The organism is Cellulomonas sp. P1_C4 (assembly GCF_056406355.1).
This window is the reverse complement of record NZ_JBFUAI010000008.1, coordinates 1-52,555: the sequence shown is the minus strand read 5'-3', so window position 1 is coordinate 52,555 and position 52,555 is coordinate 1. Positions and strand designations below refer to the sequence as shown.

66 protein-coding genes (1 of these 66 cut by a window edge) are annotated in these 52,555 nt (G+C 71.2%); 29 read left to right on the top strand and 37 right to left on the bottom strand.

The annotated features are described in order from the left end of the window. From AC1DYZ_RS07970 to AC1DYZ_RS07960, 3 genes are all read right to left on the bottom strand, one after another. A protein-coding gene (locus AC1DYZ_RS07970) for a type IV toxin-antitoxin system AbiEi family antitoxin domain-containing protein (RefSeq protein WP_477064667.1) crosses the window boundary here: on the bottom strand, positions 1-297 show its start. Its footprint begins 687 nt before the window's first position; only the first 297 of its 984 coding nucleotides appear in the window; it begins with the start codon at positions 295-297; its stop codon lies beyond the left edge, outside the window. 189 nt (positions 298-486) lie between these two features. Next, on the bottom strand, positions 487-1,578 hold the full coding sequence (locus AC1DYZ_RS07965; protein WP_477064666.1) for an inositol-3-phosphate synthase: 1,092 nt from the start codon (positions 1,576-1,578) through the stop codon (positions 487-489). Further along, positions 1,575-2,225 (bottom strand): PadR family transcriptional regulator, encoded by a 651-nt coding sequence (locus AC1DYZ_RS07960; RefSeq protein WP_477064665.1) that lies wholly within the window; start codon positions 2,223-2,225, stop codon positions 1,575-1,577. Before AC1DYZ_RS07960 ends, AC1DYZ_RS07965 begins: the two co-directional genes overlap by 4 nt. A 297-nt stretch (positions 2,226-2,522) precedes the next feature. Here AC1DYZ_RS07960 and AC1DYZ_RS07955 point away from each other — a divergent pair, with 297 nt between their 5' ends. The 5 genes from AC1DYZ_RS07955 (at position 2,523) to rplI (ending at position 6,867) form a co-directional block, all read left to right on the top strand. Then, positions 2,523-4,973, top strand: a complete 2,451-nt coding sequence (locus tag AC1DYZ_RS07955) for a transglycosylase domain-containing protein (RefSeq protein WP_477064664.1) — start codon at positions 2,523-2,525, stop codon at positions 4,971-4,973. A gap of 210 nt (positions 4,974-5,183) precedes the next feature. After that, positions 5,184-5,477 (top strand): 30S ribosomal protein S6, encoded by a 294-nt coding sequence (gene rpsF / locus AC1DYZ_RS07950; protein WP_034611334.1) that lies wholly within the window; start codon positions 5,184-5,186, stop codon positions 5,475-5,477. A 72-nt stretch (positions 5,478-5,549) separates the two neighbouring features. Then, a complete protein-coding gene (locus tag AC1DYZ_RS07945) occupies positions 5,550-6,089 on the top strand; it encodes a single-stranded DNA-binding protein (RefSeq protein ID WP_456825044.1) in 540 nt (179 codons plus the stop codon). A gap of 77 nt (positions 6,090-6,166) precedes the next feature. Beyond that, the gene (gene rpsR, locus AC1DYZ_RS07940) at positions 6,167-6,403 is read left to right on the top strand and encodes a 30S ribosomal protein S18 (RefSeq protein ID WP_028051084.1); all 237 of its coding nucleotides are present in this window, start codon (positions 6,167-6,169) and stop codon (positions 6,401-6,403) included. Between the two features lie 14 nt (positions 6,404-6,417). After that, on the top strand, positions 6,418-6,867 hold the full coding sequence (gene rplI, locus AC1DYZ_RS07935; protein WP_456825045.1) for a 50S ribosomal protein L9: 450 nt from the start codon (positions 6,418-6,420) through the stop codon (positions 6,865-6,867). Between the two features lie 54 nt (positions 6,868-6,921). On the opposite strand, the gene AC1DYZ_RS07930 is transcribed toward rplI, so the two are convergent. After that, positions 6,922-8,277 carry an MATE family efflux transporter gene (locus tag AC1DYZ_RS07930; protein ID WP_477064663.1) on the bottom strand — a complete coding sequence of 452 codons (1,356 nt, stop codon included), beginning with the start codon at positions 8,275-8,277 and terminating at the stop codon, positions 6,922-6,924. A gap of 323 nt (positions 8,278-8,600) precedes the next feature. On the opposite strand from AC1DYZ_RS07930, the gene dnaB reads away from it, so the two are divergent. Then, positions 8,601-9,980, top strand: a complete 1,380-nt coding sequence (gene dnaB / locus AC1DYZ_RS07925; protein ID WP_456825046.1) for a replicative DNA helicase — start codon at positions 8,601-8,603, stop codon at positions 9,978-9,980. 9 nt (positions 9,981-9,989) lie between these two features. Here the strand turns inward: dnaB and AC1DYZ_RS07920 are convergent, their stop codons facing one another. From AC1DYZ_RS07920 to AC1DYZ_RS07910, 3 genes are all read right to left on the bottom strand, one after another. Then, positions 9,990-10,862 carry an HAD hydrolase family protein gene (locus AC1DYZ_RS07920; RefSeq protein WP_477064770.1) on the bottom strand — a complete coding sequence of 291 codons (873 nt, stop codon included), beginning with the start codon at positions 10,860-10,862 and terminating at the stop codon, positions 9,990-9,992. A gap of 295 nt (positions 10,863-11,157) precedes the next feature. Beyond that, positions 11,158-12,135 carry a phosphotransferase enzyme family protein gene (locus AC1DYZ_RS07915; protein ID WP_477064662.1) on the bottom strand — a complete coding sequence of 326 codons (978 nt, stop codon included), beginning with the start codon at positions 12,133-12,135 and terminating at the stop codon, positions 11,158-11,160. Positions 12,136-12,336: 201 nt separating this feature from the next. Beyond that, entirely contained in the window at positions 12,337-12,570 is a 234-nt protein-coding gene (locus AC1DYZ_RS07910) for a hypothetical protein (protein ID WP_477064777.1), read from the bottom strand. A gap of 21 nt (positions 12,571-12,591) precedes the next feature. Between AC1DYZ_RS07910 and AC1DYZ_RS07905 the strand changes: the two genes are divergently transcribed. Continuing rightward, positions 12,592-12,999 carry an acyl-CoA-like ligand-binding transcription factor gene (locus AC1DYZ_RS07905; protein ID WP_477064769.1) on the top strand — a complete coding sequence of 136 codons (408 nt, stop codon included), beginning with the start codon at positions 12,592-12,594 and terminating at the stop codon, positions 12,997-12,999. A gap of 250 nt (positions 13,000-13,249) precedes the next feature. Here the strand turns inward: AC1DYZ_RS07905 and AC1DYZ_RS07900 are convergent, their stop codons facing one another. The 4 genes from AC1DYZ_RS07900 to AC1DYZ_RS07885 form a co-directional block, all read right to left on the bottom strand. Then, positions 13,250-14,104: an NmrA family NAD(P)-binding protein gene (locus AC1DYZ_RS07900; RefSeq protein WP_477064661.1), complete on the bottom strand. Its 855-nt coding sequence runs from the start codon at positions 14,102-14,104 to the stop codon at positions 13,250-13,252. A 273-nt stretch (positions 14,105-14,377) separates the two neighbouring features. After that, the gene (locus AC1DYZ_RS07895) at positions 14,378-14,806 is read right to left on the bottom strand and encodes a MarR family winged helix-turn-helix transcriptional regulator (protein WP_477064660.1); all 429 of its coding nucleotides are present in this window, start codon (positions 14,804-14,806) and stop codon (positions 14,378-14,380) included. Between the two features lie 268 nt (positions 14,807-15,074). Beyond that, the gene (locus AC1DYZ_RS07890; protein ID WP_477064659.1) at positions 15,075-15,323 is read right to left on the bottom strand and encodes a GNAT family N-acetyltransferase; all 249 of its coding nucleotides are present in this window, start codon (positions 15,321-15,323) and stop codon (positions 15,075-15,077) included. Further along, positions 15,248-15,616: a GNAT family N-acetyltransferase gene (locus AC1DYZ_RS07885; protein WP_477064658.1), complete on the bottom strand. Its 369-nt coding sequence runs from the start codon at positions 15,614-15,616 to the stop codon at positions 15,248-15,250. Before AC1DYZ_RS07885 ends, AC1DYZ_RS07890 begins: the two co-directional genes overlap by 76 nt. Positions 15,617-15,827: 211 nt before the next feature. Between AC1DYZ_RS07885 and AC1DYZ_RS07880 the strand changes: the two genes are divergently transcribed. Both AC1DYZ_RS07880 and AC1DYZ_RS07875 read left to right on the top strand, forming a co-directional pair. After that, positions 15,828-16,262, top strand: coding sequence for a YdeI/OmpD-associated family protein (locus AC1DYZ_RS07880; protein ID WP_477064657.1), 435 nt, complete (start codon positions 15,828-15,830; stop codon positions 16,260-16,262). A gap of 206 nt (positions 16,263-16,468) precedes the next feature. Further along, on the top strand, positions 16,469-16,897 hold the full coding sequence (locus tag AC1DYZ_RS07875; RefSeq protein ID WP_477064656.1) for an iron chaperone: 429 nt from the start codon (positions 16,469-16,471) through the stop codon (positions 16,895-16,897). Positions 16,898-17,159: 262 nt separating this feature from the next. Here AC1DYZ_RS07875 and AC1DYZ_RS07870 read toward each other — a convergent pair whose 3' ends face one another. Then, complete coding sequence (locus AC1DYZ_RS07870) at positions 17,160-17,813, bottom strand: TetR/AcrR family transcriptional regulator (protein WP_477064655.1); 654 nt, start codon at positions 17,811-17,813, stop codon at positions 17,160-17,162. Between the two features lie 92 nt (positions 17,814-17,905). On the opposite strand from AC1DYZ_RS07870, the gene AC1DYZ_RS07865 reads away from it, so the two are divergent. The 4 genes from AC1DYZ_RS07865 (at position 17,906) to AC1DYZ_RS07850 (ending at position 19,650) form a co-directional block, all read left to right on the top strand. Continuing rightward, entirely contained in the window at positions 17,906-18,220 is a 315-nt protein-coding gene (locus AC1DYZ_RS07865) for a hypothetical protein (protein ID WP_477064654.1), read from the top strand. Between the two features lie 82 nt (positions 18,221-18,302). Beyond that, complete coding sequence (locus tag AC1DYZ_RS07860; protein WP_477064653.1) at positions 18,303-18,761, top strand: SRPBCC family protein; 459 nt, start codon at positions 18,303-18,305, stop codon at positions 18,759-18,761. Then, positions 18,758-18,919 carry a hypothetical protein gene (locus tag AC1DYZ_RS07855; RefSeq protein WP_477064652.1) on the top strand — a complete coding sequence of 54 codons (162 nt, stop codon included), beginning with the start codon at positions 18,758-18,760 and terminating at the stop codon, positions 18,917-18,919. Before AC1DYZ_RS07860 ends, AC1DYZ_RS07855 begins: the two co-directional genes overlap by 4 nt. An 86-nt stretch (positions 18,920-19,005) precedes the next feature. Next, a complete protein-coding gene (locus AC1DYZ_RS07850; RefSeq protein ID WP_477064651.1) occupies positions 19,006-19,650 on the top strand; it encodes a hypothetical protein in 645 nt (214 codons plus the stop codon). Positions 19,651-19,666: 16 nt separating this feature from the next. On the opposite strand, the gene AC1DYZ_RS07845 is transcribed toward AC1DYZ_RS07850, so the two are convergent. Then, positions 19,667-20,104 carry a VOC family protein gene (locus AC1DYZ_RS07845; protein ID WP_477064650.1) on the bottom strand — a complete coding sequence of 146 codons (438 nt, stop codon included), beginning with the start codon at positions 20,102-20,104 and terminating at the stop codon, positions 19,667-19,669. 255 nt (positions 20,105-20,359) lie between these two features. Here AC1DYZ_RS07845 and AC1DYZ_RS07840 point away from each other — a divergent pair, with 255 nt between their 5' ends. After that, positions 20,360-21,019, top strand: coding sequence for a Type 1 glutamine amidotransferase-like domain-containing protein (locus AC1DYZ_RS07840; RefSeq protein WP_477064649.1), 660 nt, complete (start codon positions 20,360-20,362; stop codon positions 21,017-21,019). A gap of 5 nt (positions 21,020-21,024) precedes the next feature. Here AC1DYZ_RS07840 and AC1DYZ_RS07835 read toward each other — a convergent pair whose 3' ends face one another. Continuing rightward, positions 21,025-21,495 (bottom strand): winged helix-turn-helix transcriptional regulator, encoded by a 471-nt coding sequence (locus tag AC1DYZ_RS07835; protein ID WP_477064648.1) that lies wholly within the window; start codon positions 21,493-21,495, stop codon positions 21,025-21,027. A gap of 73 nt (positions 21,496-21,568) precedes the next feature. On the opposite strand from AC1DYZ_RS07835, the gene AC1DYZ_RS07830 reads away from it, so the two are divergent. Beyond that, on the top strand, positions 21,569-22,159 hold the full coding sequence (locus tag AC1DYZ_RS07830) for a dihydrofolate reductase family protein (RefSeq protein ID WP_477064647.1): 591 nt from the start codon (positions 21,569-21,571) through the stop codon (positions 22,157-22,159). Next, entirely contained in the window at positions 22,159-22,956 is a 798-nt protein-coding gene (locus AC1DYZ_RS07825; protein WP_477064646.1) for an MBL fold metallo-hydrolase, read from the top strand. Before AC1DYZ_RS07830 ends, AC1DYZ_RS07825 begins: the two co-directional genes overlap by 1 nt. 13 nt (positions 22,957-22,969) lie before the next feature. Here AC1DYZ_RS07825 and AC1DYZ_RS07820 read toward each other — a convergent pair whose 3' ends face one another. The 3 genes from AC1DYZ_RS07820 to AC1DYZ_RS07810 are packed head-to-tail and all read right to left on the bottom strand — an operon-like array spanning position 22,970 to position 26,382. Next, on the bottom strand, positions 22,970-23,836 hold the full coding sequence (locus AC1DYZ_RS07820) for a GNAT family N-acetyltransferase (RefSeq protein ID WP_477064645.1): 867 nt from the start codon (positions 23,834-23,836) through the stop codon (positions 22,970-22,972). Positions 23,837-23,884: 48 nt separating this feature from the next. Beyond that, positions 23,885-24,526: a response regulator transcription factor gene (locus AC1DYZ_RS07815; RefSeq protein ID WP_477064644.1), complete on the bottom strand. Its 642-nt coding sequence runs from the start codon at positions 24,524-24,526 to the stop codon at positions 23,885-23,887. Next, the gene (locus AC1DYZ_RS07810; protein ID WP_477064643.1) at positions 24,523-26,382 is read right to left on the bottom strand and encodes a sensor histidine kinase; all 1,860 of its coding nucleotides are present in this window, start codon (positions 26,380-26,382) and stop codon (positions 24,523-24,525) included. The genes AC1DYZ_RS07815 and AC1DYZ_RS07810 overlap by 4 nt, the downstream gene beginning before the upstream one ends. Positions 26,383-26,538: 156 nt before the next feature. On the opposite strand from AC1DYZ_RS07810, the gene AC1DYZ_RS07805 reads away from it, so the two are divergent. Then, a complete protein-coding gene (locus AC1DYZ_RS07805) occupies positions 26,539-27,201 on the top strand; it encodes a hypothetical protein (RefSeq protein WP_477064642.1) in 663 nt (220 codons plus the stop codon). On the opposite strand, the gene AC1DYZ_RS07800 is transcribed toward AC1DYZ_RS07805, so the two are convergent. The 7 genes from AC1DYZ_RS07800 to AC1DYZ_RS07770 form a co-directional block, all read right to left on the bottom strand. Beyond that, positions 27,188-28,951, bottom strand: coding sequence for a glycosyltransferase family 2 protein (locus AC1DYZ_RS07800; protein WP_477064641.1), 1,764 nt, complete (start codon positions 28,949-28,951; stop codon positions 27,188-27,190). The two genes, AC1DYZ_RS07805 and AC1DYZ_RS07800, sit on opposite strands and share 14 nt — an antisense overlap. Then, positions 28,948-29,100, bottom strand: a complete 153-nt coding sequence (locus AC1DYZ_RS07795; protein WP_477064640.1) for a hypothetical protein — start codon at positions 29,098-29,100, stop codon at positions 28,948-28,950. The genes AC1DYZ_RS07800 and AC1DYZ_RS07795 overlap by 4 nt, the downstream gene beginning before the upstream one ends. A gap of 42 nt (positions 29,101-29,142) precedes the next feature. Next, positions 29,143-29,943 carry an alpha/beta hydrolase gene (locus AC1DYZ_RS07790; RefSeq protein ID WP_477064639.1) on the bottom strand — a complete coding sequence of 267 codons (801 nt, stop codon included), beginning with the start codon at positions 29,941-29,943 and terminating at the stop codon, positions 29,143-29,145. 39 nt (positions 29,944-29,982) lie between these two features. Continuing rightward, positions 29,983-30,297 (bottom strand): hypothetical protein, encoded by a 315-nt coding sequence (locus AC1DYZ_RS07785; protein WP_477064638.1) that lies wholly within the window; start codon positions 30,295-30,297, stop codon positions 29,983-29,985. Beyond that, a complete protein-coding gene (locus AC1DYZ_RS07780) occupies positions 30,297-31,001 on the bottom strand; it encodes an RraA family protein (protein ID WP_477064637.1) in 705 nt (234 codons plus the stop codon). The genes AC1DYZ_RS07785 and AC1DYZ_RS07780 overlap by 1 nt, the downstream gene beginning before the upstream one ends. 122 nt (positions 31,002-31,123) lie before the next feature. Next, positions 31,124-31,543 (bottom strand): VOC family protein, encoded by a 420-nt coding sequence (locus AC1DYZ_RS07775; protein WP_477064636.1) that lies wholly within the window; start codon positions 31,541-31,543, stop codon positions 31,124-31,126. Next, on the bottom strand, positions 31,540-32,145 hold the full coding sequence (locus AC1DYZ_RS07770; RefSeq protein WP_477064635.1) for a dihydrofolate reductase family protein: 606 nt from the start codon (positions 32,143-32,145) through the stop codon (positions 31,540-31,542). The genes AC1DYZ_RS07775 and AC1DYZ_RS07770 overlap by 4 nt, the downstream gene beginning before the upstream one ends. A gap of 78 nt (positions 32,146-32,223) precedes the next feature. On the opposite strand from AC1DYZ_RS07770, the gene helR reads away from it, so the two are divergent. After that, a complete protein-coding gene (helR, locus tag AC1DYZ_RS07765) occupies positions 32,224-34,368 on the top strand; it encodes an RNA polymerase recycling motor ATPase HelR (RefSeq protein ID WP_477064634.1) in 2,145 nt (714 codons plus the stop codon). Positions 34,369-34,387: 19 nt separating this feature from the next. Continuing rightward, on the top strand, positions 34,388-34,789 hold the full coding sequence (locus tag AC1DYZ_RS07760; protein ID WP_477064633.1) for an SRPBCC family protein: 402 nt from the start codon (positions 34,388-34,390) through the stop codon (positions 34,787-34,789). On the opposite strand, the gene AC1DYZ_RS07755 is transcribed toward AC1DYZ_RS07760, so the two are convergent. The 8 genes from AC1DYZ_RS07755 to AC1DYZ_RS07720 all read right to left on the bottom strand — a co-directional run bounded on the left by AC1DYZ_RS07755 (position 34,786) and on the right by AC1DYZ_RS07720 (position 39,978). Further along, the gene (locus tag AC1DYZ_RS07755) at positions 34,786-35,184 is read right to left on the bottom strand and encodes a VOC family protein (RefSeq protein WP_477064632.1); all 399 of its coding nucleotides are present in this window, start codon (positions 35,182-35,184) and stop codon (positions 34,786-34,788) included. The two genes, AC1DYZ_RS07760 and AC1DYZ_RS07755, sit on opposite strands and share 4 nt — an antisense overlap. Further along, on the bottom strand, positions 35,181-35,582 hold the full coding sequence (locus tag AC1DYZ_RS07750; RefSeq protein ID WP_456826122.1) for a RidA family protein: 402 nt from the start codon (positions 35,580-35,582) through the stop codon (positions 35,181-35,183). The genes AC1DYZ_RS07755 and AC1DYZ_RS07750 overlap by 4 nt, the downstream gene beginning before the upstream one ends. A 31-nt stretch (positions 35,583-35,613) precedes the next feature. Continuing rightward, positions 35,614-36,510: an RNA polymerase sigma-70 factor gene (locus tag AC1DYZ_RS07745; protein ID WP_477064631.1), complete on the bottom strand. Its 897-nt coding sequence runs from the start codon at positions 36,508-36,510 to the stop codon at positions 35,614-35,616. Then, positions 36,507-37,097 carry a carboxymuconolactone decarboxylase family protein gene (locus AC1DYZ_RS07740; protein WP_477064630.1) on the bottom strand — a complete coding sequence of 197 codons (591 nt, stop codon included), beginning with the start codon at positions 37,095-37,097 and terminating at the stop codon, positions 36,507-36,509. The genes AC1DYZ_RS07745 and AC1DYZ_RS07740 overlap by 4 nt, the downstream gene beginning before the upstream one ends. 65 nt (positions 37,098-37,162) lie before the next feature. Beyond that, entirely contained in the window at positions 37,163-37,534 is a 372-nt protein-coding gene (locus AC1DYZ_RS07735; RefSeq protein ID WP_477064629.1) for a VOC family protein, read from the bottom strand. Positions 37,535-37,568: 34 nt separating this feature from the next. Then, complete coding sequence (locus tag AC1DYZ_RS07730) at positions 37,569-38,048, bottom strand: NINE protein (RefSeq protein ID WP_477064768.1); 480 nt, start codon at positions 38,046-38,048, stop codon at positions 37,569-37,571. An 80-nt stretch (positions 38,049-38,128) separates the two neighbouring features. Further along, positions 38,129-39,139, bottom strand: coding sequence for a glutaminase A (glsA, locus tag AC1DYZ_RS07725; RefSeq protein ID WP_477064628.1), 1,011 nt, complete (start codon positions 39,137-39,139; stop codon positions 38,129-38,131). An 11-nt stretch (positions 39,140-39,150) separates the two neighbouring features. Then, positions 39,151-39,978 (bottom strand): class I SAM-dependent methyltransferase, encoded by an 828-nt coding sequence (locus AC1DYZ_RS07720; protein ID WP_477064627.1) that lies wholly within the window; start codon positions 39,976-39,978, stop codon positions 39,151-39,153. A 109-nt stretch (positions 39,979-40,087) separates the two neighbouring features. On the opposite strand from AC1DYZ_RS07720, the gene pdxH reads away from it, so the two are divergent. After that, positions 40,088-40,756 carry a pyridoxamine 5'-phosphate oxidase gene (pdxH, locus tag AC1DYZ_RS07715; protein WP_477064626.1) on the top strand — a complete coding sequence of 223 codons (669 nt, stop codon included), beginning with the start codon at positions 40,088-40,090 and terminating at the stop codon, positions 40,754-40,756. A 43-nt stretch (positions 40,757-40,799) separates the two neighbouring features. After that, entirely contained in the window at positions 40,800-41,567 is a 768-nt protein-coding gene (locus tag AC1DYZ_RS07710) for a class I SAM-dependent methyltransferase (protein ID WP_477064625.1), read from the top strand. A 6-nt stretch (positions 41,568-41,573) separates the two neighbouring features. Here AC1DYZ_RS07710 and AC1DYZ_RS07705 read toward each other — a convergent pair whose 3' ends face one another. Continuing rightward, the gene (locus AC1DYZ_RS07705) at positions 41,574-42,068 is read right to left on the bottom strand and encodes an FBP domain-containing protein (protein ID WP_477064624.1); all 495 of its coding nucleotides are present in this window, start codon (positions 42,066-42,068) and stop codon (positions 41,574-41,576) included. A 335-nt stretch (positions 42,069-42,403) separates the two neighbouring features. On the opposite strand from AC1DYZ_RS07705, the gene AC1DYZ_RS07700 reads away from it, so the two are divergent. Genes AC1DYZ_RS07700 through AC1DYZ_RS07680 form a run of 5 tightly spaced genes read left to right on the top strand, consistent with a single transcriptional unit; the run spans position 42,404 to position 45,791 of the window. Then, positions 42,404-42,862, top strand: a complete 459-nt coding sequence (locus AC1DYZ_RS07700) for an SRPBCC family protein (protein ID WP_477064623.1) — start codon at positions 42,404-42,406, stop codon at positions 42,860-42,862. Continuing rightward, positions 42,859-43,200 carry an ArsR/SmtB family transcription factor gene (locus tag AC1DYZ_RS07695; RefSeq protein WP_477064622.1) on the top strand — a complete coding sequence of 114 codons (342 nt, stop codon included), beginning with the start codon at positions 42,859-42,861 and terminating at the stop codon, positions 43,198-43,200. The genes AC1DYZ_RS07700 and AC1DYZ_RS07695 overlap by 4 nt, the downstream gene beginning before the upstream one ends. A gap of 24 nt (positions 43,201-43,224) precedes the next feature. Then, on the top strand, positions 43,225-43,518 hold the full coding sequence (locus AC1DYZ_RS07690; protein WP_477064621.1) for a DUF1905 domain-containing protein: 294 nt from the start codon (positions 43,225-43,227) through the stop codon (positions 43,516-43,518). Between the two features lie 54 nt (positions 43,519-43,572). Then, positions 43,573-45,492: a M3 family metallopeptidase gene (locus tag AC1DYZ_RS07685; RefSeq protein WP_477064620.1), complete on the top strand. Its 1,920-nt coding sequence runs from the start codon at positions 43,573-43,575 to the stop codon at positions 45,490-45,492. Continuing rightward, positions 45,489-45,791: a hypothetical protein gene (locus AC1DYZ_RS07680; protein ID WP_477064619.1), complete on the top strand. Its 303-nt coding sequence runs from the start codon at positions 45,489-45,491 to the stop codon at positions 45,789-45,791. The genes AC1DYZ_RS07685 and AC1DYZ_RS07680 overlap by 4 nt, the downstream gene beginning before the upstream one ends. Here AC1DYZ_RS07680 and AC1DYZ_RS07675 read toward each other — a convergent pair. The 4 genes from AC1DYZ_RS07675 to AC1DYZ_RS07660 are packed head-to-tail and all read right to left on the bottom strand — an operon-like array spanning position 45,763 to position 47,914. Further along, positions 45,763-46,569: an isocitrate lyase/PEP mutase family protein gene (locus AC1DYZ_RS07675; protein ID WP_477064618.1), complete on the bottom strand. Its 807-nt coding sequence runs from the start codon at positions 46,567-46,569 to the stop codon at positions 45,763-45,765. The two genes, AC1DYZ_RS07680 and AC1DYZ_RS07675, sit on opposite strands and share 29 nt — an antisense overlap. Continuing rightward, positions 46,566-46,820: a serine hydrolase gene (locus tag AC1DYZ_RS07670; protein ID WP_477064617.1), complete on the bottom strand. Its 255-nt coding sequence runs from the start codon at positions 46,818-46,820 to the stop codon at positions 46,566-46,568. The genes AC1DYZ_RS07675 and AC1DYZ_RS07670 overlap by 4 nt, the downstream gene beginning before the upstream one ends. Positions 46,821-46,825: 5 nt before the next feature. Then, positions 46,826-47,641, bottom strand: coding sequence for a serine hydrolase domain-containing protein (locus AC1DYZ_RS07665; protein ID WP_477064616.1), 816 nt, complete (start codon positions 47,639-47,641; stop codon positions 46,826-46,828). A 57-nt stretch (positions 47,642-47,698) separates the two neighbouring features. After that, positions 47,699-47,914 (bottom strand): TFIIB-type zinc ribbon-containing protein, encoded by a 216-nt coding sequence (locus AC1DYZ_RS07660; protein WP_477064615.1) that lies wholly within the window; start codon positions 47,912-47,914, stop codon positions 47,699-47,701. 150 nt (positions 47,915-48,064) lie between these two features. On the opposite strand from AC1DYZ_RS07660, the gene AC1DYZ_RS07655 reads away from it, so the two are divergent. From AC1DYZ_RS07655 to AC1DYZ_RS07645, 3 genes are all read left to right on the top strand, one after another. Further along, positions 48,065-48,724 (top strand): DUF2306 domain-containing protein, encoded by a 660-nt coding sequence (locus AC1DYZ_RS07655; protein WP_477064614.1) that lies wholly within the window; start codon positions 48,065-48,067, stop codon positions 48,722-48,724. Positions 48,725-48,793: 69 nt separating this feature from the next. Then, positions 48,794-49,903: a M48 family metalloprotease gene (locus AC1DYZ_RS07650; RefSeq protein ID WP_477064613.1), complete on the top strand. Its 1,110-nt coding sequence runs from the start codon at positions 48,794-48,796 to the stop codon at positions 49,901-49,903. Beyond that, positions 49,903-52,555: DUF4011 domain-containing protein (locus tag AC1DYZ_RS07645; protein ID WP_477064612.1), on the top strand; the 2,653-nt coding region annotated here is incomplete at its 3' end. The genes AC1DYZ_RS07650 and AC1DYZ_RS07645, both read left to right, overlap by 1 nt.

Genomic DNA, 52,555 nt, shown 5'->3' with positions numbered 1-52,555 from the left:
GTGCACGAATGCGGCCGACCCGTGCGAGAGAGCCGCGCGCGGCCCCGCGTACAACAGCGCTCCGCGGGCCCGCTGCCGCCACGTCACCGCCCCGGAGTGCAGGACGACCACACCCCGGAACGGGCGCTGCCACTCACCGTCCGCCACGCGACGAGCCACGAGCGACCGCCGCACGCCCCAGGCCTCCATCTGCGCAGTCGTCACGACGGCGTCCTGCCGTGCGACGACCGCGGCAGCGCGCGGGTCGGTCCGGGCGGGCAGCCGCGGACGGGGCGGCGGCGTGGGTCGGTCGGCCATCCGCGCAGCGTGCCGCAGCGCCGCGTTCCCCCGTGCCCTCCCTCCACAGCCGCCCACGACACCGAGTCGACTTCGTCCTGCCAGCTAGGACCAAGTCGACTGGATGTCCGACGGGGCTCCGTGCGGGGGACGACGAAGGCGCGCACCCCGAGGGATGCGCGCCTTCTGTGTCAGTCAGCGGGAGAGAGCTCAGCGCTCGTTCTCGCCGCGGATGAAGGACTCCAGCTGGGCGCGGCCCAGGGTGTCCTCCATCTGGACCGGCGGGGACTTCATGAAGTACGTCGACGCCGACAGGATGGGGCCGCCGATGCCGCGGTCCTTGGCGATCTTCGCGGCGCGCAGGGCGTCGATGATGATGCCGGCCGAGTTGGGCGAGTCCCAGACCTCGAGCTTGTACTCGAGGTTCAGGGGAACCTCACCGAAGGCGCGACCCTCGAGGCGGACGTAGGCCCACTTGCGGTCGTCGAGCCACGCCACGTAGTCCGACGGACCGATGTGGACGTTGCGGTCCTCCTTCTTGCCGCCCAGGGGGCCGGTCAGGTTGGAGGTCACGGCCTGCGTCTTGGAGAGCTTCTTGGACTCCAGGCGCTCACGCTCGAGCATGTTCTTGAAGTCCATGTTGCCGCCGACGTTCAGCTGGTACGTGCGGTCCAGCACGACGCCGCGGTCCTCGAAGAGCTTCGCGAGAACGCGGTGCGTGATGGTGGCGCCGACCTGCGACTTGATGTCGTCGCCGACGATCGGGACGCCGGCAGCCTCGAACTTCGCGGCCCACACCGGGTCGGACGCGATGAAGACGGGGAGGGCGTTGACGAACGCGACACCGGCGTCGATCGCGCACTGCGCGTAGTACTTGGCGGCGACCTCCGACCCGACGGGCAGGTAGCAGATGAGGACGTCGGCCTGGGCCTCGCGCAGAGCGGCGACGATGTCGACCGGCTCGGCGTCGGACTCGGTGATCGTCTCGCGGTAGTACTTGCCGAGACCGTCGTTGGTCACGCCACGCTGCACGGTCACGCCGAGCGGCGGGACGTCGGCGATCTTGATCGTGTTGTTCTCCGAGGCGACGATGGCCTCGGACAGGTCGAAGCCGACCTTCTTCGCGTCCACGTCGAAGGCGGCGACGAACTCGATGTCGCGCACGTGGTAGTCACCGAACTGCACGTGCATGAGACCCGGCACGGTGCTGTTGGCGTCTGCGTCGGCGTAGTAGTGCACGCCCTGGACAAGCGACGCGGCGCAGTTGCCGACGCCGACGATGGCGACGCGGATGGAGGTCATCCTCGCTCCTTCTCGGTGGTTCGCGCGGGGGCGACGTCGTCGTCCCCAGCGGGTGTGTCAGCAACGGCCGGACGACCGGTGCCTGCAGGACGGGTGCGACGAATGCCGCGCTCGTTGTCGATCAGCCCGTCGAGCCAGCGGACCTCACGCTCGACCTGTTCGAGGCCGTGCCGCTGGAGCTCGAGGGTGTACTCGTCCATGCGCTCGCGGGTGCGGGCGAAGGACAGGCGGACCGTCTCGAGACGCTCGGTCAGGCGTGTGCGCCGACCCTCGAGGATCCGGAGGCGGGTCTCGGCGTCGGTCTGCCCGAAGAAGGCGAACCGAACGTCGAAGTTCTCGTCCTCCCAGGTGGCCGGCCCGGACGACGCGAGCACCTGCTGCAGGTGCTCCTTGCCGTCGGCGGTCAGCTGGTAGACGATGCGGGCGCGCTTGGACGCCACGGTGTGGGGCCCGACGACCGACTCGGTGCCCTGGATCCACCCGCGGTCGACCAGCGACTTGAGGCAGGGGTACAGCGAGCCGTACGAGAGGGCCCGGAACGAGCCGAGCACCAGGTTGAGCCGCTTGCGCAGCTCGTAGCCGTGCATCGGGGACTCGTGCAGCAGCCCGAGGATGGCCGGCTCGAGCACGTCGGAACGACCGCGCACGGGGGCACCTCCTCAGGATGTTGGTGGAGTCGATGTATCAACTCGATACATCCGGAGAGTATGTCGAGAACGACGAACCGAGCAAGTCCGACCCGCCGGCGGTGACCGGCGTCACCTCTGCGGGCATCCGTGCGGTGGGCGTCCGGGGGCCCGGTGCCGATCGTGTGAAGGCTCGCCCCACCAGGCCTATAGGCCCCCTGCGAGGCACAGAACGGTCCCCCATACTGGGCGTCGCGGCTGGAGCGCGCCCGAAACCGGGCGGCCGGCCCCCCCACTCGTCGAACGGAAGGCAGCGCGTTGGCAGGCACGAATCGGAGGGCTCCCGCCCGGGGCAAGCGCAGTGCGCCCCGCGGGTCGACGAAGCCCTCGTCGCGCAGCAGCGCCCCCAAGCGACGCTTCTTCGACTACCCGCGCACCGGGTTCCACGGTCTGCACCGCTGGTTGCCGTCGTGGCGCGTCGTGCTCGGCACCATCCTCGGCGTCGGCTTCCTCGGCGTCGGTGCCGTCGTCGGCGCCTATGCGTACACGTCGATCCCCACGCCTGCCGACGACACCAGCGCGCAGACGTCGACCATCTACTTCGCGAACACCGCCGACGGCCAGCCGGGCCCGGTCATGGGCACCTTCGCCATGCAGAAGCGCCAGATCGTCGACACCACGGCCATCCCCGCGTACGTCGGGCAGTCGGTGGCCGCGGCCGAGGACAAGACCTTCTACACGAACAACAGCGGCGTCTCGGTCACGGGCATGTCGCGCGCGCTCATCAACAACCTGCGCGGCGGCAAGACCCAGGGTGGCTCGACGCTGACCCAGCAGTACGTCGAGCGGTACTACGTCGACAAGACGACGACGGACTACGTCGGCAAGTTCAAGGAGACGCTGCTCGCGATCAAGATCGCCAAGAGCCAGTCCAAGGCCGAGATCATGGACGGCTACCTCAACACCATCTACTGGGGCCGCGACTCCTACGGCATCCAGGCCGCTGCGCAGGCCTACTTCGGCGTCAACGCCGCCGACCTCACGGTCGAGCAGTCGGCGATGCTGGCCGGCATCATCCCGTCGCCCAACAACTGGGACCCGAAGGTGAGCCCGGCCAAGGCCGAGGCGCGCTGGAACATCGTGCTCGACTCCATGGAGGAGCAGGGGTGGGTCGACCCGGCCGCCAGGGCAGCGATGACGTTCCCGGCGACGATCGACTACCAGCCGAGCGAGACCATGCGCGGGACCAACGGGTACCTGCTGCAGATGGTCATCGACGAGCTGGAGAAGCCGCCGTACGAGATCACGCGCGACGAGCTCAACCGCAAGGGCTACAGCGTCGTCACCACGATCAGCCCCGAGATGCAGCAGATGACCGTCGACCAGGTCAACGGGTTCATGGCCGGGACGCTCGAGGGCCAGAGCGGCAAGCCTGACGACTCGGTCGCGGCACGCGTCCGGCCGTCCATCACGTCCGTCGACCCGAAGAGCGGCGCCATCCTCGCCCTGTACGGCGGCCCGGACTACCTTGCCGACGCCAAGAACCGCGCGACGTACGACTCGATCCAGGCGGGTTCGACGTTCAAGCCCTTCGCCCTGATCACGGCGCTCGAGCAGGGCATCCCGCTCACGACGAAGTTCAACGGGAACTCGCCGCAGGACATCCCGGGCTGGGACCCGTCCTCGGGCAAGAACACGGTGCGCAACTTCGAGCCGGGCAACCCCGGCTCCATGGACCTCGTCAAGGCGACCGCGCAGTCCGTGAACACCGTGTACGCCCAGCTCAACATGAAGGTGGGCGCGGCCAACACGGCGGCGACGGCCGAGAAGGCGGGGGTCGGCGAAGGGCTGACGACGTTCAACTCGAACGTCCTCGGCGTCGACGACGTCCACCCCCTCAACATGGCGAGCGCGTACGGGACGATCGCCTCGGGCGGCACCCGCTACGACCCGTACATCGTGGCCACGGTCAAGAACCCCGACGGGACCGTCGCGTTCCAGCACAAGGTCGTCGGCACGCCGGAGTTCGCCGCCGACGTCATCGCCGATGCCACCTACGCCATGCAGCAGGTCGTCCAGTCCGGCTCCGGCGAGGACTGGGTCAAGCCGCTCGACCGGCCCATCGCCGGCAAGACGGGGACGTCGACCGACAACAAGTCGGCGTGGTTCATCGGCTTCACCCCGAACATCGTGACCGAGGTGTCGCTGAGCCAGCAGTCCGAGGACGGCAAGGGTAAGGACTCGATCCTGACCTTCGGCAAGACCAAGGGCGGCAGGACGCTCAAGGAGGTCACGGGTGGCTCGTGGCCGGCGTTCCTCTGGGCGTCGTACATGAAGAACGTCTTCGCGATGCCCGCCTACGCCGACGTCGTCCCGTTCCCGGACCGCGCGAACGTGGGCGGCAAGGTCAAGCCGACCGCCGAGCCGTCGGCGACGCCCACCCCGGAGGAGACGACCGCGCCCACCGAGCAGGCGCCCGCTGCCGTCGCTGTCCCCGGCGGCCTGGAGGGCAAGCTCGAGGCCGACGCGTCCGCCGCCCTCTTCAACGTCGGTCTCAACCCGTCCATCACGTCGGAGCCGTCCGACAAGGTGACGAGCGGTCGGGTGATCCGCATCGATCCCGGAGCGGGCAGCCAGCTGGCCCCTGGGAGCAGCGTCACCCTGGTCATCTCGACCGGCCCGAAGGCGCCCGCCACCCCGGCACCGCCGGCGGCAACCCCGGCACCGCCGGCGGCAACCCCGGCGCCGACCCCGGCGCCGACTCCCTGATCCACGGCGAGGAGCGGTTCGCCGCTCCTCGCCGGAAGTTCCGGGCCCCGTCCGTCCACAGCCGATTTCGGCGGTGGCCCCCGGCCGGGTAGCCTTGGAGATTGCTGTGCCCGGAGCGGCCCGTCGTCATGGACGGATCTCGCCGGCCAGCGACGCACACACCCTCCTGCCACGGATCGACCGTGGCCGCGAAGACCAGAGGAGGTGGGTATGAGCCTGCGTCAGTACGAACTCATGATCATCCTTGACCCCGAGATCGAGGAGCGCACCGTTGCTCCGTCGCTCGACAAGTACCTGACGGTCGTCAAGACCGACGGTGGCACTGTCGACAAGGTCGACATCTGGGGTCGTCGTCGTCTTGCGTACGACATCCAGAAGAAGTCCGAGGGCATCTACGCCGTCATCGACTTCCACGCGACGCCCGCGACCGCCAAGGAGCTCGACCGCCAGCTCGGCCTCAACGAGGTCGTCCTGCGGACCAAGGTCCTGCGCGCCGACGCCTGATCTCTTGTGGGTGGCTGCACGTAGCGTGCGGCTCCACACATTCCGACTGATCGAACGAACGAGGAGCTGGGCATGAGCGGTGAGACCGTCATCACGGTGATCGGGAACCTGACCGGGGATCCCGAGCTGCGCTTCACCCCCTCGGGGGCTGCCGTCGCGAACTTCACCGTCGCGTCCACCCCCCGTACGTTCGACCGCCAGAGCAACGAGTGGAAGGACGGCGACACGCTGTTCCTCCGCTGCTCGATCTGGCGGGAGGCGGCCGAGTCGGTCGCCGAGTCGCTCACCAAGGGCACCCGCGTCATCGTGACCGGTCGGCTCGTGCAGCGCTCCTACGAGACCCGCGAGGGCGAGAAGCGCACCGTGTACGAGCTCCAGGTCGACGAGGTCGGCCCGTCCCTGCGCTACGCCACGGCCAAGGTCACCCGGACCCAGCGTTCGGGTGGCGGCGGCGGTGGCTTCGGCGGCGGGGGCGGCGGCGGCTTCAGCAACGGTGGCGGTGGCGGCGGATTCGGTGGCTCCGGCGGCGGTAGCAGCAGCCAGCAGGACGACCCGTGGGCGACGCCCGCGGGTGGTTCCGGCGGCGGCTACTCCGACGAGCCCCCGTTCTGATCGGCGCCTGACACTCAGACATTCCCCATCCCTGGGCACGGCAACGCCCAGGGCTCCAGCAGACAAGGAGCACCACGATGGCCAAGGCCGTGGTCCGAAAGCCCAAGAAGAAGCAGAACCCGCTCAAGGCGGCGAAGATCGACGTCGTCGACTACAAGGACACTGCGCTGCTGCGCAAGTTCATCTCCGACCGCGGGAAGATCCGCGCTCGCCGGGTGACCGGTGTGTCCGTCCAGGAGCAGCGCGCGATCGCGCGTGCCGTCAAGAACGCCCGCGAGATGGCTCTCCTGCCGTACTCGTCGTCGGCGCGCTGAGAAAGGGGACCATCATGGCGAAGATCATCCTGACCCACGAGGTCACCGGTCTCGGTGAGCCCGGTGACGTGGTCGAGGTGAAGGACGGGTACGCCCGGAACTTCCTCGTCCCGCGCAACCTGGCGACGGCCTGGACCAAGGGCGCCGAGAAGGACGTCACCGCGATCCGCAAGGCCCGCAAGGCCCGCGAGATCGCGACGCTCGACGACGCCAAGGCGATCCGCGACTCGCTGCAGAGCAAGCCGGTCGTCGTGTCGGCCAAGGCCGGCGAGTCGGGCCGTCTGTTCGGTGCCGTCACGACTGCCGAGATCGCTGACGCGGTCAAGAAGTCGGGCGCGCCGCAGATCGACAAGCGGAAGGTCGAGATCGGTCAGCCGATCAAGGCCCTCGGCGAGTACCAGGTGTCGGTCCGTCTGCACGCAGACGTGTCCGCCACGGTGACCGTCAAGGTCGTCGCGGCCTGAGCTGAGCTGCACTGAAGCGCCCCGTTCCCCTGGTGGGAGCGGGGCGCTTCTGCGTCATGCGCCGGTGACCATCCACGCCGTGCCGCGGGCGCGCCAGCCGGTGGTGACCGCGCGCGCCAGCATGAAGACGCCGGCGAACGCCGCCCACAGCCACGCCAGCCCTGCCGCGCCCGGCGGTGCGGCCGCCCGGACGGCCAGCGCGAACGGGATGTAGACCACGAGCGTGGCCATGCCGGCCCAGGCGAGGAAGCGGCCGTCGCCGGCACCGATGAGCACGCCGTCGAGCACGAACACCCACCCGGCCATCGGCATCGTCACCGCGGCGACGACGAGCGCGGCGACGGCGGCCTGGCGGACGTCGTCGTCGGAGGTGAAGAGCGGCACGTAGGCCCAGGAGAGCCCGCCGATGACGAGGCCGAGGGCGGCCCCGGCCCCGACGCCCCACTGCAGAGTGCGGCGCAGGATCGCGCGGACGCGGGCGACGTCGGCGGCGCCGAGCGCATGGCCGACGAGCGCCTGCGCGGCGATGGCCAGGGCATCGAGCGCGAACGCGGCGAGCCCCCAGACGGCGTTCACCACCTGGTGCCCGGCAAGCTCCACGGCGCCCAGACCCGTCGCCACCCAGACGGTCAGCAGGATGGCGAGCCGGAGCGACAGCGTGCGGACGAAGAGCGGGGCGCCGGCGCGGGCGTTCGCCAGGATGCCGCCGGCCGCGGGTCGCAGCTGTGAGCCGGCACCCCGCGCGCCACGGACGACGACCGCCGTGAGCGCCACGGCCATCCCGATCTGTGTCAGTGCCGTGCCCAGGCCGGAGCCCGCGATGCCCATGCCGACGCCGTAGACGAGCACGATGTTGAGCACCGCGTTGACCACGGCGCCGAGCGAGGCGACGACGAGAGGGGTGCGGGTGTCGAGCAGCCCGCGCAGGGCCCCGGTCGAGGCGAGGACGAGGAGCATCCCCGGCAGGCCGGGCGCGGACCAGCGCAGGTACGTCACGGCCTGGTTCGCGACCTCGCCGGAAGCCCCCAGGGCCTCCACCAGCCACGGTGCGCTGAGCCACGTGACCGCCGAGAGCACGACGCCGAGGCCCAGCGCGAGCCACATGCCGTCCACCCCGACCTGCAGTGCCCCGCTTCGGTCACCCGTGCCGAGCCGTCGGGCGACCGCCGCCGTGGTGGCGTAGGCGAGGAAGACACAGAGCCCGACCACCGTCACCAGCACGGTCGAGGCGAGCGCCAGGCCGGCGAGCGGGGCGGTCCCCAGGTTCCCGACGACGGCCGAGTCGACGAGCACGAACAGGGGTTCCGCGACGAGCGCGCCGAGCGCCGGGAGGGCGAGCGCCAGGATCTGGCGGTCGATGCCGGGCGGGCGGTGTCCGACAGATGAAATCTCAGCCAACCTTTCTCGCATCCACAGCAGGTGCACAGCGTTTGCGCGGGTGAGACGCGGATCCGCGTGCGAAATCCGTCGGCCGTCCACACGCCTGTCCACGGCCTGTGGATAAATTCGGACGGGATCCACAGCTCCGCTCACAGTAGGCGAGCCGTGCTCCACAGATCTCCACAGCTCTCCCCACAGATCTGCGGGCAGTTCCCCACAAGCCGATCCCGACGTTTTGAGCAGCGGCTCCGGGCACCTAACGTCGCGTGTGCGGACACCCGATGAGGGGTGTCCGAGGCGGTTGTCAGACCCCTCATGCAACATGTGTACGAACGACGACTGATGGGGACTTGATGACGATCGAGGAGCTCGAGTACGGCGCTCCGTCGAGCAACCGCAACGGCGGTGGCGGCGGGTACGACCGGACCCCTCCCCAGGACCTCGACGCCGAGCGCAGCGTGCTCGGCGGCATGATGATCTCGAAGGACGCGATCGCCGACGTCGTCGAGCAGATCCGCGGTACCGACTTCTACCGCCCGGCGCACGAGGTCGTGTACGACGCGATCATCGACCTGTACGGCCGCGGCGAGCCCGCCGACGCCATCACGGTCGCGGACGAGCTGACCAAGCGCGGCGAGATCCAGCGCGTCGGTGGCGCCCCCTACCTGCACACGCTCATCTCGTCGGTCCCGACCGCCGCCAACGCCGGCTACTACGCGCGGATCGTGCGCGAGCGCTCGGTGCTGCGCAAGCTGGTCGAGGCCGGCACCCGCATCGTGCAGCTGGGCTACGGCACGGACGGCGGCGACGTCGACGAGATCGTCAACAACGCGCAGGCCGAGGTCTACGCCGTCACCGAGCGGCGGTCGTCGGAGGACTACCTGATCCTCGGCGACATCATCGGCGGTGCCGTCGACGAGATCGAGGCCGCCGGCCACCGCGGCGAGGGGATGATCGGCGTCCCGACGGGCTTCTCCGACCTGGACCGCCTGACCAACGGGCTGCACCCGGGCCAGATGATCGTGCTCGCCGCGCGTCCCGCCATCGGCAAGTCGACCATGGGCATCGACATCGTGCGTTCGGCGTCGATCAAGCACGGCCTGACGTCCGTCGTCTTCTCGCTCGAGATGAGCCGCAACGAGATCACCATGCGTCTGCTGTCGGCCGAGGCGCGGGTGCACCTGCAGAAGCTGCGCAACGGCCAGATGGGCGAGGACGACTGGGCCAAGATCGCCGCGACCATGGGCAAGATCTCCGAGGCACCGCTGTTCATCGACGACTCGCCGAACATGTCGCTCATGGAGATCCGCGCCAAGTGCCGGCGCCTCAAGCAGAAGCACGACCTCAAGCTCGTGGTCATCGACTACCTGCAGCTGATGTCGTCCGGCAAGCGCGTCGAGTCTCGCCAGCAGGAGGTCTCGGAGTTCTCCCGAGCGCTCAAGCTGCTGGCCAAGGAGCTCGAGGTCCCGGTCATCGCCATCTCGCAGCTGAACCGTGGCGCCGAGCAGCGCACCGACAAGCGTCCCCAGATGAGCGACCTGCGTGAGTCCGGCTCGATCGAGCAGGACGCCGACATCGTCATCCTGCTGCACCGCGAGGACGCGTACGAGAAGGAGTCGCCCCGGGCTGGTGAGGCCGACGTCATCGTCGCCAAGCACCGAAACGGGCCGACCGACACGCTGGTCGTGGCGTTCCAGGGTCACTACTCACGCTTCGTGGACATGCAGGCGTAATCGGTCCTGCTACGGCTGTTGCTGTCCCGGTTCCGGATTGAGCCGGGTGTGCCCTGTTCGGTACAGACCGAGGTCGTCGAACGACGCGACGAGTCCCTCGACATGAGGGCCCCGTGCGAACGCGTCCGCGACCGCCAGGACCCTGTCGTCCGACCCTTCGATCGCGACGCCGACCCCGGCGTACTCCAGCATCTCCAGGTCGTTGATGCCGTCTCCGAACGCGATGACGTCGCTTCGCTCAGCCTCGAGGTGTCGTTGGACCAGCTCGATCCCGAGTGCCTTGTGGACGCCGACCAGGTACAGCTCGCCGGCAAAGTCGTGGGCCTCGACGATCGAGCTGGGCACGAAACCCACCCTCGGCCCCAGCGAGCTCAGCAGCTCGGTCCACGGTGCCGTTGCCGCCAAGTAGGTGACCTTGGCGAACGAGACTTCCGAGAGGTCGTCGAGCATCTGGAGCGCGCGGAGGAAATCGTCGGCGCCGTGCTGCTCCTGGCCGCCCCCTGGGCCGAGCAGCGCCCTCAACCGGTCGCCGACGCCGGGCGGTCCGTACAGCGCCTCCGGCGCTTCGAGGACGAACGCCGCGTCGTGCTCGACCAGGAGCGACACCACCCGTCGGGCCAGGTCACCAGGGAAGCGGCGATCCATGAGCAGGGTGCCCTCGACCTCGACATAGCACCCGGCCGAGGCGACCAGGCCGTCGAAGCCGACGTCGAGGATGCCGGTCGGCAGCAGCGCCTTGGAGCGGCCCGTGCACAGGAAGACGCGGTGGCCGGCTGCCCTCACCCGGCGCACGGCGTCTTCGTGGCCCGGTGGCACCACTCCGTGCACCGCGTAGGTGCCGTCGATGTCGAGGAAGACGAGCTTGCTCCGCACGGGGCTCATGGCTGGCACGGGCCCATGGTCGCAAGAATTCCGTCGACGCCGGACTTTGACCGGCCGGGCTGGGACCAGCCGACCGGTCAAAGTACGACGCTCATCCGCGCCCAATCTGTCGTGCATCTCGACACTGCTCGGATCCGTCGGTAACGAGTCGAGTTCTACTTTGGACAAACACCGACCCATGTCGCATGCGACCGTGTGGTGTGGTGTGGAGTGGATCACGGTTACGGCGGCGCCGCCGATGCATCGCCGCCGAGATGCAGGGCTACCGGATCCTCTGAGTACGGCCAGGGACCCGCTAGGCAGAAGCCTCGGTTCCGTTTCCCGGGCCAGGCGGCATGGCGCGAGTTGCATCGAGCAGATCTCGAAGCCTCCTGCGGCTGTGGGGATCCTCCAGCACCTCGCTGATCCATGCGGTCGAGTCCGCGCGGTCGGGGGAGCGGGCGTTGGGCTGCAACCAGTCCGTCGCCGCCGTCTCGGTGATGTGCCCGAGCGAGGCAATGAGCATCGAAAAGTGCCCCGGCCGGGCGACCCGCCCCGGGCCGCCGGCGCCCTGGTAAGCCGCGATCAGCGCGCGCGCTCGACCCGGGTCGGAGCGTCCGAACTCGAACAGCACGCACGCGAGCTCCTGGCTCGGATCTGCCGGTCCGCTGTTGTCCCAGTCGATGACGCACAGCCCACCGCCCACGGTGGGCAGCATGTTGTCGGCCCACAGGTCGCGGTGGCACGCCCGCAAAGCCTCGGGTGGCTCGATCCAGGACTCGAGCGCGACCAGCTCGTCGCGCAGCGCGGCGAGCCGACCCGCGAACGGTGCGCCGCCGTCCCGCACCTGCTCTACCACCTCGTCCCAGCGACCAGCGCCGACGGGCTCGTGGTACCACGGGTCGAGCGGGCGGGGGTCGTCGATCTTGACGCCGTGGATACGGGCGACGACTTCGCCCACAAGCGCCGGGTCGAGACCGGGGTCTGGGGCTCCGAGGTCGACCCACTCGTACACCCTTACCCGGCGACCTCCCACGTCCGCGAACACGAACCCGTCAGTCGTGCGTCGGATCTGCGGCGTGGGCACTCCAGCGAGGTACGCCGCCTCCTGGAGCTCCGCCGACAGTCGCACCTCGTCCTCCTGCGACGGGGTGAACGGGGCCTTCACCGCCCAGCTGCCATTCGTCGTGTCCAGCCGCCACACCACGCCCTGCTTGCCTCGCGCGACCGGGCCCTCGGACAGCCTCGCGGCACCGCCGAGCGCGAACTGTCGGGCCAGATCGGAAGCGTCCATGCCTGTACTGCAGCACAGCCCCGCCGGTAGCGTCACCCCGCGTGCTGGCCGACTCGCATCTGACTCGGGCAGTCGAGTGCGAGCACCTTGGTGTCGAGTTGGACTGACCGGGCCCGACCAGATTCGTCGGGCCCTCGGTCGTACCGGTCTCGTCGGCACCGTCCCGGAGAACTACTGCGCGAACAGCTCTTCGGACCGTTCCTACAGACCACGCGCGAGACTCGCGTCGGCTGCCAGTGAGTTGAGATTGGTGCCGATCTTGCGCTTGACGTAGAACTCGCCCGAGGCCCAGTCGGTCTCGGGGGTGTGGCTCGCCAGCCAGGTCAAGGTGTCGGCTCCCTTGTCGGGCGTGGAGAGCATCGCGCGGGTCAAGCGGCTGGTCGCGATGAATTTCATGAGTCGGCTGGTCGTCTCGGCACCGAAGTTGGTGGCCACGTTTCCCGGGTAGAAGGCTGCCTGCTGGAGGCGCTGCGCACCCGACCGGCCCAGGAGGCGCCGTGGGAGGCGCTTTCGCATGTCCTGACCTCAGAGACAGCCACCGGGCAATCAACTGCCGAGGGATCGAAAGACGGCGCGATGCTCCGGATGGTCTTCGAGACCCCCGCACTCTTGTCGGTGTATCTCCTGGGACTTCACCAGCTCCAGCAGGACCTGGCCGAGATCGTCCGCCGACGAGCACTCGCCGCGGGCCGACCGCTACCCGCCCACGACCCGACTCCGGCAGCCTTCGTCGCAGCCGCCCTCGGATGCTTGGTAGCGGCACAGCGAGAGGCGGTCAGAACGGACGACCCGCGCCATCTTGGCGACCTCGTCGCCCTCTCGGTGCAAGCCGTCGGCACGGCCGGAAGTCCCCGAAAGGACTGAGACCACCTGGCTGGGGGACGTACCACCGGACGGCGTGGTGGTCGGCGTCAAGCCACATGGTCCGACCGACCGCGGCGTGAGGTGCATCGAAGGGCCGCTTCGTACATGGACCGGACGCGGCTGGGCGAGCCGACCGGTCAAAGTGCGCCGCTCTACCGCGGTCAAACTGTCGTGCATCTCGACAGTCCTGCTCGGATCCGTCGGTCTGACTACTCGACTTGTCCTAGTTCGCTACTTCCTGCCGGTGTACTCATCCGTGGCTCCGGAGGAAGTCCTCGAGGCTGGTCGGCTGAGTGCCCGTGATCTGCTCGACGGCGTCTGTCGGGTCGGCCATGACGTTGCTGGCGATGGCGGTGTAGGTGCTGACCCAGGCGTCGAGCTGCCACGGCGGGGCGCCGTAGGAGGCGCGGGAGGTGTAGGCCTCCTCGATCGTCTCGTCGTGGAACGTGACGGTGCGGCCGCGGACGTCGTTGATGATGCGGGCGACATCGGCCAGCGACAGCGCCTGCGGCCCAGTGAGGTCGTAGGTGTTCCCGGCGTGGGCGTCCGGGTCCAGGAGCACCGTGGCTGCGACGCGGGCGACGTCGGCGCGCGCGACGATCGCGCACCTCCCGCTGCCAGCCGGGCCACGGATGACGCCGTCTGTGCCGACGAGCTGCTCCATGAAGTCGATGTAGAAGGTGTCGCGCAGGAACGTCCATGCCATGCCGGAGGCCATCAGGTGTTCCTCGGTCGCGTAGTGGTCGCGGGCCAGGGTGAACGTCGCGCCAGGCGCTGCCGCGGCGAACGAGGTGTAGACGACGTGCCGCACGCCGGCGGCGGCCGCCGCGTCGATGAAGGCGGCGTGTTCGGCGGTGCGGGTAGGGCTCTCGTGCGCGGAGACCATGAACAGCACCTCGACACCCTGCAGCGCCGCCTGGGACAGATCCTGGTTGGCGTAGTCGATGCGGGCGACCTCGGTGACAGACCCGAGCTGCGGCAGTCGCGGACTCGCTGGGTCGCGTACGAGCAGCCGCTGCGCGCGGCCGGCGGTGTCCAGGTGTGCGGCGATGAGCCCGCCGATGTGGCCGGTGGCGCCGGTGACGGCGATGGTGGGCTGGTTCACGGGAGGGCTCCTTCGGTCGGCTTCTTGTCGAGGGTTCGCGGGTCTGGGCGGGCGACGTTGTGTGCCCTGAGCCGGGCCACGATCCGGAGAAGGTGCCCGCGGGCCGGGGTGCTCCGAGTGGACCGTGTCTCGCGATCAGCCAGGGCGCGGGCGGTGAGAATCTCGAGCGGGATCACAGGACCACCACTCCCTTCCCGGCGGTCCCCCCGGCCTCCATGTCGGTGTGCGGCCGGGCGATCCGGCCGAAGGCGGCGCGCATCGTGCCTCGCGCGCTCACGCCGGCACCGCCGCGAGCGGGGACCTGAGTCGTCCCCACAGCACGTTCAGTGTGGACGTCAGCTCGCGCACGTCGATGCCCTTGAAGTGCTCTGTGAGAGCCGCGTCAACCAGCGCCACACCGTCGTCGTGAGCGGCATCTCCGGCACGCGTCAACGCGATCAGCGAGGAGCGGCGGTCGGTCGGGTGGGCCGCGCGCACCGCGAGGCCATCGCGCTCCAGGCGGTCAACCAGCTTGCTGGCCGCGCCCACCGTGATGCCGAGCTCGGATCGCAGCTCCTGCACCCGGCAGGAACCCTCATGTCGGCGGATCACCCGCAGTGCGGACAGCGTTCCCAGCGATATCGAGCCCGCATCGCGGAGCCGGTCGTCGAGCTCGTTCCACAGGTAGGTCTCGTAGCGCACGAGAGAGTCGAAGAGGTCCATGAGCACGCTAACTAGACGCCTTGGAACTATATTCCCAGTGATCTAAGTACGACCGATCCGGGTCGGCGACTGGCCGAGGACCCGGATGCTGCCCGGCCCGCCTGGCCGGCGGTGGTCAGCCCAGATCCAACCGACCGCTCGAACACTTTGCCCGCCCGGCACGCGCTGGAGGCAATCGGTCACAGTACGACGCTCGCCGTCGGGCAATCCATCCTGCCTCTCGACAGGCATATCGGGCCCGGACACTGTGAGTACCGGTCCGCACACCTCAGCCAGTCGCTGCGGCTGGGGACCACGTACCGAACCACTGCTCGGCGTTGTATGCCTCGAACCGCTCGACCTCGACAAATCCCAGCCTCGCTGCCAGGCGCATCGATCGCTCGTTCGCGGTCTGGGTGATGAGCACGACGGCTTCACCGGGCATTGCGCCAGCGAACCAGCTCAGTGCGGCTTCGCAGGCCTCGGTGGCGTATCCGCGTCCCCATAACCCCGGAAGAAGGAGGTACCCCAGGTCCACTGGCCGGCCGCCGGGCGAATCTCGTAGTCGACGTCGCGGCGTTCGAGCTGGACCGTCCCGACCATTGCCCCGTCGAGGTCGATCACGAAACGACCGGGATGCGCCTGAGGAGCCGCAGGGAGCGCGCGTTCGACCGCCTCACGCGATCGTGCTCCGCCCGTGTAGGTGCCGACGTCGGGTGATGTGTAGAGCTCGACGAATGCCGCGCGGTCGCGCGCCTCCGGCGGGCGGAGCAGAAGTCGATCGGTGGCGATCGGTCCCGGTGGCCACGGGCCGCGCCCAAGCTCTGCCATGCCCCGACAGTACGGACACGGCCCTGACAGTGCCCGCGGTCCCGTGCACACGGCCCACTTCCTACGTTGGCTGCCGTGTCAGCATGGGAGCGGTTCGGTCAAGGGTCGCCGCACGAGCCCATCGATCTGTCGTGCGCTTCGACAGACCGGGACCGCCCCACGAAGTACGAAGCCTGACGCCCCGAACGCCCCGATCAGCAGGGAGCGCGCCGTGAAGTTCCGCACCCTCGTCGAGCCACCCGAGCCGATGCGCGGGCTGGAAGTTCCGCCCGAGGTGGCAGCTGCGCTCGGCGGGGGCGCGCGGCCGCCCGTGACGATCACGGTCAACGGGCATTCCTGGAAGAGCCGGGTCGCCATCATGCGGGGCCGCCACCTGCTCGGCCTCAGCAACGCCAACCGACGGGCCGCGGGTGTCACGATCGGCGAGGAGGTCGAGGTCGAGCTGGAGCTCGACACCGAGCCGCGCGTCGTTGTCGAGCCGGAGGACTTCGCCCGAGCCCTGGACGACGACCCCGTCGCCCGTGCCGCGTACGACGCCCTTGCCGATAGCCGCAAGCGCGAGCATGTGCGCGCCATCGAGAGCGCGAAGAAGCCCGAGACGCGCCGGCGGCGTATCGACACAGCCATCGCGGCTCTGCGGGGCTGACCMCGAGAGCAAAGACTCCGGCGGCGCTGTCATCGGCGCGGAGGCATCACGCTGCCTGACTCCTCGCTGACCGACGTCACGTGCGTGTTCCACGAGACCCACGATCGGCCGCACCTGGTCGTGCATCGGTTCCTGAGCCCGTTCCTGTCACACCGTGCCGTTGGCGAACGTCAGGTTGATGACAGCTCCCCAGGGAAGGAACCACCATGACCAGCACGACCGAGACCACCGAAGGCTTCACCGCCGCCGAGCGCGCCGCCATCAAAGACCGCGCCAAGGAAGTGCGTGCGACCGGCAAGAAGGCCGACGGGCTGAACGACCTGCTCGCGAAGGTCGCCGAGATGGAGGACGCGGACCGGGCCATGGCCGAGCGGCTGCACGTCCTCGTCACGGACGTCGCGCCGGAGCTCGAGCCGAGGACCTGGTACGGCATGCCGGCCTACGCCAAGGACGGCAAGGTCCTCCTGTTCTTCAAGCCGGCGGCAAAGTTCAAGAACCGGTACTCGACGCTCGGCTTCAGCGACGTGGCTGACCTCGACGACGGCCCGATGTGGCCGGCGGAGTTCGCCCTGGCCCGGCTGACCCCCGCCGCCGAGAAGCAGATCACGGCGCTCGTGACCCGAGCGATCGCCTGAGCGCCGGACCGCGGGCACCCGACGCTGCGGCGGGCGCCCGCGGGCGTGCGGCGAGTCAGTGGTGGAGCCGCCGCACCACTGACCATCTGAATCGTGCGGCGAGGCCGGGGCACTCGAGCGCGGCGTACGCGGTGGAGGCTTCTCGCAGCGGGTAGGGGTGGCGAGCCGCGGCGTAAGGCGTCGGCRGCGAGGACAGCCCATCCTGGCTGCAAATGCGGGTCGGCTACCCCCGCCGCCTATTCGGTGAGGCCGTGCTGCTTCGTCACGTTGTCGGCGGTCCCAGGATCGCGATCGGCACGATGTCCGCCATCCACGCCAGCGCGCGCTCCGGAGGCCATCCTCGGTCCCTCGTGAGTGAGAGGTACGTACGCGGACTCACCAGCGTGAACAGCACGTCGGTTGCTGACTCGATGTCCATCCCCGCCCGGAACGCGGTCTTGGTGGCCACGACCTCGAGCAGCGATCGGTACCCGTCCCAGCGCAGCCGCTCGAGCCTGTCGAACGCCGTCGCGGCATCGGGATCCGTCAACGCCGCGGACCGCGCCACTTCGTTGATGGCGCTCGCGCGCACGAGGACGCCGCCGCCCTGGTGGACGAACCCGCGAAGCTGCTCACCCGGATCCGGCTCCGCAATGAGTTCCCTGAACCACTCGGCGCGTTCCGGCGGGTCGCCCGCGCCGATGACCGCGCTCTCCACGGCTGCGGTCAGCAGCTCGCCCTTGGTGTGGAAGACGAAATGCACGGTCTGCACGGCGACGCCGGCCCGCGCGGCGATCATGGCCATCGTCGTGCCCTGATATCCGTTTGCCGCGAACTCGACCGTCGCGGCTTCGACGATCGTCGCCGCAGTCGCCCTTGCGCGGTCACGGCGAGTTGGCGTGGCGCGAGCGTTCCGGTCTCCGTTGACGTCCTTCATGCCCGAGAGCATACTGAATTCATTCACTAGTGAGACTCACTAGTGAATGACACCGGATCCCGGCTCTCCGGGGCAGACGATGGGAGAGGGACATGTACGCAGTGATCGGCACGTGGGACGTCCCGGGCTCGCGCCAGGACCACCTCGATGGGTTGACGTCCAACGTCATCCCGTTCATCCGCACCCTGCCGGGGTTTGTCAGCGCCCGGTTTGCGCACGAGGTGGACGGTGACGCGAGCTACAGCTACCTCGTCTTCACCGACCGCGAGAGCGCGGAGAGATTCGTGTCGGTGTCCGCCCCGTCCCGGCGGCAGGTTCAGGCCGAGGCGGGTGTCGTGAGGAAGTCGGAGTTCGTCATCGTCGACGTGCTGACCGAGGTCGATGCGAAGGCGGGGGTCCCGGCCTAGGCGACGACTTGGCGGCTGGTTTGACGTTCGAGCACCCAGTGAATGGCGACGGGCCGACCGTCGCCCTGCCTAGGAGGGCACGATGATTTCCTACACGAGGACCCGACGCGTCGAGCGCAGTTCCGAAGAGGCGTTCGATGTGATCGGAACCCACGTCTTCGACAACCACCCCAAGTGGGAGCGAGAGGTTCTCGAGATCCGTCGTCTGGACGACGGACCCGTCGCGGTCGGCAGTCGAGCGGTGATGGTCCGGTCGGAGCGAGGGCGGGTCAATGAAGCGGAGTACTCCGTCACCGAATTCTCGCCGCCGACGCGAATCGCGTTCGATCACCCGGGATCCGCGCTGGGATTCGCCCTCGAGACGACGATCGCTGCCGTCACGGCAACCTCGTGCGACGTGACGACGCGCGTGACGATGCGGCCACGCGGGTGGCTGCGACTGCTGACCCCAGTGCTTCGTCTGGGCGCGCCGGCGCGCGGCGACAGGCTGACTGCTGCCCAAGCCGATGTCATCGAACGAACGGCACCGCGCACAGGGTGAAGCGATCAGCCGTCCAGTCGGACGCGGAGTACGAGACCGAGCGGCTCGACGCGGTCAGCACTCCGACGCCGAACGACTACCCCTACGGGCCGTCCGGAGTGAAGCAGCGTGATCGCTACGTCGACTCCAGCGAGCAGGTCATCGCTGAACTCTTCTGACGAGATTTCGCCCGGTTCGATGCTCAGGTAGCGGGTCACCGGCGTCGATGGAACCGAAACGCCACAAGCGACCAAGGAAGCTGGCTATGGCACACGCGCTGGACGACGCAGGCCTGCCCGCAGCGCCCCCGCAGGTGGCGGGCGAGGCACCGAAGCTGCGCGACGAGATCCACCGGCTCTCGCAGCGGCTGCTCCGTGCCCGGGAGTCCTACGACCAAGACCTCTTCGGCGGCGACGCCGAGGTGCCCCTCGACGTGCAGCTCGGCGTCATCGAGACCTACGCGGGCAGGCTCGCCAGTCTGACCGAGCAGCTCCGCCTGCTGGACGGCGGCACGCTCGAGCCCGGGGTGCCCGAGCAGCCGCGGCGGATCGATGTCCCGCGGCCGCGAGAAGCTCCTGGCATTCCGGACCCGGAGTCCCGCGAGGCACCAGCTACTGCCCCGCATCCACCCGCCCCTGCCGGTCCGGGGATCGCGAATCCGGACGGCAGCCCCCTCGTCTGCGACGGCAGTCTCATCCGGACCGAGCAGGCCGCGGTCAGCGAGTATGTGCGATACGCGGCCGAGCTGCGCTGGCTGGAGACGACCCGCCCGTCACTTGTCGCCGAGTACGTCGACATCTGCGACGCCATCCTGGCGGCCCTCGCGCACAAGCACGAGCTGACCGTCGAAGCCGAGCGCGAGTCCCTGGCTCGGCATGTTCAGGCTCGCTATCGCCGCGACTACGGGTGAGTGGTCGGGGCGGCCCTCACGCCGTGCGCAGCTCCTCGGCGAACATGACGAGGATGCCGCTGGGACCGCGGACGTAGGTGAGCTTGTAGACGTCCTCGTACGTCGCCACGCCGCGCAGCGGGTAGCAGCCGTGCCTCGCCGCGATCGCCAGGGCGTCGTCGATGTCGTCGACCGAGAAGGCGACGCGGTGCATGCCGATCTCGTGGGGACGGGTGGGCTCCGTCTCGATCGCGTCGGGGTGGATGTACTCGAAGAGCTCGAGGCGGCCGTGACCGTCGGGCGTCTGGAGCATCGCGATCTTGGCGTGGTTGCCGTCGAGGCCGACGGCCGTGTCGGTCCACTCACCGCTGACCGTGTCACGACCGACGACCGTGAGACCGAGGTCCGTGAAGAAGGCGATCGTCGCGTCGAGGTCGCGGACAGCGATGCCGACGTTCTCGAGCTTGATGGGCATGCGATCGATGCTAGCCAGCGCGGACGAACAACTGCCGGGTGGTCGTCACTCGCCCGGGCGGACCAGCCCGCACTCGTAGGCGAACACGACGACGTGGACCGGTCACGCTCCGCACGACTCCCGCGAGAACGACTTCGTGCTCTCCCGTGTGTGCCGTGCGGCATACCCGCGCGTCGCATCCGGTCGCGCGGCAAGATGGTGCGACGTTCCTGAGTACGGTCGCTGTCGACGTCCACGCGCGAGTCCGGAGGCATCGTGAAGCTCTTGCTCACGTCGGGCGGTGTCACGAATCCGAGCATCCGCTCGGCGCTCGTGCGGTTGCTCGGCAAGCCGATCGACGAGTCCCACGCGCTGGTCGTCCCGACCGCGCAGTGGGGCCACCCGATGTGCGGGCCGGCGTCGGTGCGGGGCCTGGTGGCCGCCGATCCCGACTTCCAGTACTTCTCCGGTCTGGGCTGGGCGTCGCTCGGCGTCCTCGAGCTCACCGCACTGCCGACCATCGGCGCGGAGCGCTGGGTCCCGTGGGTGCGGGAGGCGGACGTGCTGCTGGTCGACGGCGGCGACGCGACGTACCTGAGCCACTGGATGCGCGAGTCCGGGCTGGCCGACCTGCTGCCGTCGCTGCCCGACACGGTCTGGGTCGGGGTGAGTGCCGGGAGCATGGTGATGACGCCCCGGATCGGGACGTCCTTCGTCGAGTGGGCCTCCGCGCCCGACGACCGCACCCTCGGCGTCGTCGACTTCGCGATCTTCCCGCACCTGGAGGCCTTCCCGACGAACACCCTCGCGCACGCCGAGCGGTGGGCCGCCGACATCGGCGTCCCGGCCTATGCCATCGACGAGCAGACGGCTATCGCGGTGGTCGACGGTTCCGTCGAGGTGGTCTCCGAAGGGCAGTGGAGGAAGTTCGGGTAGTCCCGTCAGTCGCCGGCGGCGTCGAGTCGCTCGAAGGGGCCCGGGCCGTCGCGCGGCTTCGGCGGGACGCCGAGGTGGCGGACGCGGAGCTCGTCCATGAGCTCCTCGACGAACGCCGGACCCTCGTCGCGCAGGAGCTGCTGCCGGCTCCGGAGCTCGGCGCTGCCCGAGCGCCAGTCGAGGCCCCAGTTGCCGAGCGCGCAGATGATCGGGAGCGTCTGGATGCCGGCTTCGGTGAGGCTGTACCGCGCGCGCTGCCCCCGGGCGGCGGTGCCGCGGGTGAGGATCCCTGCGTCGACGAGGCGCACGAGGCGGTCGGCGAGGATGTTCGAGGCGATGCCCTCGACCGACCCGGTGAGCAGCGCCCGGAAGTAGCGGCGGTCGCGGAAGATGACGTCGCTCAGCACGAGCAGCGACCAGCGATCTCCGAGCACCTCGACGGCGGCGTTGATCGGACCCCCGGACCGTGGTTCCACGACTCCTCCTTGACACCCGTTGCGTCCTCAATATAGTGGTTGCAAAGCGCAATCACTATCGGAAGAGGAGACGATGGGCCGCTTCGTGTACGCGATGAACGTGTCCCTCGACCTGCGGATCGAGCAAGTCCCTGGGGACGACGGCGCAGGCGAGTGGCTGCGCATCGACGAGGAGCTGCACCGCGAGCTCAACGCGCAGGCGCGGGCGGCCACGCTCATCGTCCACGGCCGGCTCTTCTACGAGCTCATGGAGGAGTACTGGCCACGCGCGCGCGGCGACGCGTCGCTGCCGGACTTCCTGCGGGAGTACGCCGAGATCTGGACCGCCAAGCCCAAGGTGCTCGTCTCCCGCACGCGGCACAGTGCCGACTACGACACGCGGATCATCGGCGGGGACGACGCGATTGAGCAGCTCGCCGTCCTCCGGTCCGAGACCGACGGCACCATCGGCGTGGGCGGGGCGGCGCTCGCCACCCAGCTGCTCCGCGCGGGGCTGCTCGACGAGCTGCTGCTCACCACCCACCCCGCGATCCTCGGCTTCGGCAGGCCGCTGTTCGACGACTACGACCGGCCCCTCGAGCTCGATCTGCTCGAGCACCGATCGTTCGACTCGGGCGTCACCATGCGCCGCTACGCCATCCGCGACGAGAAAGAGGCCGGCTGATGCTGAGGCAAGTAGCCGAGGGTGTGCGCATCCACGTGAGCGAGTTCATGCAGAGCAACGCCGTGGTCGTGGACGGCGGGGCGGGCGTCCTGCTCGTCGACCCGGGGGTGCTCGGCGACGAGCTCGCCGGCATCGCGAAGGACCTGACGGGCCGGCCCGTGGTCGCAGGCTTCTCGACGCATCCCCACTGGGATCACCTGCTCTGGCACGCCGAGCTCGGGGAGGCGCCGCGTTACGGCACGGCTCGGTGCGCGGCTGCCATCCAGGCCCGACTCGCGGACGCGGACTGGAAGTCCTCCGTCGCCGGGATGATCCCGTCGGACATCGCCGAGCGGGTGCCACTGGACGACGTGTTCGGCCGCATCACCGGCCTGCCCGCCGAGACGGCACGGATTCCGTGGGACGGCCCCGCGGTCCGGATCATCGAGCATCAGGCGCACGCGCCCGGCCACGCGGCGCTGCTCATCGAGGAGCACCGCGTGCTCGTCGCCGGCGACATGCTGTCCGACCTCCTCGTTCCGATCCTCAGCCCGTTCTCCGGGGACCCGATCGAGGACTACCTCGCCGCGCTGCAGCTGCTCGAGGACGCGTCGGACGACCTCGAGGTGTTCATCCCCGGCCACGGGTCCGTCGGCGGCGCCGACGAGCTCCGCGCGCGGATCGACCTGGACCGGGCCTACCTGGACGCCCTGCGCCACGCCCGGGTCCCCGACGACCCCCGGCTCGGCCCGTCGGCCCCGTACGGCGAGGAGATGACCGGCATCGTCACCTGGCAGCTCCAGCAGCTCGCTCAGTGACGCACCCTGTCGATCAGGCGCTTCGGGATCGATCCAACCGCGCAGGAAGTCTCTGGAATCCCGCCGACAGGTAGGTGGCGACGGCGGGAACCAGCGAGCTCGGGGTGCAGACCATTGCGCTCGACGAACCCAGCCTCCTGAGCTCGGCCGCCGCGGCGACGCAGATCATCCGGCCATAGCCGCGCCCGCGATGGTCGGCGTGGACACCCATCGGCTCGAGCAGCCCCGGCTTCCCCGGGCCGGCAGACCATACGGTGACCCCCGCCACCGCCACGCCGCGGTCGTCGTACGCGAGAAGGCACCGCGCGTCGGTATAGGGCAGACCGGCCGCCATGGTGCGCCACAGCTCGTCGGTGAACCGAGGGCTGTCCCATGCCGACCGGTGGACGGCCGTGAACTCGGACACCTGCCCGGAACCGACGACCTCGGTTCGCAGGCCGACGTCTTCCACAGCCCCCGAGAGGTCGCGGCGGAGCGGGGTCCACGACTCGCCGGCGACCCAGCCGACCTCGGACAACAGGCCTTGCACCCGGGTGCCGTCCGGCGCCTCGACGGAGACCTTGCCCGCAGGGAGCACGCCACGCTCAGGTTCGGACAGGTCCGAGACCACCTGGTGAGCCAGCTCTTCCTCGCGACGAGCCTCGGGCGCGACGGTCATCCGCACCATCGCGGGACCGTCAAGGAATCCGATGGCGAGGAGCTGTCCGGCCCGGCTCCACGTCCGGACTGCGGCTGCCATCGCCTCCGCGCCGAACTGCCAGTACCAGCCCAGGTCGCCCGGGTGCAGCTGCATCGGCGAGACGTCGGACTGCCAGTCCCGGAGGGCACGCACGACGTCGCCGAGCTGGTCCACGTCCGGTGTGCTCAGCTCGATTGCCACGATGGCGATCAGACACCGTCACACCGGCGCATGCACTCGAATTGCACGTCAGACGCCCCCGAGTCCAGCCTTGCGGGCCTTCACGATCGCACCTGAGCGGTCGGGGACCTGCAGCTTCGTGAAGATGTTCGAGACGTGGTTGCGCACCGTCTTGAGGCTGATCAGCAGCTCGTGCGCGATGGTGGCGTTGCCCTTTCCGGCGGCGATCATCTCGAGCACCTCGCGCTCGCGCTCGGTGAGCGAGGGAAACGTCGTCGCGGTCGAGCCGCCCCCGAGTGCGAAGTGGTTGACCACCCGGGCGGCGATCTCAGGGCCGAAGATGGCCTCGCCCGCGGCCGCCGCACGGATCGCGCGAACGATCTCCTCCTGGTCGGCACCCTTGAGGAGGTAGCCGTGCGCGCCGGCGCGCATGGCGGCGAACACGGAGTCGTCGTCCTCGAACATCGTGAGCACGACGACTGCGGGTGCCGGGGTGCTCCGGTTGATGCGGCGGGTTGCCTCGATGCCGTCCAGATCCGGCATGCGCAGGTCCATGAGGACCACGTCCGGATCGAGCGACCCGGCCAGCTCCACCGCACGCGAACCCGTCTCGGCCATGCCGACGACGTCGAGGTCGTCGCAGTCGACCAGCATGAGCTCGAGCCCTCGCCGGAAGGCCGGGTGATCGTCGGCGACGAGGACGCGAATCATCCGACGACTCCGAGGATGACCTCGTCCGCCAGCGGCAGCACAGCACGCACCACCAGGCCGCCCTCGGGGCGATCCGCGATGGTGCACGATCCACCGAGCTCGGCCGCTCGCTCGGTCATCGATACCCAGCCGACCCCGTGGCCCGCATGCCGGTCCGTGCCGTGACCGTTGTCCGAGATCATGAGCTCGAGCGTCCCGTCGAGCACGAGTGCCACTCTGCAGCGGCTCGCGCCGGAGTGCTTGGCGACGTTGGTCATGGCCTCGGACGCGATCCGGAACGCGGCGACCTCGACGGCCGCCGGGATCGAGGGCAGCGTGGACGGGCTGTCGACCTCGAACACGAGCGAGGGGGTCGACAGCGATGCGGCGCGCTGGCGGATCGCCCCGGACAGTCCCACCTCGTCGATGGCCGGTGGGCGCAGCTCGTCGACCGCGCGGCGGACCTCGGTGATCGCCGCCTTGGTCTCGTCGCGGACCTCGGTCAGGAGGGCGTCCCGCGAGACGACGTCCTGACGCGACCGGGCGGCCTCGAGCTTGAGCAGGATGGCGGCCAGCGACGGCCCGACACCGTCGTGAAGCTCTCGTCGCAACCGCTTGCGCTCTTCCTCGCGGGCGGTGACGATCCGCGAGCGCGAGGACTGGAGCTCCGCGGCCAGGTGCGCGGCGCGAACGGTGACCGCCGCGTAGCGCGCCAGGTCGTGGAGCAGCGCGGTGTCCGCCGACGAGAGGCGGCGACCGGGAGGCACCTCCAGGGCCAGCTCGCCGATGTGCTCGCCGCGGTGGCTGAGGGGGACGCGAACGATCCGGGGGTCATCGGCGGACTCGTGGCCGGGTGCTGTCAGCCAGACGCGGTCGACCTTGAGTGCCTCGCCGACCGAAGCCGTGATCGCCTCGACCACGTGGAGCGGATCTGCTGACTCCAGGCTTGCGCCGAGGCTTCGCAACGCTGCGGCCGGGTCGGAGCGCTGGCCGTAGACCCAGCGCTCGATCCGACGGTGCACCGTCGTGTACGCGGGCTGCATCGCCACCGCGACGACGGCGACGGCGAACGCGCCACCCACGGCGCTGCCTCCGAACAGCTGCTCGGCGCCGGCCAGGAAGAGCGCGTAGACGGCGACGACGCCGGCGACCAGGGTGCCGAAGGTCAGTGTCCGGCTGAGGACCAGCTCGATGTCGAAGAGCTGATAGCGCAGGATCGCGATCCCGATCGTCACGGGGACGGCGATCCCCGGCAGAGCGATCGCGAGACTGACCACCCACGGGTTGTCCCGGAGCGTGAAGTGCCCCACCCAGACGAGCGCGAGCGCGAGCGGCAGGCTCGTCGCGCCCCAGACGAGCCACAAGAGCTGTAGCCGGGCCCGCCCGGAGGATCGGCGCAGCCGGGAACGCACCGCGAGCACGGACCCGACGAACAGCATGAGGGTTAGGAGCAGGCCGATCACGCCGAGGACGGCCGAGACGGGCGTCGGCAGCCAGGTGAGCGGCGGGTCGGTGCCGCCGTGCGCCTCCCGGAAGCCTGTCGCGTCGCCTGCGGAACCCACCAGGAACGCCGCCACCCCGGCCAGCCCGACGAGCATGAATCGGCGCCAGCCCGGCGACGGGCTGTGACCGTCGGGCACCAGGTAGGCGACGAGGACCAACCAGAGGAAGAGGAACACCCAGGCGCCCGATGCGAGCTGATCGGCGGCCGTCGCGGCGCGCGAGGTGCCGGTGCCTTCGTCGATGAGCACGGTGCCGAAGCACACGCCGTGCGCCACCAGCAGCCAACCGATCCGTCGCGGGGCTGGACGCACCAGCACCACGGTTCCGACGAGAACAGAAACCGTGGCCGCCCCGAGTACGACGACGGGGATCATGCGGCGAGTCTGCAACCTTGTCGGGCGGTCCGGAAGGGCTCCCGGGAACTGTTCCCGGTGGAGCCGGGACGCGAAGCTCGTGTGCTCGGGTCGGCGGGCGGGTGATCGTCGAGGCGTCGAGGGGCACGAGGTCCCTCCGCGAACAGGGAGCACATGATGCCTCGCACGACGTTCGACAGACTCCTGCCGTGGAGCGGCGCCGTCGCAGGTGCCTGCTGGATCGGTCAGTCCGTCCTGCAGCGGACCACGACCCAGGACACCCCAGGCACGGCGACCACGGCGGTCATTCGCGACAACCTGGCGCTGAACTTCGCCTCGCAAGGGTGCCTCGTCCTCATGGGCGTCGCACTCCTGTTCTTCGCGACCGCCGTGCGAAGTCTCCTGCGCTCAGGTGAAGCGCGGGAAGCGACCTACTCGAGCGGGGCGTACGGCGGCTGGGTGGTCGCCGTCGCCGGCATCTCGCAGATGGTGGCGTGGAACTGGGGGCTGATCAACGGAGCCGCCGACGCCCACGACGACGCCGCGCTGCACTCGCTGAGCTACGTGGCCTACTTCGGGTGGGCCGGGATGGGGATCGGTCTGGCGGCCGCCTTCATCGCCACCGGGTTGGGCGGCATTCGCGGGTCCGTCCTCCCCAAGTGGTTCGCACGACTTACGATCGTGCTCGGTGTTCTCGGTGGGCTCGGCAACGCGGGCATTCCCCCCGGCGGCCTGGTCAACTACGTGCTGCTGCCGTTCTGGCTCGTCGCCGCGTCGCTGGTCATGGCGAGAAGCAACAAGCGCGCCGCCGAGCAGCTGTCCAGAGTCAGCTCCCCGTGACCACGGCGCCGACGGTTCGGCCCCGCCGTTCCGTTCGACGGGCCTGAAACCGGTGCATGGTCCGCCGGATCGGCGGCAGCAGCTGGAGCAGGCTCGCGGTCGCGAGGACCAGCGTGTTCACGCCGACGAACACGCTCAGCGCCTCGAACCACGTCGTCTGCAGCACCGAGGACGGCAGGGGGTTCCAGCGCCGGACCAGGGGCAGGACGATCACCGCGGGCAGGGCGAGCGCGGTCATCGTCGGCCGCGGGACGTAGTTCCAGCCGGACTTCTTCCCGGTGACGATCTGCACGATCGACATGACGAACGTCGACTGCAGGAACAGCGAGTACCCGAGCTCGATCACCAAGGGGAACGCCAGCAGCCGTCCCCGCCACCCCTCCGACCACGCGGTCACCACGCGTTCCAGCAGGAAGATCAGCCCGATCGTGGTCCACAGCGCCGACCAGCGGAAGCCGTCCGCCGCCAGCAGCGCGATCACCATCAGCAGGAGGTAGGAGTTGAGCGCGATGACCCCGTACGCGAGCCCGACCTGCTGCCACCAGTAGTGGACGGTCGTGCGCGTCATCCCGTACGCGCCGATGTTCTCCAACGCGCCGCGCTGCCAGCGGTTGCGCTGCTTGCGCAGGTCCCGCCACGTCGGCATGACCTCCGTGACGACGCGGCACTCCGACGGCGACGTCATCTGGGCCCCGAGCGACTTCAACGCCAGGGTGAGCTCGTTGTCCTCGGTCATCGCCAGCGTGTCGTAGACGTCCCCGACCGTGCCGGGGATCAGGGAGCCCCTCGCCTCCGCGACGGCGGTCAACGCGTACGCGCGGACCACCGACGCCGTGCCCGTCAGGACGAACACGCGACCTTCGCGCCGGCGCAGGACGCGCTGGTAGCGCGTGAACTCGTTGCGCTGCAGCTGTCCGAGGAGCCGCCCACCGTCCTCGCCGGAGAACAGGCCGCCCACGGCCATCAGGTCGGGGTCGTCGTCCAGCCGGCCGAGCGCCACCTCGAGGAAGTCGGGCGTGATCGTCGAGTCGGCGTCCATCACGAGCACGACGTCCCGCGCACCGGTGGTCGGCAGCAACCGCGTCAGCACCTGGTTGAGCGCACCGGCCTTGGCCTGCGTGTTGCCGACCGTCTCGATGACCTCGATGCCGCGGGCACGGGCGATCTGGACGGTCGCGTCCGTGCAGTTGTCGGCGACGACGATGATGCGGTCCGGTGGACGGCGCTGGAGGGTCAGGGACTCGAGGGTCTTGTCGATGATGGCTTGCTCGTCGTGCGCGGGGATCAGGACGGTGCACCGCAGGACGAGCCCGGCGACGTCGGCCTCGGCGGGAATTGCGGTGTGCGGCCACTCGGGCAGGTCGTCCAGGGCGAGTGTCCGCACGGTCGCGGCTCCGAGGACGCGCCGCAGCAGCCTCGCCGTCCCGATGGGCACCGGCTGCTCGAGGCCGCGACCCCGGGACAGGACGCGCAAGGCGGTGACGGTCTGCTGAGCTGCCATCGCGACCAGGAACGCCGCCAGAACCAGGCCCACGCAGAGGACGATGATCGGGCGCGGCGCGGTCAGCTCGACGTCCACCGGCAGGATGGCGATGACGAGGTCGGCGTCCGGAACGATCCGTGGGGCGCTCGTCGCAAGCAGCCAGATCGCACATCCCAGCAGCAGCGCTGCGGCCAGCGAGAGCAGGAGAGTGGCCCACCCGAGCCGGGCGGCTCGGCGGTGCAAGGCCTCCCCCGGAGGCCGCGTCATCGGCTGTTCCGTCGTAGCGACACCACCGTGCCGACGAGGCCAGACACCACGAGGACCAGGCCGACCCACAGCAGGATCGTGCCCAGACGAGCGAAGCCGCCGATCGCCAGCGCCACCCCGACCAGCGTCAGGATCAGCCACAGCGGCATCGAGCGAACCTCCCACCAGTCGGCCCCCGCCTCTTTGGGAGCCTACCGCCGGGTATGTCGGTGGCCGTCGCCGGTGAGCTCCTGGAAGGCGGCGAGCGCCTCGTCCGCGCGGTCGGTGCCGACGAACCCGTGCTCGGCGCCGTCCAGCTCGACGAGGCGGCACTCGACACCGGCGCGCACGCAGGCGTCGGCGAGCGCGCGTGACTCGGGCAGCAGCGAGTCCAGGGTCCCGACCGCCACGACCGTGCGGGGCAGCCGCCCGGCGAGGAGCTCTAGGCGCGGGGCGTCGGCGAGGTCGGTCACCCGCGCCCACGCTCTGAACGACCACCCGGCCAGCTCGAGGTCGGGCCCGCCAGGCCGCGTGGCGTCGTACGTCGCCATCGTCAGGTCGACGTTCGGGTTGGTCAGCATCAGCCCCGTGAGGGCGACGCTCGACCGTGCCGCGGCGAGGATCGCCACCGCCCCTCCGGCGGAGTCCCCGCACAGGAACAGTCGCGCGAACCCGTCGTCGGCGAGGAACGCCAGGCCGGCCAGGGCGTCCGCCGCGGCGTCGTCGAGCGTCGCCTCAGGCGCGAGGCGGTAGTCCACCGACAGCACGGCGATGCCCAGGGTCTCGGCCAGCCGGCGGCAGTAGCCGTCCTGCAGCTCGAGGTCGCCGAACAGGCCGTACCCGCCGTGCAGGAACACGGCCGCCGATCCGCTCGCGCGGGCGTCGGGCACGTAGCGGCGCATCGGGACGCCGCCGGGCGTCACGTCGTCGACCGCTCCGTCGAAGGGGCGGCGCGGCCGGGCGACCGCGCGCTCGCGGGCGTCATGCCGGAGGCGTTCGACATCGATGAGCACGCCCCCGATTGTGGGGGACGCGGTACACCTCCGCTGTTGCTACTCGGCAGGCTCCAGCGTGGCGCTGCCGTCACCGACGACGATCTCCTGCTCCGGGCACACCGGCCCCGGGATCACGACCGACTGGCCTGTGGTGAACTCGACGGTGACGTCACCGGGCGTGCACCCGTAGTCGAGGATCTCGGCGCCGCCGCCCGCGGTCACCGTGACCTCCTCGTCACCGGTCGACACGGTCACGTCGGCTGGGCCGTCGTTGCGGATGCTGAGATCGCCCGCGCTGCCGCACGCCGTGAGTGTCACGACGACCACCCCGCCGATCGCGAGCCACGTCCGACTGCTGGTCAGCGCCGACATCACTCCTCGATCGCGGCGTCGAGGGAGCGCAGGTGCTGACGGAACGTGGTTCCGTCGCGGTCCCGGGCCGCGAGGTATTCGTCGAAGCGGGTCTGCTCCCGCAGCGTCGTGCCGAGCAGCATGCGCGCGGCCTGGTGGCGCTCGGTGTCCCGGATCCGGGCGGCGACCACGGCGATCTCCGCCGCTCGCGCCGCCGGCAGGAACACCACGCCGTCGTCGTCGGCGAGGACGACGTCGTCGCGGGTGACGACGTGCGTGCCGCACCGGGCCCAGTCGAGGGCGTCGGTGGGCTGGAGGTCCAGGCGTTCGGGCCCGTTGGGGTACGCGCCCAGGCTCACCACGGGCAGGGCGATGGTGCGCAGCTGCGGGGTGTCGCGATGCAGTCCCCAGATGACGATCGCGGCCAGCCCCGCGCGGGCCACCTCGAGAGCGACCAGGTCGCCGACGCAGGCCTCGTCGGTGCGGCCGCCGTTGTCGACGACGAGGACGTCCCCAGGCTCGGCACGCCCGAGGGCCTCGAGGAACACGTCCACGCTGCCGACGTGGCGGACGGGCTGGGCGCGGCCGACCACGTGGATGCCGTCCCACACCGGCCGCAGCTGCGGCGGGGCGCACCGCACGGCGACCCCGAGGCGCAGGCACGCGTCCGCGACGTGCGGGGTGGTCAGCTCGATGAACGTGGTCTGGAGCGTCAGGGCATCCATGGCGGTCCCCTCTCGAGGTCAGGGTAGGGGTGGATGGCGGTCGTCAGGCCTGTTCGAGCAGCTCCTCGGCGCGCTCGGGTCGTCCAGCGGGGCGAGGATCGACGCGTCGACCTCGGTGTGGCTCACGCCTGGGTGGCGAGCGCGTCGTCGGACGTCAGGAGGACGACGTTGCCGTCGGGGTCGTCGACCATCGCGGCATAGGGGCCGGTGGTCTGCTCGGGCGCCATCCGCCCGTGGTAGCCGGCGGCGGTGAGCTCGGCGTACTTCGCGTCCACCGCGGCGTCGTCGCCGAGGTAGAACTCGAACAGCGAGCGGTACCCGCCCCCGCGGGGCACGGCGTGGTCGGGGTCGTAGCGCGCCGCGAACACCGTGTCGAAGAAGATCGTCACGCCGCTGCCCATGCGGTGCAGGACGAACGGTCTGTCGTCCGCCGACGCCGGGATGTCGAGCCCCACCAGCCGGTAGAAGCGCAGCGCGGCGGGCATGTCGCGGACGATCACCCCGAGCATGCTCAGCTGGATCTCCACGGGCCGACCGGTCACCGGACGACGTCGTAGTAGAGGTGCGCCGCGTTGCGGGTGACCACCGTCATGGACTCGTCGAGCCGGAGCGTCAGGCGTGGCCCGCCGTGGAACAACGGCGTCCCCGCGCCGAGCACGAGCGGGGCGACGTGCAGGTGGAGCCGGTCGATGACGGCCTCGCGCAGGGCCGAGCCGCCGAGCTCCCCGCCGCCCATGATGACCACGTGCTTGTCGCCGGCGGCGGCCCTCGCCCGGTCCAGGGCGTCGCTCAGGCCGGTGGTCACGATGGTCATCCGGTCGGTCAGGCGCACGTGGTCCGGTGCCTCGTGGGTGACGACGAAGCACGGCGGCGGGTTGGCCGCGTCGCCCTGGTCGGCGCCGTAGTGCCGGTCGTCGTTCCAGCCGTCCGGGGCGTCGACCACGTCGAACAGGTGACGGCCCATGACGACCGCGCCGGTGACGCCGGCGCCCGTGGCGAGCACCTGGACGTCCTGCGGGGTGCGGTCGCCGATCGCCCACTCGTGCAGGGCGAGCCCGTCGTCGCCGAGCCCGTTCCCCGGACCCGCGTTCGCGGCGGTGACGTAGCCGTCGAGGGAGATCGTGATGTCGAGGATCACTGCCATGCGGTCCTCCTCCTTCTCAACGTATAGCGCGCGGGGGGTCTTGCCGCAAGGTCCCCGTGCGGTCGCAGAATCTCCGACGTGACTCGCCCTACCAGCGCCTTCGACCTGCCCGATCGCCTCGCCGCCAAGGCGGACCCCACCCTGATCGACCGCGACGAGCGGCACTTCGCGGCCATCGCGGAGAGCCTCGAGCAGCAGATCGCGGAGCTGTCCGACCGCCTCGACGCCGAGCGCAAGGCCCCGGGCCGCTCGGGGACGGCGGCCGTGGAGCGGGACCAGGAGATCCGCCGGCTGACCGCGCGCCTGCGCACCCTGCGGCGCTTCGGGCTGGACCTGTGCCTCGGGCGCATCGTCAGCGCCGACGGCGAGACCACCTATGTCGGGCGCCTGGGCCTCACGGACCGCGAGGACCGTCGGCTCCTGCTCGACTGGCGCTCGCCGGCGGCCGAGCCGTTCTTCGGGGCGACGCACGCCCACCCGATGGGGCTGGCCAGCCGCCGCCGGTACCGGTGGACCGGCGGGCGGATCAGCGACTACTGGGACGAGGTGTTCACCCCGAGCGGGTTCGAGGGAAACGCCGCCCTCGACGACCAGTCCGCGTTCATCGCCAGCCTGGGCACCGACCGGTCCGACCGGATGCGCGACGTGCTCGGCACCATCCAGGCCGACCAGGACGCGATCATCCGCGCGGGATCCCGCGGCGCGCTCGTCGTGGACGGCGGTCCCGGCACGGGCAAGACCGTCGTTGCGCTGCACCGCACGGCCTACCTCCTGTACTCCGACCCGCGCCTCGGGCACCGGCGCGGCGGTGTGCTGTTCGTCGGCCCGCACCAGCCGTACCTGGACTACGTCTCGGACGTGCTGCCCAGCCTCGGTGAGGAGGGCGTGCAGACCTGCACCCTGCGCGACCTGGTCGTGGAGGGGGCCGACGCGGGGGTCGAGACCGACGCGGAGGTCGTCCGGCTGAAGTCGTCCGCGGCGATGGTGAGCGCGATCGAGCCGGCCGTCCGGTTCTACGAGAAGCCGCCGATACAGGGCTTCGAGGTCGAGACCCCGTGGGCGGACATCTGGGTGAGTGCCGACGACTGGGCCGAGGCGTTCGAGGCCCCCGAACCCGGCACGCCGCACAACGAGGCGCGTGACCAGGTCCGCGACGCGCTGCTCGAGATCCTCGTGGACAAGGTCGAGGACGACGACATCGAGCGCGACCAGCTGCGGCGCGCGCTGCTGCGCGACAAGGACCTCAACACGGCCCTCAACCGCGCGTGGCCGCTGCTCGAGCCGACCGACCTCGTCGGCGACCTGTGGTCGGTGCCCGCCTACCTGCTGCTGTGCGCGCCGTGGCTCGAGCTCGCCGAGATCCGGCGGCTGCAGCGGCCGGACGCGCAGGCGTGGACGATGTCGGACCTGCCTCTCCTCGACGCCGCGCGGCAGCGCCTCGGGGACCCGGAGGCGTCACGTCGACGACGCCGGCACGAGGCCACGCTCGCGGCCGAGCGCGAGTACATGACCCAGGTGGTCGACCACCTGATCGAGAACGACGACACGGAGCTGCGCCTCATGCAGATGCTGCGCGGGGACGACATGCGCGACAAGCTCGTCGACGAGGCGGGGCTGCCGACCGCCGACCCGGACGCGCTCGCGGGCCCGTTCGCGCACGTCGTCGTCGACGAGGCGCAGGAGCTCACCGACGCGGAGTGGCGGATGCTGCTGAGCCGGTGCCCGTCGCGCAGCCTCACCGTCGTCGGCGACCGCGCCCAGGCCCGGCACGGGTTCACCGAGTCGTGGCGGGAGCGGCTCGAGCGCGTCGGGCTGGACCGGATCGAGCTGGCGTCGCTGAGCATCAACTACCGGACGCCGGAGGAGGTCATGGCGGAGGCGGAGCCGGTGATCCGGGCCGCGCTCCCGGACGTCAACGTGCCGACGTCGATCCGCGGCAGCGGCGTCCCCGTGGTCCACGGCTCCGCGACCAACCGCGACGCGGTCCTGGACGCCTGGCTCGACGCGCACGCCACCGGCATCGCCTGCGTGATCGGCGATCCGACCTTCGTCGGGTCCTCCCGCGTCCGGTCGCTGACCCCCGAGCTGGCGAAGGGTCTCGAGTTCGACCTGGTGGTGCTGGTGGACCCCGAGGCGTTCGGCACCGGGATCGAGGGCGCCGTCGACCGCTACGTCGCGATGACCCGGGCGACGCAGGAGCTGGTGATCCTCACGAGCGCGTGACCCGTGGCACCATCGCCGGATGACGTCGGACTCCCGCCACCTGAGTGTCCACATCGACCGGCCCGTGGCGGAGGTCTACGCGTTCGCGTCCGACCCGGTCAACATGCCCGTGTGGGCGCCGGGCCTCGGCAGGTCCATCTCGCAGGACGGCGACACCTGGTTCGTCGAGACAGCCGAGGGCCGCGTGCAGGTCACGTTCGCCCCGCAGAACGAGTTCGGCGTGCTCGACCACCAGGTGGTGACGCCGTCGGGAGAGACGGTGTACGTCCCGCTGCGGGCGCTCGCGGACGGCCAGGGCACCGAGGTGGTGTTCACCCTGCGCCGTGGCGCCGGGATGACCGACGACGAGCTCGAGCGGGACGCTGCCCTGGTGACCAGCGACCTCGCCCGGCTCAAGGGCGTCCTCGAGCGCGGCGCCTAGCGGAGCCCGACGACGGTCCCCTCGTCGTCGGTGAGGTACTGCCCTGCGCTGAGGTCGACCAGCGTCAGCACGTTGCCGAACAGGTCGGCCACCCGCGCCGCGCGCCCGACGGGGATGTCGAACGCAGGCACAACGACCGTGCCGCCGGCGGCGACGAACTCAGCCACCGCCTGGTCCACCGAGTCCACGAGGAAGTCGACCTCGGGCTCGGGTCGCTCGACCTGCAGGACCAGCTCGGCCCGGTCGCCGGGGAGCCGGACGGCGGCGGCCGTCCCCGTCCGCCACACCAGCGGGTGCCCGAGCCGGTCCCGGTAGAACGCGAGCGCGGAGTCGAGGTCCGGCACCGGGAGCTGCACGCTGTCCACCGCCGCGAGCAGCCCTGCCGACGCGGTCACGTCGGGAGCACCGCGGCGATCGCGCTCACCTCGATGAGGGCGCCCGGCACGCCGAACCCGGCGACGCGGGCCGCGGTGACCAGCGGCGGGGGGCCGTCCACCGCGAGCCGCGGGGCGATGGCGCCGTACGCGGCACCGAGGTCGGCGTCCGCGTCGATGAGCACCGTCCACTGCAGGACGTCGGCGAGCGAGGCGCCCGCGGCCTGGAGCGCCGTCTCGACGTTGTCGATGGTGCGGACGGACTGCTCGGCGACGTCGTCCGAGACGATCGCGCCGGTGTCGTCGACGCCGTTCTGGCCGCCGACGTAGATGGTCGTCGCACCCGCGGGTACGACGACGACATGGCTGAACGCCGGGCTGTTGACCAGTCCGGCCGGTTGCAGGCGTGTGATCTCCATGCGATCCACCGTGGCACGGACCACCGACACGTCACCGACTGAGTGCGGTCTCGGCGGAGAGGCGGGTCATCTTGTGCGGGTTCCGCACCGCGTAGATCCGGGCGATCCGGCCGTCCTCGATTACCAGGCTCATCACCGTGTTCAGCTCGCCGCCGATGTGCACCTGAGCCGCGGGCCCGCCGTTGACCCAGGTGCGCGTCGACACGAAGTCGCCCGTGATCGTCGCCAGGCCGGCCAGGAACGCAGCCACCCTGTCGGCACCGGTGACCGGGCGCAGCGTCGCGCTGACCACCCCGCCGCCGTCGGCCACCACGAGCACGTCCGGCGCCAGAACGTCGAGCAGCCCCTGCAGGTCCCCGTCGCGGATCGCGGCGATGAACCGCTCGACGACCGCCGTCTGCTCCGCCTTGCTCACCCGCTGCCGCGGTCGTCGCGCAGCGACGTGCTCGCGGGAGCGGTGGGCGATCTGGCGCACGGCGGCGGGGGTCTTGCCGACGGCGTCGGCGATCTCGTCGTACGGGGTGTCGAATACCTCGCGGAGCACGAACACCGCCCGACCCGTCGGGTCGAGGGTCTCCAGCACGGTGAGCATCGCGAACGAGACGCTCTCGGCCAGCTCGACGTCCTCGGCCACGTCGGGGCTGGTCAGCAGGGGTTCCGGGAGCCACTCGCCGACGTAGTCCTCGCGCCGCCGCGCCAGCGTGCGCATCCGGTTGAGCGACAGCCGGGTGACGATCCGCACGAGGTACGCCCGCTCGTCGCGTACCTCCCCCCGGGCCGCGGGAGCGAGGTCCGCCCACCGCAGCCATGTCTCCTGCACGACGTCCTCGGCGTCGGCGGCAGAGCCGAGCATCTCGTACGCGACCGTGAACAGCAGGCTGCGGTGCGCCACGAACGGGTCGTCGAGCGCGGCCGAGGGCTCGGTCATGCCTGCGACGCTACGCGGCTCGGCTGGGCCAGGGGCGGCAGGTCGCACGACGCCGCGAACCCCTCGGCCGAGATGCCGAGGGCGGTGTTCGTCCGCGAATAGAGATTGGCCAGCGCGACCCACGACGTGAGCTCGATCAGCGCCGGCGCGCCCAGCTGCTCGAGCAGCCGCGCGGAGAGCTCGTCGGTGACGGTCGGCGGCGTCTGCGACATCGCCTCCGCGTACTCGAGCACGTCGCGCTCGAGCGGAGTGAACACCGTGGACTCGCGCCAGCGCGGCACCTGCTGCGCCTTGGTCATGTCCAGTCCCTCGTTGTTCGCCTGGAAGTAGCCGAGGTCGAGGCACCACGAACACCCGATCAGCGAGGCGGCCGCCATGTGGGCGTACGACTTCAGGTCCTCGTCGCAGGCGTGCCACTTGGCGGACTTCTGGCCCAGGCCCAGGCTGAACTTGAGGACCGCCGGGTTGTTGCCCATGACCCCGAGGGCCTCCGGCACCTTGCCGAACATCTTCGTGCTGAACCTCTTCACCAGGGCCCCGTAGAGCCCGGTGATCTCGGTGGCGGGGATCCGCGTCGTGCTGGTCATGTCGTCCTCCTCGTGTGCTTGTGGCATGAAGACACCGGCCGAGGTGGATCTGTGACAGCGGGGGCTCAGCCCAGCGGCGAGTGGATCGCCCAGCGGTGGCCGAACGGGTCGACCAGCCAGCCGCGCCGTTCGTCCCCCTGGTCGGCCGGCTCGCGGTCGGCGGTCGCTCCGGCGGCGACGGCGGCGGCGTAGACCGCGTCGACGTCGTCCACCTCCAGCACGATCGCGGCGGTGCTGTGCCCGAGGGTCGCGGGCGCGTACGCGCCGAACTCGGGGAACTCGTCGGACAGGTAGAGCGCGTCGTCGTCGATCGTCAGGGAGACGAACCCGATCCGGCCGTCGCCCTCGTCGCGCCCGCCGGTCTCGGTCGCGCCGAACGCGGCGGCATAGAAGGCGATCGCGCTCGCCGCGTCGTGCACCGTCAGGTACGGGACCATCCGCGTCATCGTCGAGCTTTCGTGGTCTGTCTGGTCAGCCGCGCAGCGGCCGACCGCGCGCGTCCCGGGCGAACCTCCCGCGCCGCACCGACAGGTACAGCAGGCCCTCGACGAACCCGCAGACGCCCATCGCGAGGGCCGCCAGGCCGAGCGTGAAGAACCCGGCGACCACCGTGATCGCCAGCATGGTCAGGCCGCGCCGCCAGTAGCCGAGGTACATGCGGTGCAGGCCCAGGCCGCCGAGGAAGACCCCGAGCAGACCGGCGACGACGCGCGAGCGCTGCCAGACCGGGAGTCGGAGCCTCAGCTGCGGCCGCTGCCGCGGGACCCACGGGACCCGCGCGGCGGGCGGAGCGGGGATCGCGTCCTCGACGTCCGGCACGGGGCCGGGCGGGTAGCGGACGGTGGCCGACAGGGGCTGGAACGGGGCATCKGGTGCCCGCTGCGGGCGCCGCGTCACGACGGGACGCTCGACGTCGTCGTCGAGGTCGAGCAGCATCGGGCGGTCCATCATGTCGGTCACGGGGGCTCCCGTGGGTCAGGGGCGGTGGCGGATCATCCGAGAGTAAGCCTGGTGCGGCCGGACCGACAGCGCTACGCGGACGGCTCGACCTCGGGGCGCGACGCGAACAGGTTGAGCCCGAGCGCACCCGAGAGGTAACGCGTCGCCAGCCCGCCGCGGACGCTGTTGCCGGCGGCGTCGAGCCGCGGCGAGAACGTGGCGAGGCTGCCCTTGCCGGGCGCGACGGTCACGATCCCGCCGGAGACCCCGCTCTTCCCGGGCAGCCCGATGCTGAACAGCCACTCGCCGGAGCGCTCGTACAGACCGCTGGTGGCGAGGGCGGCGAGCACGTAGCGGCACACCGACGCGTCGACCACGCGCTCGCCGGTGACCGGGTTGACGCCGCCGTCGGCCAGGGTCGCGCCCATCACGGCCAGGTCCTGTGCCGAGACCAGCAGCGAGCACTGCCGCGTGTAGACGTCGGTGGTCTCCAGGGGGTCGTGGGCGATGCGGCCGTAGCTCTCGAGCAGCCGGGCGATGGCCTGGTTGCGCCGGTTGTGCGCCGCCTCGGAGGCGTACACGTCGTCGTCGAGCGCCAGCGGCCGGCCGGCGAACGCCGAGAGACCGGTCTGCACGAACGCCCACTTCTCGTCCGCGGTCGCGCCGGGCACGAGGCTCGTCGTCGCCAGCGCTCCGGCGTTCACCAGGGGGTTCATCGGGCTGCCCGCGTTGAGTTCGAGCGCCATGACCGAGTTGAACGGCAGGCCGGTGTTGTTCACGCCGATGGCATCGAGCACGGCCTGCGGCCCGAGCGCCTCGCAGACGAGCGCGTAGACGAACGCCTTGGAGACGGACTGGATGGAGAACTGGTGCAACGCGTCGCCCACGCTGTGGGAGGCACCCGTCACCGAGACGATGCTCAGCCCGAAGAGCGCCGGGACGGCTTCGGCCAGGGCCGGGATGTAGTCCGCTACGGCTCCCTCGTCGACACCCGCGTACCGCTCGTGCGCGTCCTGCATCAGCTGCATCACGAGCTCCTCCCGCGGCAGGTGCCCGGTCGAGATCAGCGCAGGGTCGTGGAAGTCGTCAGTCACAGGGGACATACCAGCACACGTCAGCCCACGTCGGGCGGCCTGACGGCGACGGTCACCAGGTGGGAGCTGAGCCCGAGCAGGCTCGGCTCCGCCTCGACGGCGCGCGCGGCGTCGAGTACGACCTCACGGTCGGCGGGGTCGGCCCTCTCGTCGAACACCGGTGCCAGCGACTTGATCCAGTGCGCCATCCCCTCGACGCCGACCGTCTCCCGTACGTCGAGGCCGACCTCGGACGCCTCCGCGGCCAGCTCGTCGGGTCGGTGGAAGTAGGCGGTGGTGAACCAGCGGGGGTCGCCCGTCGGGTTCTGGTGCACACCCGTGGCCAGGTCCTGCGCGACGATCGCGCGGAACGCGGGGTCGAAGAGATAGGCCTGCGCGAGCCCGTCGAACAGGGACGCGAACCGCGAGATCCCCATCGCCAGGACGACGCCACCCGGCACGACGACCCGCGACGCCTCCCGCCACACGGCCAGCCGGTCCGCGCGCTCGGTGAGGTGGTACAGCGGCCCGAGCAGGAGGACGGCGTCGACGGACGCGTCCGGCAGCTCGAGCGTGCGCGCGTCACCGACGGTCGCCGTGAACCGTGGGTGCTCGCCGAGGCGGTCGGTCGCTCGGGCGACGTGACCTTCCAGCAGGTCGACCAGGTGCACCGTGTGACCGTCGGCGAGCAGCCACTCAGAGTGGACCCCGGTCGCGCCGCCGACGTCGAGCACGCGCGCCGCAGACGTGAGGTGGCGCCGGATGATCTCCTGGACTCGGGCGAGCTCGAGTCGGCCCAGCCCTTCGCGGAGGCGCTGGTCCTCGTCGATGGCGGTGTCGTAGTGGTGGTGGATGGGTTCCTCGGCCATCGCGTCACCGTAGGCGCAGGCCGAAGGCTGGGGTACCAGAAATCAGGAGGCGCCGGTCCCGGTGGGTATGGTCCCCCCGGACGTGTCGACGAACGGGGACGGTGGCGTGGTGCACAGGGAGTACGCCGGCGAGGGGCTCGACGAGGGCCAGCTCGCGGCGACGCCGCTCGAGCAGGTCCGCCGGTGGGTCGCGGACGCGGAGGCCCGGCAGGCCGAGCTCGGCGACGTCGCCGAGCCGACCGCACTGTCGGTGGCCACGGTCGACGCCGACGGCCGCCCCAACGTGCGCACCGTCCTCATGCGCTTCCTCGACGAGCGCGGCCCGGGGTTCGTCACCGACCTCGGGTCGGCGAAGAGCCGCGAGATCATCGCAACCGGCTCGGTCGCCGCGTCGCTGACCTGGCCGGCGATGTACCGCGCGGTCCGGTTCCGCGGCCGCGCGGTCCCGGTGGGTCGCGACGAGATCGCCGCGTACTTCGCGACGCGGCCCTGGGGGTCGCGGATCAGCGCGTGGGCATCGGACCAGTCGCAGCCGATCGCCGACCGCGCGGCGCTGGTCGCCGCCTACGAGCGGTTCGCGGCCCTCTACCCGGACACGGGCGCGCCGGACGACGTCCCGGTGCCCGACGGCTGGGGCGGCTGGCGGATCGACTGCGACGAGGTCGAGCTGTGGGCGGGTCGGCGGGACCGGCTGCACGACCGCCTGGTGTTCACGCGCGTCGCCGATGGCAACCTCGGCACGCCCGCAGCCTGGACGGTGCACCGCCGCCAGCCCTGAAATGCGATCGACCGCCCGGCCCCGTGCTGCCATCGTCGGCGAGATGGACCAGGAGCAGCTGTGGGACGCCGAGGCCGCGCACGAGTACGACACCCCCGGCACCGGCATGTTCGCGCCCGAGGTGCTGGGCCCGACCGTAGATCGGCTGGCAGCGCTCGCGGACGGCGGCCGGGCGCTCGAGCTCGCCATCGGCACCGGGCGGGTCGCCATCCCGCTCGCCGAGCGCGGGGTGCCCGTCGTCGGCATCGAGCTCTCGCGACCCATGGTCGACCAGCTCCGCACCAAGGTCGACGAGGCGACGATCCCCGTGGTGCTCGGGGACATGGCGACCGCGACCGCGTCGGGCGAGTTCCGCCTCGTCTACCTCGTCTTCAACACCATCGCGAACCTGCTCTCGCAGGAGGAGCAGGTCGAGTGCTTCCGCAATGCCGCGCGCCATCTGGTCCCCGGCGGCCGGTTCGTCATCGAGCTCTGGGTCCCCGAGCTCCGCAAGCTCCCGCCGGGAGCCGCCGCCACGGTCTGGCTCTCTGAGCCCGGATACATCGGCCTCGACACCTACGACGTCCTGCACCAGCGGGTCGTCTCGCACCACTTCCGGTTCGACGACAGCCGCAACGCCCGCCTGGGCCGCACTCCGCACCGGTACATCTGGCCCGCGGAGCTCGACCTCATGGCGCAGCTGGGCGGCTTCACGCTGGAGAGCCGGCACGCCGACTGGTCTGGCGCGGAGTTCACCGCCGACTCCCGCTCCCACGTCTCGGTCTACCGCCTGCCCGGCGACGGCCCTCACCGCGCTCGCATGACGTCGTAGCTGGCGTCAGAGCTCCCGGAGCACCTCGCGGGCGAACCGCTCGGACCGCTCGCGCAGCCCCTCGATGCGGCGCTGCACGACACCGACCGGGTCCTGCCCGGCCTCGATGATCGTCGGCTTGCGCCGGACGTTGGCGGAGCAGACGAAGTTCGTGCAGATCAGGGTGCCGATGGTGTCGCCGTTGCGGCCCGGGCTGCCGGCGCGGCGGGCGACGTACATCGAGACGTCCTCGGTGGCGATGACGTCCTCGCACCAGGCGCAGACGGCGCGGCGGCGCTTGGCGGTGCCCTCGGGCGAGCGCAGGGTGACGCCGACCAGGGTGTCCTCGACGGGCAGGACGACGTAGGCGCGCAGAGGCGCCTTGCGGTCGATCCAGCCCAGGTAGTCGAGGCGGTCCCAGCGCAGGTCCGCCAGGTCGGCGGGCAGGGTCAGCTGGGCGGCCTCGCGCTTCGAGCAGTTCACGAAGGACGCGCGGATCAACGGTTCGGTCAGGGGCTTCATGGGTCTCGGCTCTCGTGCGACGTGGGAAGGGAACTGATTCCCACCGGGGCACGCCGAACCACCGACTCGAGGTCGGTGGTGTCGCCGTTGAGGCGTCAGGCGTGCCGGGCGGGCGTCCGGTCGCCGGCTGAGCAGGCCTGGGCGGCCGCCTCGCTTCCCCGCTGCATCGTGATGCGCTCCGATCCGACGGCCGGGGGCTCGTCCCGCGGCACAGCTCGGCATCGATGGTGCGCCTCTGACGGCCGCGAGTCAAAGTCGCAACCGTCTAGTTGCGCCACGGTCTCGACGATGCAACTCTTGAGTTGCATCAAATAATCCACCGGAGGGATCGACCCATGACCCAGCAGCCTGCCGTCGTCGACACGGAGAGCTACACCGTCACCCGCACGGTGCACATCAAGGCGACACCCGCGCGGGTGTGGGCGGCCCTGACGCGCGACGACCTGATCTCCCAGTGGTTCGGCACCTCCGCGTCACTTCCCGACCTGCGCGTCGGCGGCGAGGGCACGTTCGGCTGGGCGGACTACGGCGAGTTCCCGGTGCGGATCGAGGAGTACGACGAGCCCGTGGTCTTCGCGTTCACGTGGGGCACGCGCGACGAGCCGATCCGCCCCGACAACTCCACGCTGGTCCGGTTCACGCTGGTCGAGGACGGCCAGGCCACGGTGCTCAGCGTCGTCGAGTCCGGCTTCGGACTGCTTAGCGGCGACCCCGTCGAGGCGATGAACTCCAACCGCGAGGGCTGGACCAGCGAGCTGGACGAGCTGGTCGCGTTCGTCGAGGCCACGCCGTGACCGCGACGCTGGTCCCCGTGTTCGCCGCGCTCGCCGACGACACCCGGTGGGCCGTCCTGCAGGAGCTGGGCCGCGCGGAGCTCTCGGCGTCGGCGCTGGCCACGCGCTTCCCGGTGTCCCGGCAGGCCATCGCGAAGCACCTGGCGGTGCTGGCCGACGCCGGCCTGGTCGAACCCGTCCGGGCCGGGCGCGAGATCCGGTACCGCGCGCTGGGTTCGCGGTTGAGCGAGACGGCGCGGGCGCTCGAGGCGATCGGCGCCGAGTGGGACCGCAGGCTGTCGGCGATCGCACGGATCGCGGAGTCCCTGTCGGACGAGGACGTCACGCCACCGGACTGACCTCGCGTGCGCGATCCTGGGGCGATGGAGCTCGAGTTCAGCGGCGAGATCATCTATTGGCGCGGACCGTCACCGTTCCACTACGTGCCGGTGCCGGAGGCGGAGAGCGCCAGCATCAAGGCCGTCTCGTCGATGATCACGTACGGCTGGGGCGTCATCCCCGTGCTCGCGCGCATCGACGACACCGAGTGGGAGACGTCGCTGTTCCCCAAGGACGGGCGCTACCTGGTCCCCGTGAAGGCCGTGGTGCGCAAGGCCGAGTACCTCGACGTCGGCGACACCGTCACCGTGCGGCTGATCCTGGGTGGCCCTCGCTAGGCGCCGACGAAAACGTCGCGGCCTCGACGTGGCACGACGGCTATCGTCGGCCGCATGCCTGCGCAGCCGCCGACCTCCTTCCCCACCGACGCCGCCGCCTGGCCGGACTTCCTTTCGACGACGATCGACGCGTCCCTCGACGACGCACGCGCCCTCGTCGCCACCCTGAAGGACGGCACGCCGCGCACGACCGCCGAGGTGCTCGCCCTGTGGAACGACGCCGACGTCGCGCTCGGCTCGGCGTCGGCCGCGGCGCACCTGCTGGCCGAGGTGCACCCGGACGCGGAGCTGCGGGCCGCCGCCGAGGAGCGCGCGCAGGCGGCCGAGGACCTGGGCACCGAGCGCGGCCTGGACCACGAGCTGTGGCAGGTGCTGGCGGCGACCTCCGCGGACGGCCTGGACGCCGGCGCGGCGCGCGTCCGCGAGCACGTGCTGCGCGACTTCCGACGGGCCGGCGTCGACCGCTCGCCCGAGGACCGCGACCGCCTGCGCGCGCTGGCCCAGCGGTGCACCGAGATCGGCCTGGAGTTCTCCCGGAACATCCGCGACGGCGTGCGCAGCATCAAGGTTCGTCCGGAGCAGCTGGACGGGCTGCCGGACGACTTCCGCGCCGAGCACCCCGCCGACGAGGACGGGCTGGTCACGCTGACCACCGAGTACCCCGACCTGCTGCCCGTCCGCACGTACGCGACCGATCCCGAGGTCCGGCTCGCGCTCACCCGCGAGCACCAGTCCCTCGGCTGGCCCGCCAACGAGCCGCTGCTGGCGGAGCTGCTGCGGCTGCGGGCCGAGCGCGCGACGCTGCTGGGCTACCCGGACTGGCCGACGTACGACGCCGAGGTCAAGATGATCGGTTCCGGCCAGGCGATCGCCGACCTCATCGAGCGCCTCGACGCCCTCACGGCGGCCCCGGCGGCGCGCGACGTCGACGTCATGCTCGCGCGCTACCGCCAGGACGTCCCCGACGCGGCGGCGGTCACCCCGGCGGACAACCTCTACTACGAGCAGGTCATCAGGCACGAGGAGTACGACGTCGACGCCCGCGCGGTCCGGGAGTACTTCCGGTACGAGGCCGTGCTGCCCGGCATCCTCGACGTGGTGCAGCGGCTGTTCGACATCTCGCTGCAGCCCGTCAAGGTCCCGACCTGGCACGACGACGTGGAGGTCTACGACGTCGCCGCCGACGGGTCGCTGATCGGCCGCGTCTACCTCGACATGCACCCGCGCACGGGGAAGTTCAACCACGCCGCGCAGTTCGGGCTGGTGCCGGGCATCGCCGGGCGGTCGCTGCCCGAGGGGGTGCTCGTCTGCAACTTCCCCACCGGCCTCATGGAGCACGACGACGTGCTGACGTTCTTCCACGAGCTGGGCCACCTGGTGCACGAGGTGCTCGGCGGCAGCCAGCCGTGGGCCATGTTCACGGGCGTCGCCACCGAGTGGGACTTCGTCGAGGCGCCGAGCCAGCTGCTCGAGGAGTGGGGCTGGGACGCGGGCGTGCTCGGGTCCTTCGCGACGAACGCGGCCGGGGAGCCCATCCCCGCCGAGCTCGTCGCCGCGATGCGCCGGGCCGACGGCTTCGCGCGCGGGGCGTGGACGCGCCGGCAGCTCAACTACACGGCCCTCTCGTACGGCCTGCACGCCGACCCGCCCGCCGACCTCGCCRCGTACACCGCCGACGTCGACGCCCGCTTCGGCCCGTACACGCCGATCCCCGACACCCACCAGTACGCCGGCTTCGGCCACCTCGACGGCTACGGGTCCGCGTACTACACGTACCTCTGGAGCCTGGTCATCGCGAAGGACCTGCGCACCGCGTTCACCGACGGTCTCATGGACCCGGTCGTCGGCCGTCGGTACCGTGAGTCGATCCTGGCGCCGGGCGGATCGGCCGACGCCGCCGACCTGGTCGAGAGCTTCCTCGGCCGTCCCTCGTCGTTCGACGCGTTCGAGGCCTGGCTGGAGGAGGGGGCATGAGCCGCACGGTCCAGCTGCGCCGCTACAACCTGAAGCCGCACCTGGTCGAGGAGTTCCTCGCGTGGTGGCCCACCCGCCTCGTGCCCGCTCGGGCGGCCTTCGGCTTCACCGTCGAGTCGGCGTACCTCAACCGGGAGGCTGCCGAGTTCACCTGGGCTGTGAGCGCCGAGGGCGACCGCGACGAGTTCCGGCGGCTCGAGCAGGCGTGGATGGCCTCGCCCGAGCGCGTCGCGGTGTTCGAGGGCATCGACGGGTGGAACGACTCGACCGTCATCGCGTTCGTCGAGCGGTTCGTCTGAGCGAGAGGGCGGCGTGCCGGCGCAGGCGTTCCTGCATGTCGGCGTACGAGGTCGCGGCCGGCGCCGGCTGGCCGTCGCGCACGGCGGTCGCCACCGAGACGGCGGCGTCGACCGCGGCGCGGTACGGCAGCGAGCCCGTGCTGACCCGGCGGATGCCGAGCTCACCCAGCTCGACCAGGCTCAGGCCGGGCGTGACCAGCACGTTCAGCGGGACCGGGATCTCGCGCGCGAGGATGTGCAGGTCGGCGGGGGTGAGCGCGTCCGCGACGAACGGGACGAAGATTCCGCCGGCGCCCGCGTCGACGTAGGCGAGCGCCCGGGCGACGGTCGCCTGGAGGGTCGCGTGCTGGTCGAACCAGAACGTGTCGACGCGCGCGTTGACGAACAGGTCCGGGGACGCCTGCGTGACGGCCGCGACCTTGGCCGCGTGGCGCGCGGTCTCGACCAGCAGGCCGTCGGTGCTGTCCTCGAGGTTGATGCCGGCGACCGGCAGGCTCGCGACGAAGGCCGCGACCGCCCCCGGGTCGTCGTCGTACCCGTCCTCGACGTCCGCCGAGACGGGCACGGGCAGCTGCGCGAGCTGCTGGACGAGCTCGCGGGTCGCGTCGCGGGAGGCGCGGCCGCCGTCGGGTCGGCCGGCCGCCGCGCCGACGCCGAAGCTGGTGGTGCCGACGGCCGGGAAGCCGGCGTTGGCGAAGGCCAGCGCCGAGCCGACGTCCCACGCATTCGGGAGGAGCAGCGGGACGGGCCCGGCGTGCAGGTCGCGGAACGTGGTCATGCGCCGAACGCCGCCCGCCAGAAGTCGCCGAACACGGGTGCCGGCTGCGGGGACGTCCAGGCGTCGGTGGTGAGCAGGATCGCGATGGTGTCGGTCACCGGGTCATTCCACCAGGTCTGCCCGAGGCCGCCGTCCCAGCCGTAGGTGCCGGCGTGCCGACCGTCGGGCGCGTCCGACAGGAAGACCCCGAGACCGAGCCCCCAGCCCTCGTGGCCGTCCGGGTCGTGTGCCCCGACGTGCGCGGACGTCATCGCGGTCACCGCCTGCGGGCCAGCACGGTCGCGCCGCGGGCGCGCAGCATCGTCGCGAACGCGTGCAGGTCCGCGACCGTCGACGCGAGCCCCGCGGCGGCGTCGGGGAACGCGGGTGGGCGCGCCCACTGGCCGTCGGCCTCGTCGTAGACGTCGTCGCCCAACCACTGGCGGTCCAGCCGCTCGGCGGGTACGTGGAACCCGGTCTCCGTCATGCCCAGCGGGTCGAGCAGGCGCTCGGCCAGCAGCTCGGGCAGCGGCCGACCCGCGGCGCGGGCCAGGAGGACGCCCAGCACCTGGGCGCTCGTGTTGTAGAGCCAACGCGTGCCGGGCTGCGCGATGAGCGGGACGCCGCCGACGATGCGCAGGAACTCGTCGGGGCTGGGCGACTGCTGCGGCGCGGGTGGCCCGACGGGCAGCCCGCGCTCCGCGAGCGCCCCGAGCACGGCGCCGGGGAACGGCCCGGCGAAGTCCACGCCGATGCCCAGCCGGAACTCGAGCACGTCCCGCACGGTGATGGGTCGGTCGGCGGGGACGGTGTCGTCGAGCGGGCTGTCGGGGTGGCGCAGCACGCGCCGGTCGGCCAGCTCCGGGAGCCACTCGTCGACGTCGTCGTCGAGCCCCAGCACGCCGTCGTCGATCAACGCCATCGCCAGCGCCGCCACCACCGGCTTGGTCACCGACGAGAGCCGGAAGATCGAGTCCGGCCGCGCGACGCCCGCGACGCCGCCGGTCACCGACCCGCCGCGGTCCACCAGCCACGCCGCCCCGTGCACCTCGCCCGACGCGACCCGCGCCCGGACCGCCCGCTCCACGTCCATGCGCCCACCCTGCACCGAAGCTCCGACATCGGCCCGCGGAGGGCCGGTCCGGGCGGCTCAGCCGAAGAGGTCGTCGAGGAAGCTGCTCGGGCGCTTCTTCTTCGTGCTCGAGTAGTAGTCATCGCGGTTGCGCCGGTCGTCCTCGGGGTGCCGCGCCGGCGCCGGTGCGGCGGTGCGTGAGCCGTAGTAGGGCGCTTCCGCGGCGGTGAGGTGCTCGAGCTCGCCGCGGTCGAGGAAGATCCCGCGGCAGCCGGTGCACTGGTCGATGGTCACTCCGTTGCGCTCGCTGAACGACCGAGGAGCGGGGAGGGTTTCCTCCGCCGAACGGCCGAGTCCGTGGGTGGGCGAACGACCGATGACCCGGGCGCCCGGAGTCGAGAGGCTCTCGTCAGGACGAGAAGCGGCCCGACGAGAGGCAGTGCGATGGTTCCGAAGCACGCGTGGCGCATCCCGGCCGGCCTGATCCTGCTGAGCCTGGTGCCGATGCTCGCGGGGTCGATCCGGCTGGCGGAGCTGGCCGGCGACCCCGCCGTGACGCCCGACAACGAGCGGTTCGTGACCATGCCGCTCCCGGTGGTGGTGCACATCGTGTCTGCCACGGTGTTCCTGCTGCTCGGGGCGTTCCAGTTCCACCCCGGGCTGCGTCGGCGTCGGCCCGCCTGGCACCGCCGGGCCGGTCGGGTGGTCGCGCCGGCGGGGATCCTCGCGGCGCTCGCGGGCCTCTGGATGGCGTCGTTCTCCGACCTGCCGGCGTCCGACGGGACGCTCCTCGAGGTGTTCCGGTGGGTGTTTGGGTCGCTCATGGTCGCGTCCCTGGTGCTCGGCGTGGTGTTCATCCGTCGGGGAGACGTCGTCACCCACAGCGCGTGGATGACCCGTGGCTACGCCGTCGGGCAGGGCGCCGGCACGCAGGCGCTGATCTTCCTGCCGTGGACGTTGGTGCTCGGCGCGCCCGGCCTGACGGCGCACGCGCTGCTCATGGGTGCGGCGTGGGTGATCAACCTCGCCGTGGCGGAGTGGATCATCCGCCGTCGGCGAGCCGTCGTCCGGGCGGCACGCCCCGAGGTGCTGGTGGCGACCTGACGGGTCTTCCCACGCGATGTCGTCGTCGGCCGCTATCGTCGCCGGGGCCGGACGACGACGGGAGACGCAGTGACCGACTGGGGACCGCTGCCGTACCACCGCGACGTCACGGCGATCCTCGAGCGCGAGAACCCGGTGGCCGTGGTCGCGCTGCGCCCGACGTCGGGAACGGGCCTCGACCAGCTGCTGCTGCGCCAGACCTATCGGGTCGACGCGACCGCGCACCCCGACGTGCACGCGGCGGTCCAGCGGGCGGCCGACGCCCTCGGGGTCACCGTGCCGATCGAGATCTACGTCGACGAGGGCGGTCAGGGCAGCAACGCCGAGCTGCTCTACGTGCCCGACAAGGCCGTGCTCGTGCTGACCGGCGGGACGCTCAACCTGCTGGACGCCGACGAGCTCTGCGCCGTCGCCGGGCACGAGCTGGCCCACCACGTGCTGTGGACCGCCGAGGGCGGCCGGTACCTCGCGGCGGCCCGGCTGCTGGACGCCGCCGAGTCGGATGCGCGCACGCCGTCGGAGTACCTGGAGACCGCCCGCCGGTTCCGCCTGGCCACCGAGCTGTACGCCGACCGCGGAGCCGTGCTCGCGTGCGGGTCGCTGATCACGACGGTCAGCGGCCTGGCCAAGGTGGTGACGGGGCTGACCAAGGTCGACGCCGCGGCGTACCTGCGGCAGGCGGCCGAGGTCGACTACAGCGTGCCGAGCGCCGGCACGACGCACCCGGAGACGGTGCTGCGCGCGTGGGCGCTGCAGGAGTGGAACGAGCGCGGCGCGGGGGCCGATCCCGCGGTCATGGCGGCGCTGGGCCCGCAGCTCGACCTAGGCGCGCTCGACGTGCTCGGGCAGGAGCGGCTCGCCGAGGTCACGCGGTCCCTGGTGTGGCTGCTGGTGGCCGACGACGTGGTGCGCAGCGACGAGGCGCTGACGCTGGCGGAGGGCTACGGCGTGCTCGTCGGCGCCCAGGAGCCCGCCCTCACCGATATGCCCGCCGACCTCCCGGCGGAGACCCGCACGTACCTCGCGGCGGTGCTGCTGGACTTCGGCACGGCCGACGACGGGCTCGAGGCGGTCGTGGCGCTCGCCCGCCGCGTCGGTCTGGCCACGGATCTGCTGGAGCTGATCGGCTCCGAGCTGGACCTCGGGCAGCGGGCCACGGCGAAGCTGGCGGCCGTCTGATGCGGCACCTGATCGGTCAGGCCGTCGCGCGTGGCGGGCTGCCGGCCGACGACGCCCTCGGCCTGCTGCTGCCCATGTTCCGCGCGGTGCAGTCGCTGCACGATACGGGGCGTGTCGCGCCGCTGCGGGGGCTGGACGCGCTGGGTCACGTCGACGACGAAGCCGTGACCATCGACGTCTCGCTCGCCGGGCCGCCGGTGCGCAACCGCGCCGCGATCGCGACGCTCGAGGTCTCCGGCGCGGTCGACGTCGAGCACCGCGGGACCGTCGAGTTCGACCTCACCGGTGAGGACGAGCCGTCCGTGGAGGCCGACGAGGGCGGGATGCGGATCGTCGCCGGCTGGCAGCGGTGGGAGCACCTGGTCGGCCACCACGACGAGCTGACCGACATCGGCAGCCTGGGTGAGCTGCTGGTGGCCCTCCTGTGCGGGATCGACCTCGCCGACGAGGGCGACGCCGCGCTGCTGCAGCGGCGGCGGAACAACCTCTTCGCGTTGGCCCCCGCACTGCACCCGGTGCTGGCCACCGTCGCCAGCTCGATGATCGCGCCGGACCGTCGTCGGCGGGCGCAGAGCCTGGCCGACGTGATCGGTCGGCTCGACACCTACCGCGACCAGCCCGAGGACTTCGACCTCGAGCGAGTGCTCGGCACCCGTCCCGACGCCCGCGCCGCCGTGCTGGAGAACCTGCGCGACCGGCTGTTCGACGCGTCGCGGCGCAACCCGCTGCTGCACTTCCGCCCCACGGGCCGGACCCTCAATCTCACCGAGGCGTCCGTGCCGCTGGTGCTCGACGTCCGCAACATCCGGGCGACGCAGCTGTTCACCTGGGGCGGCCCGGCCTCCGCGCGACTCGTGGACGGCAAGTCGGTCGACGTCGGCTCGGTGGTGCGCTGGGACGACGCCCCCTACGCGGCGGCGTCGCTGGACGCGATCATCTCGTCGGCCCGCCGCGACCGTGCCGAGTACGGGCGCGACCAGCTGCGGCTGGTCGTCGCGTTCCTGCGCTGGCACGACGTGAAGAACGACCCGGGCACGCCGATCGAGTCGCCGCTGGTGCTGGCGCCGGTCACGCTCACCAAGCAGCGCGGGGTGCGCGACGCCTACCGCCTGCAGCTGACCGGCACGACTGCCGAGGTCAACCCCGTGCTGCGGCACCAGCTGGACGAGCTGTTCGACCTGCGGCTGCCGGAGACGATCGACCTTGCCGACGAGGGCGCGGTCGAGCAGCTGCGCGCGAGCATCGAGAAGCAGGCCCGCGCGACGCAGCCCGCCGTGGTGGTCGGCCTCGTCGACACGCCCACGATCGAGCTGGTCCGGCACCGCGCGCAGGTGGCCCAGCAGGCATACCGCCGGCGCCGCCCGTCCACGCGCCCCACGTTCGGGCGTCGGCAGTACGCGTACTCCTACCGGCGGCCGGGCTGGGCGCCGCTGGGCGTGCAGATCTTCCGCGACCGGATCGAGCGCCGCCCCATTCCGTTGTCCGTCGAGCTGGGCGACCGGGCGGCGCCCCAGCACATGGTCGAGACCTTCACGGTGACGTCGACCGCCGACGACAACCCGTACACGTGGGATGTCGACCTCACCATGGTCACGCTCGCCAACTTCAACTACCGCACCCTCAGCCTGGTCCGCGACTACGACACCCTGCTGACCGAGCCGATGCCCAACGCCGCGTTCGACGAGCTGTTCTCGACCGCGCCGCGCGACGTCGCCCCGGTGGGCGCGACCATCCCGATGACCGACCGCTACCTGGTGGTCCCCGCCGACGCATCCCAGCTGGCCGCGGTCGCGCAGGCCCGGTCCGGCGACAACTTCGTCATCCAGGGTCCGCCTGGGACGGGCAAGTCGCAGACGATCACCAACCTGGTCGCGGACTTCGTCGCACACGGCAAGCGCGTGCTCTTCGTCTGCCAGAAGCGCGCGGCGCTCGACGTGGTGCACGCCCGGCTGCGGGCGCAGGGCCTCGACGAGATCTGCACGCTGGTGCACGACAGCCAGGAGGACAAGAAGGAGTTCGTCCACGGGCTGCGCGCCACGTACGAGCGGTGGCTCGCCGACGACGAGCCGCTGGAGGCGGTCGAGGCCCGGCGGACCGCGCTCATCGACGCCACGACCGCCGCCCTCGCGGAGGTCGGGCGGTACGAGGAGGCGCTCGGCGCCGACGGCGGGGGCGCGTCCGTGCAGGAGGTGCTCGAGCGGCTGGTGGCGCTGCGAGGTTTCCGCTGGGGCGCCGAGCTGGGGCCCGAGGAGCAGGCGCTCCTGCCCGAGCCGGGCGCCTGGGTCGCGGCGCGACCGCTGGTCGACGCCCTGGTGGGCGCTCTCGCGCGCGCCGGTGCGCCGGCGGTCCTGTCCCGCACCCCGGTCCGGCTGCTCGACCTCGCGGTGCTCGACCAGCCGCGCGCCGACGCCGTCGTGGCGTGGCGAGCTGAGGAGGCCCTGCGGGCGATCGACGCGGTGCTCACGGTGCTGCTGGCGGCCGGAGCGTCGGCCGACGGCGAAGGTCTCACCGTGGACGACGCCGACGCCGTCGGGCAGATGCACGCGGTCCTCGGGCCGCTGGTGGAGCGTGGGCTGGGCGACGCGGTCACGCCGCGCTCGCGCGAGGCCCGTCGGCTGGAGGACGCGGCCGCGGCCTGGCGCGAGACCGAGG

What these genes read in the sequence shown, in the direction of transcription:
- AC1DYZ_RS07700 (WP_477064623.1), top strand. Translation starts at nt 42,404, where the DNA reads ATGACCCAGCAGCCTGCCGTCGTCGACACGGAGAGCTACACCGTCACC.
- AC1DYZ_RS07945 (WP_456825044.1), top strand. Translation starts at nt 5,550, where the DNA reads ATGAGCGGTGAGACCGTCATCACGGTGATCGGGAACCTGACCGGGGAT.
- AC1DYZ_RS07720 (WP_477064627.1), bottom strand. Translation starts at nt 39,978, where the DNA reads ATGGCCGAGGAACCCATCCACCACCACTACGACACCGCCATCGACGAG.
- AC1DYZ_RS07760 (WP_477064633.1), top strand. Translation starts at nt 34,388, where the DNA reads ATGACGTCGGACTCCCGCCACCTGAGTGTCCACATCGACCGGCCCGTG.
- glsA (WP_477064628.1), bottom strand. Translation starts at nt 39,139, where the DNA reads ATGTCCCCTGTGACTGACGACTTCCACGACCCTGCGCTGATCTCGACC.
- AC1DYZ_RS07875 (WP_477064656.1), top strand. Translation starts at nt 16,469, where the DNA reads ATGACCAGCACGACCGAGACCACCGAAGGCTTCACCGCCGCCGAGCGC.
- AC1DYZ_RS07830 (WP_477064647.1), top strand. Translation starts at nt 21,569, where the DNA reads ATGGGCCGCTTCGTGTACGCGATGAACGTGTCCCTCGACCTGCGGATC.
- AC1DYZ_RS07930 (WP_477064663.1), bottom strand. Translation starts at nt 8,277, where the DNA reads ATGCGAGAAAGGTTGGCTGAGATTTCATCTGTCGGACACCGCCCGCCC.
- AC1DYZ_RS07680 (WP_477064619.1), top strand. Translation starts at nt 45,489, where the DNA reads ATGAGCCGCACGGTCCAGCTGCGCCGCTACAACCTGAAGCCGCACCTG.
- AC1DYZ_RS07965 (WP_477064666.1), bottom strand. Translation starts at nt 1,578, where the DNA reads ATGACCTCCATCCGCGTCGCCATCGTCGGCGTCGGCAACTGCGCCGCG.
- AC1DYZ_RS07825 (WP_477064646.1), top strand. Translation starts at nt 22,159, where the DNA reads ATGCTGAGGCAAGTAGCCGAGGGTGTGCGCATCCACGTGAGCGAGTTC.
- AC1DYZ_RS07670 (WP_477064617.1), bottom strand. Translation starts at nt 46,820, where the DNA reads ATGACGTCCGCGCACGTCGGGGCACACGACCCGGACGGCCACGAGGGC.
- AC1DYZ_RS07895 (WP_477064660.1), bottom strand. Translation starts at nt 14,806, where the DNA reads ATGGACCTCTTCGACTCTCTCGTGCGCTACGAGACCTACCTGTGGAAC.
- AC1DYZ_RS07810 (WP_477064643.1), bottom strand. Translation starts at nt 26,382, where the DNA reads ATGATCCCCGTCGTCGTACTCGGGGCGGCCACGGTTTCTGTTCTCGTC.
- AC1DYZ_RS07920 (WP_477064770.1), bottom strand. Translation starts at nt 10,862, where the DNA reads ATGAGCCCCGTGCGGAGCAAGCTCGTCTTCCTCGACATCGACGGCACC.
- AC1DYZ_RS07655 (WP_477064614.1), top strand. Translation starts at nt 48,065, where the DNA reads ATGGTTCCGAAGCACGCGTGGCGCATCCCGGCCGGCCTGATCCTGCTG.
- AC1DYZ_RS07860 (WP_477064653.1), top strand. Translation starts at nt 18,303, where the DNA reads ATGATTTCCTACACGAGGACCCGACGCGTCGAGCGCAGTTCCGAAGAG.
- AC1DYZ_RS07745 (WP_477064631.1), bottom strand. Translation starts at nt 36,510, where the DNA reads ATGACCGAGCCCTCGGCCGCGCTCGACGACCCGTTCGTGGCGCACCGC.
- AC1DYZ_RS07845 (WP_477064650.1), bottom strand. Translation starts at nt 20,104, where the DNA reads ATGCCCATCAAGCTCGAGAACGTCGGCATCGCTGTCCGCGACCTCGAC.
- AC1DYZ_RS07815 (WP_477064644.1), bottom strand. Translation starts at nt 24,526, where the DNA reads ATGATTCGCGTCCTCGTCGCCGACGATCACCCGGCCTTCCGGCGAGGG.
- AC1DYZ_RS07885 (WP_477064658.1), bottom strand. Translation starts at nt 15,616, where the DNA reads ATGGCAGAGCTTGGGCGCGGCCCGTGGCCACCGGGACCGATCGCCACC.
- AC1DYZ_RS07705 (WP_477064624.1), bottom strand. Translation starts at nt 42,068, where the DNA reads ATGAAGCCCCTGACCGAACCGTTGATCCGCGCGTCCTTCGTGAACTGC.
- rpsF (WP_034611334.1), top strand. Translation starts at nt 5,184, where the DNA reads ATGAGCCTGCGTCAGTACGAACTCATGATCATCCTTGACCCCGAGATC.
- AC1DYZ_RS07865 (WP_477064654.1), top strand. Translation starts at nt 17,906, where the DNA reads ATGTACGCAGTGATCGGCACGTGGGACGTCCCGGGCTCGCGCCAGGAC.
- AC1DYZ_RS07805 (WP_477064642.1), top strand. Translation starts at nt 26,539, where the DNA reads ATGCCTCGCACGACGTTCGACAGACTCCTGCCGTGGAGCGGCGCCGTC.
- AC1DYZ_RS07800 (WP_477064641.1), bottom strand. Translation starts at nt 28,951, where the DNA reads ATGACGCGGCCTCCGGGGGAGGCCTTGCACCGCCGAGCCGCCCGGCTC.
- AC1DYZ_RS07915 (WP_477064662.1), bottom strand. Translation starts at nt 12,135, where the DNA reads ATGGACGCTTCCGATCTGGCCCGACAGTTCGCGCTCGGCGGTGCCGCG.
- rplI (WP_456825045.1), top strand. Translation starts at nt 6,418, where the DNA reads ATGGCGAAGATCATCCTGACCCACGAGGTCACCGGTCTCGGTGAGCCC.
- AC1DYZ_RS07785 (WP_477064638.1), bottom strand. Translation starts at nt 30,297, where the DNA reads ATGTCGGCGCTGACCAGCAGTCGGACGTGGCTCGCGATCGGCGGGGTG.
- AC1DYZ_RS07690 (WP_477064621.1), top strand. Translation starts at nt 43,225, where the DNA reads ATGGAGCTCGAGTTCAGCGGCGAGATCATCTATTGGCGCGGACCGTCA.
- dnaB (WP_456825046.1), top strand. Translation starts at nt 8,601, where the DNA reads ATGACGATCGAGGAGCTCGAGTACGGCGCTCCGTCGAGCAACCGCAAC.
- AC1DYZ_RS07780 (WP_477064637.1), bottom strand. Translation starts at nt 31,001, where the DNA reads ATGGATGCCCTGACGCTCCAGACCACGTTCATCGAGCTGACCACCCCG.
- AC1DYZ_RS07770 (WP_477064635.1), bottom strand. Translation starts at nt 32,145, where the DNA reads ATGGCAGTGATCCTCGACATCACGATCTCCCTCGACGGCTACGTCACC.
- AC1DYZ_RS07675 (WP_477064618.1), bottom strand. Translation starts at nt 46,569, where the DNA reads ATGACCACGTTCCGCGACCTGCACGCCGGGCCCGTCCCGCTGCTCCTC.
- AC1DYZ_RS07850 (WP_477064651.1), top strand. Translation starts at nt 19,006, where the DNA reads ATGGCACACGCGCTGGACGACGCAGGCCTGCCCGCAGCGCCCCCGCAG.
- AC1DYZ_RS07735 (WP_477064629.1), bottom strand. Translation starts at nt 37,534, where the DNA reads ATGGTCCCGTACCTGACGGTGCACGACGCGGCGAGCGCGATCGCCTTC.
- AC1DYZ_RS07710 (WP_477064625.1), top strand. Translation starts at nt 40,800, where the DNA reads ATGGACCAGGAGCAGCTGTGGGACGCCGAGGCCGCGCACGAGTACGAC.
- AC1DYZ_RS07740 (WP_477064630.1), bottom strand. Translation starts at nt 37,097, where the DNA reads ATGACCAGCACGACGCGGATCCCCGCCACCGAGATCACCGGGCTCTAC.
- AC1DYZ_RS07795 (WP_477064640.1), bottom strand. Translation starts at nt 29,100, where the DNA reads ATGCCGCTGTGGCTGATCCTGACGCTGGTCGGGGTGGCGCTGGCGATC.
- AC1DYZ_RS07750 (WP_456826122.1), bottom strand. Translation starts at nt 35,582, where the DNA reads ATGGAGATCACACGCCTGCAACCGGCCGGACTGGTCAACAGCCCGGCG.
- rpsR (WP_028051084.1), top strand. Translation starts at nt 6,167, where the DNA reads ATGGCCAAGGCCGTGGTCCGAAAGCCCAAGAAGAAGCAGAACCCGCTC.
- AC1DYZ_RS07870 (WP_477064655.1), bottom strand. Translation starts at nt 17,813, where the DNA reads ATGAAGGACGTCAACGGAGACCGGAACGCTCGCGCCACGCCAACTCGC.
- AC1DYZ_RS07665 (WP_477064616.1), bottom strand. Translation starts at nt 47,641, where the DNA reads ATGGACGTGGAGCGGGCGGTCCGGGCGCGGGTCGCGTCGGGCGAGGTG.